The organism is Breznakia sp. PF5-3 (genome assembly GCF_029504745.1).
GTDB lineage: Bacteria > Bacillota_I > Bacilli_A > Erysipelotrichales > Erysipelotrichaceae > Breznakia.
The window spans coordinates 1-44,293 of the sequence record NZ_JAQFIQ010000019.1; the positions used below are offsets into that span (position 1 = coordinate 1).

Consider the following 44,293-nt stretch of genomic DNA (forward strand, 5'->3'; position numbering starts at 1 on the left):
CTTTGTATAATTGTATCTTCTGTTCTCTTAGTAACTTCGACATATAAAAATGCACCTCCTTTTATTTGGGTGTCCAAATAACGGGGTGCACTTCAATATGTCTTGTTTTTATTTTTGTAATTTTGCAAAGTTAATAAAAAGAAAGATATTACAAAAATATGAAATCATTTTCATAAATGATTGACAAAAGTTTCATTATCCCGTAGTATTAAACATAAATAAAGCAAAAACAGTGAAATGAAAGAGTAAGTTTCTGGTTGAAAGTAGAGATGTTATGGTTGGTGAAAATAACACAAAAAGGGAACTGAATACATCATGGAGTTGGATACCGAACATTTATATTAGTAGGCTATCTTGGTTAACAACCATTATCTTGTAAGTATGTACTGAGATGATATATTTATATATCAAACAGAGGTGGTACCGCGGCTTAGTCGTCCTCTATGGAGGGCTTTTTTTGTTTTATAAGGAAAAAATTGATATTTGGGAGGAAATGTTATGAAAAAGATAAGCATGTTATTATTGACGCTTTTTATGGGGGTCATGATTGTTGGATGTGATGATAAAGATGATGCAGTTACGCATATTGGAGTTATTCAATATGCAGAGCACCCAGCATTGGATCAAGCATATGAAGGGTTTTTAGCTGCATTGAAGGATGAAGGATATAAGGAAGGGGATAATTTAGCAATTGACTTTAAAAATGCACAGGGAGACCCTTCTACGCCTGAAACAATTGCTAATAAATTAGTAAATGATCAAAATGATTTGATTTATGCAATAGCAACTCCAGCAGCACAGGCAGTAGCACAAAAAACATCAGAGATACCAGTTGTTATTTCTGCTGTTACTGATCCAAAAAGTTCTGGTCTTGTTAAGAATAATAAAAAGCCAGGTACAAATGTGACAGGAACAAGTGATTTAACACCAGTTAATGAACAAATTGATTTGCTTACACAACTTTTGCCTGATGCGAAAAAGGTAGCAATTATGTATACTAATGCAGAAGATAATTCACGATTCCAAGCAGATTTAGCTAAGAAAGCAATTGAAAAAGCTGGATTGGAATGGAGTGAAGCAAAAGTATCTGATATGAGTCAAATTCAACAAGTTACACAATCTTTAGTTGGTAAAGTAGATGCGATTTATATTCCAACTGACAACATGATGGCAGAGGGAATGAGTACGGTATCTATGGTTGCAAATAAAAATAATATTCCTTGTATTGTTGGTGAAGGTGGAATGGTTAAAAATGGAGGATTGGCTACATACGGAATCAATTATTATAATTTAGGATACCAAGCTGGCCTTCAAGCAGCAAAAATCTTAAAAGGTGAAAATCCAGCAGATATGCCAATTGAATACCTTGCAGCTGAAGACTGTGAGTTGACAATCAATACAACAGTAGCAAAAGAATTAGGAATTACGATTCCACAAGAACTAAAAGACAAAGCAACGCTTGTAGAATAAGGTAATAGTATGACAAGTTTATTCTTATCGATTCAGGATGCCGTAAGTCAAGGTGTTCTTTGGGGTGTGATGGCCTTAGGTGTATATATAACCTTTCGTATTTTAGATGTTGCAGATTTAACAGTTGATGGAAGTTTTGCTACTGGTGGGGCTGTATGTGCAATTATGATTACCAATGGTGTATCACCGATTATATCTTTGTTATTAGCGATTGTAGCAGGGTTTGTTGCAGGGTTAATCACAGGAGTATTAATTACAAAGTTTGAAATTCCAGCCATTTTAGCAGGAATACTAACCCAGATTGGGTTATATTCTATTAACATGCGAATTATGGGAGAGCGTTCTAATTTACCACTTCTTCAAAATGAAACTTTATTTAAAAATATTAGTGATTTTACGGGACTTAGCATTGCTCATTCTACACTTTTAATCGGTGCTGTTTTTGTAGCACTTGTAATTCTTGTGTTATATTGGTTTTTTGGTACAGAGATTGGTTCATCTATTCGTGCAACCGGAAATAATGAAAAGATGGTATCTGCCTTAGGTGTTAATATTAATACAACCAAAATTCTAGGTTTAATGATAAGCAATGGTTTGATTGCTTTATCAGGAGCACTTGTGACACAGTCGCAAGGATATGCGGATGTGAAAATGGGGACTGGTGCAATCGTAATTGGTTTAGCATCAATTGTAATAGGAGAAGTATTGTTTGGAAGAAAGCAAAATTTTGGAATCCGTTTATTATCTATTGTAATTGGATCCGCAATTTATCGAATTATTATAGCAATTGTTTTAGAATTGGGATTAAATACAGATGATTTAAAATTGTTAACGGCGGTTTTAGTAGGTGTTGCATTGGTGATTCCTGTTTTATTAAACAGACAAAAACAAGTTCGTATGTATAAGAAACTTACGGGAAAGGAGTCTGAAAATGCTTAAGATTAAAGGTGTAAGTAAGACCTTCAATGCAGGTACCGTGAATGAGAAAAAAGCACTTAACCAAATTGATTTGGAGTTAAATGAAGGTGATTTTGTCACTGTTATTGGTGGTAATGGAGCAGGAAAAAGTACGGTGTTGAATATGATAGCGGGTGTTTATCCGATTGATTGTGGATATATTTATCTTGATCAAGAGAATATTTCATTATACCCAGAATATGAGCGAAGTAAGCTTATTGGAAGAGTGTTTCAAGATCCGATGATGGGAACTGCTGCAGATATGGCAATTCAAGAAAATCTTGCTATGGCCAATCGACGTGGTTTTAAAAGAGGTTTAAAATGGGGAATAAAACCCAGTGAAAAAGAGATGTTTAGAGAACGTCTTAAAAAATTGGAGTTAGGATTAGAAGATCGATTAACTTCAAAGGTTGGATTGTTATCGGGTGGACAACGACAAGCGCTAACCCTTTTGATGGCAACATTACAAAAGCCGAAACTACTATTGCTTGATGAACATACAGCAGCATTAGACCCAAAAACGGCAAAGAAAGTTTTGCAGATTACAAAAGAAATTGTTGAAGAAGATCAATTGACAACATTGATGGTAACACACAACATGAAAGATGCGATTGCTTATGGAAATCGCTTGATTATGTTTCATGAAGGAAATATAATTTTTGATATTCGTGGAGAAGATAAAAAGAATTTAAAAGTATCGGATTTATTAGAAATGTTTGAGAATGCAGTAGGTGAAGAAATGGATAATGATACATTGTTATTATCAAAAGATTAATTGTAAATAGTTGATAAAAAATGTTGACGAAATCGCAATTGTAAATTATAATATGGTTATAAAATATAATATTTTATTGGAGGGACATTATGGATGTAACATTGATTGAAAAGTGTGAACGCTTATCAGCAGAAACAAATGAATTGGCTTTTGCCTTGATGAGACCATTTTATGAAGAATATGGAATTAATTATTTGAAATTGAGTGTACTTAGAGAAATTTCTAAGAGTGATTCGATAACATTAAATATGTTAGCAAATAAATTGTCAAAAGCAGCAGCAAATCTTTCGGTCGTTATTACGACAATGGAAGAGGAAGGCTATGTGAAAAGAACACGTTCGGTTAATGATAAACGCATAACGTTCATTCAGATTGATAAAAAAGGAAAAGAAATTTCAGAAAAGAGTTATAATTATATAGCGGAAGTTTTTGATAATGTTCTTTCTAATGGAAATGAGTTAGATGTTTTAGTAAAAGCTTTAGAGGATTATCGTGATAAACTTCTGACAGCTATTGAAAAATAAAGAAGTAGTATTTTATATTGAATATTAATATAAGATGAAGTATGATTATTAGTAGTTTTATAAATATGATTTGAAGACAGTTTTACTGTCATGTAATAGATTTATTTTATTTGGTTTATACAGATTAAGATATATACCGCCCCTCCAAAATGGTTATATATATTATTACTGTGTAAATATTGAGGTTCTCCTGAATCTCTCTCACTTGGATAGTGCATGCACTATCCTTTTCTTTTGGAAAAAATAATTTTAAATTTATGAAGAAAATAACTTGACTCTCTTACTATGTGAGGGTTTACACTATAACTAGGAAGTAATCAAAAAGGAGGTTTCTATGTTAAGAATTGGAGTGTTTTCAAAGTTATCAAATGTGAGTATTCGGATGCTACGTCATTATGATGAGATAGGATTGCTTGTGCCTTGTCAAATTGATGAAATCAGTGGTTATCGTTATTATAGTGCTGCACAGTTGGAAACAATTTCTAAAATTCAAAGATTAAAAGATTTAGGTTTTTCCTTAGCAGTGATCAAAGAAATGGTATATCAACAAGATATACAGGGAGTTGAACATTTTTTTGAAGTTCGTAGATTGGAAATTGAAGAAGAGTTAGAACGTATAAAAAAACAAAGTATGCTATTGGACGAAGTGAAGGATATAATGAAGAAAGACAATGCAATGAATTACCATGTAATTCATAAAATACTGCCAGATATCAAAGTTATAAGCGTTCGAAAAAAAGTGCCATCATTTTATAACGAACAAGATTTATGGAATGAATTGTATTCGCAGATTTCAAAGCAAAATGTGAAATTGAAAACACCCATTCATGCTATGGCAATGTATCACGATAAAGAGTATAAAGATCGTGATGTAGATTTAGAGGTAGCAATGCAGGTAGAGTCAATGATGGATCCTATAGATGATGTAAAGGTTTATCAAACAGGAGAAATTGAAGTAGCTTCCATTACTTTCCATGGCTCTTATGAGCAAATGCCACTCGTTACACAAGCAGTAGGGAATTGGACGGAAATGAATGGATATGAACTAGATGGAAAAATGATTAATATTTTTCATGTATCTCCAGCACAAGAAAAAAATGAAGAAAATTGGATTACTGAAGCATGTTTTTTAATAGAAAGAAGAGGACGATAAAATGCCAAGAGCAACAAACAAAAAAGATTTATTATTAGATGCAAAAACAAATTATCAAAAATTAATGGAATTAGTAGAATCATTTTCACCAGAAGAACAAGAAGGAACATTTCCCTTCGAAGATCGTGATCGTAACATCCGTGACGTTTTAGTTCATTTACATGAATGGCACAATATGATGGAAAGATGGTATCGTGAAGGTTGTATTGAATCAAAGACGCCAGTGATTCCAAGAGAAGGCTATAATTGGAAAACAACAGCAGCGATGAATAAGATGATTTGGGAAATGTATCAAGATGTTTCTTTAACCAATGCAAAGCAATTGCTTGCAGAATCTCATCAGAAAATGATTGATATTATTGAAAGTCATACCAATGAAGAGTTATATGAACGTGGCTATTACAAATGGACAAAAACAACAACCTTAGGACAGTATTTTGTTGGATCAACAGCTAGTCATTATGATTGGGCAATGAAGAAAATCAAAAAGTATCGAAAAGCTATAAAATAAAAAGATAACTCCGGTTATCTTTTTGTTTACTATTCTATTATATTTCCATCTGTGGAAATAGTGGTAACTTGCCAAGGAATAAATTTACCGCTATTTTGTAAGGCTTGTTTTGCAGCATTTTCTAGCCCTCCACAACATGGGACTTCCATTCTCAGAATATGAATGCTTTTTATATTGTTGTTTTGAATGATTTGTGTTAGCTTTTCGCTATAATCTCCTTCATCTAATTTTGGGCAACCAATAATTGTTACATGGTTGTGCATAAACTCTTGATGAAAGTTTGCATATGCATAGGCACAACAATCGGCAGCAATCAACACATTAGCATTTTCAAAATAAGGCGCTTGTACTGGCACTAATTTTATTTGGACTGGCCATTGTTGTAGTTGACTTTGTAGTTCTATTTGTGATTTCTCACGAATATTTTCTTTTGTATGTAAAGCGCCATTAAATTGTATTGACGGACATTGATGAGTAGTGTTTTTTTTAGCTAAATGCTTTGCAACTGCCGCTTCATCATAACTAGCGGCTTCCCGGGTTTCAAATTGGATTGCTCCTGTAGGGCAAGAAGGTAAGCAGTCGCCTAACCCATCACAATAATCTTCACGAATCAGCTTAGCTTTTCCATTCACCATAGCAATTGCTCCTTCATGACAGGCAACTGCGCAAAGCGCACAGCCATTACATTTATCTTCATCTATTTTAATAATTTGTCTTGTTTCCATAGTTGTATCCTTTCGTCATAATTCTTGACTTTCTAATTGTAGTTTACTATATTAAAAATGAAAAGTATGTTGTTTTTACAACAAAAGAGGTGGATAATGAATAAATTATTTCAAATGTTGTATAGTCATGAATTGTTTTCAGGAATGAGAAAAATAGAAATTGATGATATTTTATCTAAGTTAAGAAAAAAAGATTATGATCATGAAACTTTGATTTATGCAATTGGCGAAAAGCAATTTTCTATTGGAATGGTGTTGGTAGGAAATGTATCAATTAATAAAATTGATTATTGGGGAAATCGATCAATTATCGCAAAGTTAAAACAAGGTGAAATTTTTGCTGAAGCATTTGCATTTTCGGAATTAGATGAATTACCTGTTAATATTGTTGCTGATAAAAATACGGAAGTATTGTTTATCAGTGTAGAACAATTTGTTTTTTTTGGTGTTAAATATCCTCAATTGATGAAAAACATGATGAAGATATTGGCTAAGAAGAATTTATATCTTACAAAAAAAATGGATGTGATAACAAAGCAGAGAATTCGTGATAAAGTGTTGTCATATTTGTCTGCACAGGCAGAGGAACATGGAATGTATACATTCACAATTCCATTGAATCGTAATGAGTTAGCTGATTTTTTATCGGTTGATCGAAGTGCTTTGTCGAATGAACTTAGTAAGATGCAAAAAGAGGGTATCTTAACGTATCATAAAAATGTCTTTACTCTACTTTAAATTTTATTCATTCGTTTGAATTGACCTTTTACCAATATGGCTTATATTTAAACTGTAAATATAGAGTACAAAAAGGGGTGATTTACAAAGACTTAAGAATCCTTTTATGAACTCTATGATAGTATCAGTTTGTTTATAAATTCACTGATATTGGGGGAGGTAAATATGCAAGAGAGTGTAAAGAATGTATACAAGTTACAACCAAGTGATGTATACAAAGAATTAGGCTCTGATATTAAGGGATTACAGTCGAGTAAAATAGTTGAATATCAAAGCAAATTTGGAAAAAATGTAATTCGAGAAGCAGAGCAAAAATCAATATGGAAAACATTTTTTAGTAATTTCACAAGCTTGATGGCCATTTTGCTATGGTTTGGTGGAGGGATTGCTATTTTTGCTGATATGATGGAATTAGGTATTGCCATTTGGTTGGTAAATGTAATTAATGGGGTATTCAGTTTCTGGCAAGAATTTCAAGCGGGAAAAGCAACGGATGCTTTGAAAAAAATGTTACCATCTTATGCACGAGTTTTACGTGATAATAGTGAACAGCAAGTCCTATCTGAGGATTTATTGCCAGGAGATGTGATGTTGATTGAAGAGGGAGACAAAATCTCTGCAGATGCAAGACTTATATCTTCTACAGATTTGCAAATTAATCAATCAGCTTTAACAGGTGAATCTAACCCTGTACATAAACTTGAAGATGCGGTATTAAAAGATGACTTGGCAAAATTTGAAATTCCTAACTTAATCTTTGCTGGGACAACTGTTGCAAGTGGTAGTGGTAAAGCGGTTGTAACAGCAATTGGAATGGAAACAGAGTTTGGGAAAATTGCAAATTTAACACAAAGTATGAAGGATGAGAAGAGCCCATTACAAAAAGAGTTAGATAATCTAACAAAACAAATTTCAATTATTGCGTTAAGTATTGGTATATTCTTCTTTGTCTCTGCTATATTTTTTGTTCATGATCCAATTGCAAAATCGTTTATCTTTGCCCTTGGAATGATTGTTGCGTTTATTCCTGAGGGATTATTACCAACAGTTACATTATCTTTAGCAATGGCAGTACAAAGAATGGCAAAAGAACATGCTTTAGTCAAAAAACTATCAGCAGTTGAGACATTAGGATCCACCTCTGTTATCTGTTCTGATAAAACAGGAACTTTAACACAAAATGAAATGACAGTAAATACCCTTTGGTTAGCTGAAAATGAATACAATGTCACAGGATTAGGCTATTCAAGCGAAGGATCTGTAATGTTGAAAGATAAAGCTGTAAAAGCCAAGGATGATAAAGATTTAAATCTTTTATTATCTGGTGCTAGTTTATGTAGTAATGCAAGGGTTGTACCACCAAATGAAGAAAATGATCGTTATACCGTATTGGGAGACCCTACCGAGGCATGTTTGAATGTAGTTGCTGAAAAAGCAGGCATTAATTTAGAAACATTGGAAAATGATGCTGTGCGGATTCGTGAACTTCCTTTTGATTCACGAAGGAAAAGGATGACAACCATTCATCAGCTGAAGGAAGAAATTGATGGCACAAAGCGAATTGCCTTTGTAAAAGGTGCACCAAAAGAAGTGATGGAATTAAGTGCGACAATTTTAATCAATGGGAAAAAAGAAGCAATGCCATTATCGATGCGTAAAGAAATAATGGCAGCTAATGATAAATATGCTAGAGATGGGTTACGTGTATTAGCAGTTGCATATCGACCAATTGATAAAGATGCAAATTTACCAACTGCGCTTAGTGCGTATACACCAGAGCTTGTAGAGCAAGAATTAGTATTTGTTGGGTTGGTAGTTATGTCAGATCCACCAAGACCTGAAGTAGCAGAGGCGGTAAAGCTTTGTCATAAAGCAAGTATTCGCATTGTTATGATTACAGGAGATTATGGATTAACTGCTGAAAGCATTGCTAAACGTATTGGTATCGTTGAAGGGGAACATCCGCGAATTGTAAGTGGCTTGGAGTTGGAAACCTTAAGTGATGATGATTTAGAATCCGCATTAAAAGAGGAAGTAATCTTTGCTCGTGTTGCTCCTGAACAAAAATATCGAGTTGTGACAATGTTGCAAAAGATGGGGCATACAGTGGCGGTTACAGGAGATGGAGTAAATGATTCTCCAGCTCTTAAAAAAGCTGATATTGGTGTGGCAATGGGAATCACTGGAACGGATGTGGCAAAGGAAGCTGCTGATATGATTTTAACAGATGATAATTTTGCTTCTATTGTAAAAGCTGTTGAAGAAGGCCGTGCAGTATATAGCAATATTCAAAAATTCTTATTATACATATTAAATAGTAATATGGCAGAGGCAATTCCATCTGCAGCGTTTCTCTTTTCTGGTGGTCTTATTCCATTACCTTTAACAGTAATGCAAATTTTATCAATTGACTTAGGAACAGATATGTTACCAGCTTTGGGATTGGGAACAGAACTTCCTGAAGAAGGAATTATGGATCAACCACCACGTTCTAAAAAAGAACGTTTGCTAAATAAGAAAATTGTTGTTAAAGCATTTTTATGGTATGGAATGATTGCTTCTGTAATTTCAATGCTTTGTTATTTCTATGTGAATATAAGCTATGGATGGCCTAATATACCACTTGCTGCAAGTGGTATACCTTATCGTGAAGCAACAACGATGACCCTGGCAGCAATTATCTTTTGTCAGATTGGAGCAGTGCTTAATTGTCGAACAACAAAACAATCTGTATTTAAAGTAGGAATCTTTAAAAATAAGAAAATTATGTTTGGTATCGTATTTGAAATTCTTTTATTAGCATTGTTGATGTATGTTCCTTTCTTTCAAGAAATTTTCAATACTGCACCATTAGGAATAAAAGAATGGATTATATTGTGTATTATTCCATTCCCTGTGTTGGGAATTGAAGAATTGAGAAAATATTTTATAAGAAAAAAGGAAAGAGGTGAATAAAGATGAAAGTAATTATAGTAGGAAGCGGACGTATGGGATCTGGTCTTGTAAAACAACTGACGAAGGAGAATCACAAGGTTACGGTAATTGATACTAATGAAGACGTATTAAAGGAAACAGCAAAAAATGCTCAGTTTACAGCAGTAGTGGGAATTGGGTTTGATAAAGATGTTTTAGAAAAAGCTGGAATTAAAAGTGCTGATGCATTGGTTAGCTGTACCAATAGCGATGAAACCAATGCCTTAATTGCTAGAATTTCAAAAAATATGTATCATGTTCCACGTGTAATTGCTCGTTTGTTTGATCCTGACAAAGCAAAAATTTATAGCGCTTTAGGAATTGAAACAATTTCGACAACATCATGGGGGATTAACCGTGCTAGTGAACTTATTAATTATAGTGAACTGGATACGATTATATCCGTTGGAAGTGGGGAAGTAGAGATTGTGAAAATTGAAGTACCAGCATTATTGGTAGGTAGAACGATTGAAGAAATAAATGTTATTGGTGAAATTCGAGTGATTTCAGTTTATCGAAACAATAAAGCATTTATTCCAACGAGTGGTAGTGTTTTGCAGGCAAATGATATTTTATATATCAGTGTTCTTTCAAATTCGATAAAGCGATTAAAAACGCTTTTAGGATTACATTAGGAGGTGTATCATGAAAGTAATTGTTATTGGTGGAGGACAAGTAGGTTCTTATGTTGCCTCAATCTTGCTTAAGCATGATTGTGAAGTAAAGATTATTGAGAATCGAAAGGAAATCCTAAAGAAATTAAAAAATGAGTTTGCACCTGAGATGTTAATTGAAGGTGATGGTACCGATCCAGTAATGTTGGAAGAAGCAGGAATTGCCAATACGGAATGTGTTGTAGCGGTTACAGGAGCAGATGAGGTAAACTTGGTTGCTTCAACAATCACAAAATATGAATATGGAATTGAAAGAGTAATCGCCCGTGTGAATCATCCTAAAAATGAGTGGTTATTTACTTTGGAAATGGGAGTGGATGTAAAAGTGAATCAAGCAGAACTATTGGCAAGACTAGTTGTTGATGAAATTGATTTGAAAAACATTTTGACATTGATGAAGATAAATCGTGGTGATTATTCCATTGTACAAATGAATGTTTCAGGTGGTTCAAAAGCAGATGGGGCAATTATAAAAGATTTAGATATTCCAGAGAAGTTTGTTTTCATCTCAATTATTCGTAATCATGAAGTACTCATTCCTAAAGGGGATACGAAATTACAAAGTGGAGATAATATCTTGGCACTTACGGATTCAAATGGGCAAAAAGTTGTAAATGAGCTCTTAGGATAATAAAATAGGGTTTTATAATGATTATATAGTAAATATTTTTATAAAAAATGAACCTTTTAAGGTTCATTTTCCACTTAATTAAGGGAAGTAGTGAAAAATAGTTGCACTATATGTTATAATATATTATAGTTTTTTATGTTTGAAATAAGTAATGTTAAAAAGAATTAAATGAGGTGGTTTGAATGAAGAGCAAAAAACTTTTATTACTTCTAACAATTGTTGTTGTGATGATTGGGGTTGTCACAGTGAGAGACGACGCAATAAAAGCACAAGATTTTGAAGGAAATGAAGAACATTGGACAAGTGTCTGTTCGCAATACACAGAAGATCAAAATACAATAAATACCTGTAATGAGTACAGGCAGTATTTAAATAAGAAAACGCAAGAAGCAAATACAAAATCTCAAAATGCACAAAAGGAAATTGATTCAATGCAAGGGGATTTATCAAAGTTAGGCAACTTGGCTTATGAATATGAAGGCAAAGTTGCAGATGTAAAAGCTGAGATTGCGAGTGTAAATGCATCTATCGTTGAAGCTGAAGCAAGTATTAAACTTGTAGAAGACAAGATGAAGGAGCAAAAAAAGGTTATTGATGCGAGGAAAGATAAAATAAAAGAACGCATGAAAGATATTCAGGTGTCAATTAACACAAATGAATATATTGACTTTATCATGGGTGCAGAAAACTTGGTTGATTTTATTCAGCGTTCAGAAAGTATTGGAACGATTACAGAATATGATAATCAACAGTTGGATATTTTGAATGAAGAAATTGAAAAATTAGAAAAAGATAAAAAAGAAAAAGAAAGATTACAAGCTACATTAGAGACACAAAAAGCTGCTTTAAATACAAAGAAGGAAGAATTGGAAGTAAAAGAAGCAGATAGCAAAAAAGTATTAGCAGCACTTGTTGATAAGCAAAATGAATTGAAAGCTCAAAAAAACAGTGCAGCAGCTTCGGCTAATGTGTATACACAACTTATTCCACCAGTTCCATCACCACCAACCACTGGAGGTGGAGGGGGAAACCTCAACTGGGGAAGAGATTTTTATAGTCAATACTATAAATCCCCTACAAATCCATTCAGTGTAGTTGGATTAACAGGACAATGTACATGGTATTGCTTTGGACGTGCTACCGAAGTAAATGGATTAGGAATTCGTAATTCAATTCCTTTGGGTAATGCAAATTCATGGTATAGTAGTTATGGTGGAAGTAAAGGACAAACACCTAGAGCAAATGCAATTGTAGTATGGAGTTTTGGCGCATATGGACATGTTGCATTTGTAGAGTCATACAGCAATGGTACAATCACAATCTCGGAAGGCAATGTGAATGCACCAGGCGGTGGATTAGGATACTGGACATCCCTTGAAACAGCGATAAAATATACGCAAGTTTCAACATTGTCATATTCTGATTTAGTGGCTTTTCGTGGAAGACCAGTAGGATTCATTTATTTTTAAATGATTCATTTATAAAAATAAATAGGGCGTTCAAAGAGAATGCCCTATTTTTGTTTGAAATTTAATACTCCAATATTAGTCGTGGACACAAATGCTATATTATGGGTGGATATGATATGATAATGTTAGAAGAAGAGGTGTATACATTATGGAGAAGCAAGGTATATATATAAGAGAATTAACGGTGACAGATATAGATGCGCTGTTATCGTATGAGATAAAAAATCGTGATTTTTTAAAGGATACCATTCCTTTAAAAGCAGATATTTATTACACACTAGCTGGACAACAACAGCGTCTTGAGAATATCTTAACATGTAAGATGAATGACTTGGGATATTCGTATGGTGTTTTTTTGAAAAAAGATCATACGCTAATTGGTACAATTGATTTGTTCCAAGTAGAGCGTGGACCTTTGCAAAGTGCATGGCTAGGGTATGCATTGGATAAAGATTACCAGGGGTATGGATATACAACACAAGGCGTTCGTGAGGTCATTGAGATAGGTTTTAATGATTTACAATTGCATCGAATTGAGGCAGGAGCAATGCCAAGAAATGAAGCTTCTATTAGAGTACTAGAAAAAACAGGCTTCCAAAAAGAAGGCTTGTCTTTGAAAAATGTACAAATAAATGGGAAATGGGAAGATCATTATCTATTTGCAATTCTTAATCCTAACTCTAATATTTAAAGTTCATATAATTGCTGAAAAACAGATTTAACGAATCTGTTTTTTTAATGAGCACTAAAATTGCGAAAGCGAAGGAACAACGTTATCATTAAGTTAACAAGGATATTTAGGAGGAATAAAGGTGAAAGAAAGAACAATTAAAAAGCTAGTTAAAGGGCAACATGCGATTGATGGTGCTGGAGTACATTTAGTAAGGGTTATTGGATATAATGATGTGAAAGATTTTGATCCTTTTTTAATGTTAGATTCTTTTGATTCTAAACAACCCGATGATTATATTAAGGGGTTCCCTATGCATCCACACCGTGGGATAGAAACGGTTACTTATTTAATCAAGGGTAATATTGAACATCAAGATAGTCTTGGTAATAAAGGTAGTATTGATAATGGGGAAAGTCAGTGGATGAGTGCTGGCAGTGGGATTTTACATCAAGAGATGCCACAGCCAAGTGAACATTTATTGGGGTTGCAACTATGGATTAATCTACCACGAAAAGATAAAATGAGTAATCCACACTATATGGATATCAGGACAAATGATATTCAAGTAATGAAAGAAGAACATGCTACGATTCGTATTGTATCAGGAGAATATAATGGGATGAAAGGTATTCAACCTAGATATGTTGATGCTTATATATTTGATGTAAGTGTTGATGAAAATTATGAAGTTACAATACCTACTCGCGAAGTAGATAATGTTTTTATTTTTACTATTCAAGGAGACATAGAAATTGGTGGAAAACACATCGAAGAGAAAACAGCAGTTTTATTTGATATGGGAGATAAAATCCGTATCAAAGGAAAATCAAAAGACACTAGATTCATTTACTTTGCTGGAAAACCACTTCATGAGCCAATTGCTTGGGGTGGACCAATTGTAACTAACACACGTGAAGAATTGGAATTAGCTTTTGATGAATTGAATAACGGAACATTTATTAAGCATAATGCTATGGAAAGGTAATGAGGTGATAAAATGTTAGAAGTAGGACAAAAAGCGTTTGATTTTGATTTATTTGATAAGGATGGAATAAAACATAAATTAAGTGATTATCTTGGGAAAAAGGTAGTCGTGTATTTCTATCCCAAAGATGATACTCCAGGATGTGTGAAAGAAGCTTGTGCATTTCGAAACGCATTTCAAGACTTTAAAGATAGAGATGTTGTCGTTATTGGAATAAGTAAAGATTCTCAAGAATCGCATCGGAAATTTGCTGAGAAATATAATTTACCATTTATTATTCTATCAGATCCTGAGTTAGAAGCGATTCAAGCGTATGGAGTATGGGTTGAAAAGAATATGTATGGTAAAAAATATATGGGAGTTAATCGATCAACTTTTATTGTTGATGAACAAGGAGAAATCATAAAGGTATATAAAAAAGCTACCCCAGATAAGAATGCTGAAGAAATCATTGCTTTCTTAGAAGGGAAATAAAAAGTTGTACGAATTGTACAACTTTTTTGTTATTCTGAACGCAATGCTTCAACTGGATCTTTTTTTGCTGCTAGTTTAGCGGGGATAAAACCACCAATCAAAGTAAGAATTAGGCTAATTGCAATTAGAATAAGTGCATGGATTGGATTTAATTTAGCTACGTTTGCTAATCCAGACATATTTTCAATAATTGCATTGGCAGGAATTGTAAGTAATTGTGCAATACCAATACCTATCAAACCAGAACATAATCCAATAATAAATGTTTCAGCATTGAAAACACGTGTAATATCTTTTTTTCTTGCTCCAAGTGCACGTAAGATACCAATTTCTTTCGTTCTTTCTAATACTGATATATATGTGATAATTCCAATCATAATACTTGATACAATTAAGGAAATGGCTGAGAAAGCAATTAGTACAATAGTGATAGCACTCATAATATCTCCAGAGAGTGAAGAAATCATTTCGGCCATATCTGTATATTGAATAGTGTCTTCTGCATCTTTTCCTTCATTGTATGCATCTAGGTAATCTAAAACATGGTCTTTTGATTCGAAATCCTTAGGATAGATGTAAACTGCAACAGGTGTTGATTCAGCTCCTAAATATCCCATCATTGTTTCTTTTGTATTTGTACTACCGTCTTTAGTATCAAAAGGTTGTCCAGTAAGGACATTGTAATCTCTTTTTTCTTGTTCTTTTACAATTTCTGAGTTTTGGTTTTTTTCAATGATTGTATCGATAACAGCATTTGTATATGCTAATCCACTACCATTTGTAATCATTTCTTTATCTTCTTTTCCCCGAATGATTGCTTGTATTTTTAAAGTAATAGATTTTTCACTCTTATACATTTTTTCATAATCGGTATTGATCATAAAATGATTGCCAACGTTGTTATAGTAATCTTCATTTAAGATAACCTTTACTTCTTTGCTCATAATTTCGTCAAAAGTTAAAGATTCAATATCCTCATCATCAAAACCAAGTTGTTTTAATGCGCTTTTTGATAATTGATTTTTTGCATCTACTTGAAGTACCAAACCTGGTTTTGTTTCATCTACTTCTCCTGCTAAAGTATCATACAAGCTTTCAATAATTCCAGAGTTGTCATTGTTATTTGGTTCAGTAGGTAAGAGTGTCCATTGGTCAAATTGACTTGAGAAATCAATTAAACTGTAACCATTTTTATCACTGTAATTAATGATATTCATTGCAGTGGTTTTTTGATATGAAATACCAGATAAATATTTTTGATCAAGTTTCTCAATATATTCGATATATTCTGGCGTGATGTTGTTTGTATGCATCATCGTATCACGCATATCCTCTTGAGCATAAATTTTCTTCTTATTCGTATACTTTTTCAAATCCTCATCACCCTCACCAGAAGCATTAGCTAGAGTTTCAGAATCCATTTGCATGGATTGTGTAGAAACAGTAATTGGCATTTGGGACAAAGAATCTTTTTCAAATGCATCAATTTCCATTTGGAACCCATTGGATAGAGCTAATATTAAAGCAATTCCAATAATTCCTATACTAGATGCGAAGGAGGTTAAGATGGTTCTTCCTTTTTTTGTTCGTATGTTATTGAAAGATAATTTTAGAGCAGCAATATAGCTCATTGCCGTTTTTACAATATTAAATTGTGAGCTATCTTCTTCGTCTTTTTCGATAGGATTAGAATCACTTAATACCTCACCATCTTTTAATTCAATAATGCGATTTGCATATGTATTTGCTAACTCTGGATTATGGGTAACCATAATAACAAGTTTATCTTTGGCAATTTCGCGAATCAATTCCATGATTTGTACACTGGTTTCACTATCAAGTGCACCTGTAGGTTCATCCGCGAGAATAACATCAGGGTCATTTGCTAGTGCTCTAGCAATGGCAACCCTTTGCATCTGTCCACCAGATAATTGATTAGGCTTTTTATGTACATGGTCTTTTAAACCAACTTTTTCCAGTACTTCCATAGCTTTTGCTTTTCTAGCAGCAGAACCAATACCACTAAGTGTCATCCCCATTTCTACATTAGCTAAGATAGAAATATGAGTAATTAGATTATAGCTTTGAAAGATAAAGCCAATACAGTTATTGCGATAGGCATCCCAATCCTTATCTTTGAAGCTTTTTGTACTTTTGTTGTTGATAATTAAATCACCTGAATCATAACGATCCAGTCCACCAATAATGTTTAACATCGTAGTTTTTCCACTACCAGACTGTCCAAGTACTGCCACAAATTCATTTTTTCTAAAAGAAAGGGAAACATTTTTTAAGGCATCTTGGGTGAAGTCTCCAGTTTTATAGCTTTTTTTAATTCTATTCAGTTTTAACATTTACTTCTTCCTCCATAAAATAAATAGTAGTTACTTTGTAATTACTATTTATACTATACGCCGTATAATACCATATGTCAACCATTATTTGTCTTAATGTGTTAATACAAAAAATTATACACCGCTAACATTATAATTGCAATGCTAAATAAAAAACTACCATCATGGTAGTTTTATAGATATTTTTTTATAAAGTTATCGACCGTTTTCCAATAACGTTTAGGATTTACTAAATGAGATTGTGCGTGTCCAGCTCCTTTGATAACAAGTTTCTCTTTTTCAACTGATGATTCTTTATAAAGCTCATCTAACATATAGAAGGGTACAAAGGTATCTTTATCCCCGTGGATGAATAGGGTTGGGGTCTTTGACTTTCCTAATTGATCAATGGCTCCTTGTTTTAAATCATATCCAGCTCTAATTTGAGTGATGATATTTGCAGAATCTAAAAACGGGTGATCTGGTAAGGAAAAAATAGAATCTAATTGATATGAAAAGATATCCCATGTACTTGTATATCCACAATCTTCAATAGCAACTTTCACATTGTCAGGTAATTTCTCTCCTGTGGTATTCATTACCGTAGCAGCCCCCATGCTGACCCCGTATAAAACAATTTTATATTCACTATTCTCTTTTACTAATTCTTTAATCCAGGCCTGTATATCTTTTCGATCATCCCATCCCATTCCAATATAGTCTCCATCTGATGAACCATGTCCTCGTAAATCAACAGCCAATACATTATATCCCGCTTGGAAGAAATGCTCTGCACTAATTCCCATTTGGTTTGCTTCTGATATATACCCATGTACGACAATGACATAGATATCACTGTTTTGCTTGAAATCGTATGCATGTAAGTTTAAATCATCGTTTTCGATGTATCGATCTTCATATTTTTGATTTTCGAAAAAGGTGTTTATTTCATCAAAGTCGGTATTATTTTCAGTTTTATCATTATTAAAAACAATACTTTTATCACTATCTGGGTTTAAAGCTAAATCATAAAAATAATTACCAATAAAGCCCATAATGGCAATGAAGGAAATAAAAAAGACTAATGTTACAGCAATTATAATTTTTGTTCTTTTTTTCATAGTTTATAATCTCCAATAGTAAGTATTATATCATAAAGTGCCGATGTTTATTGAGTAAAATAAAGGTTATGAAAAAAGTATGAAAACGCTTGAAAAAAAGAGGTAAAATTTTCAGTTTTATCTGTGTCAAAACGAATTAATAATAGGTATAATAGATGCATAGCGTTCGTAAATAGAAGAAGCATACAGGGGGTTATTATGAGCTTAGAAAATGTTAGAATTATTAAGAAAGACAATACACTTGAAAGGTTTAATATCAATAAAGTTGTCGTGGCTGTCAATAAGTCAGCTTTTCGTACACTTTATTCTTTTAAGAGTGAGGAAATTGATCGTATTTGTGATGACGTTGAAACAAAAGTGTCAGCAATAAATCGTGACAAAATAACGATTCAGGAGATGCACAATATCGTGGAAGCAGCTTTAGAGATGACAAATCCTAAGGTAGCTAAGAGTTATCGTGATTATCGTAATTACAAGAGTGATTTTGTACAAATGTTAGATGATGTGTATAAGAAATCACAAAGTATCATGTATATTGGAGATAAAGAAAATTCAAATACTGATAGTGCTTTGGTTTCAACAAAGCGTAGTCTGATTTTTAATGAGCTAAATAAAGAGTTATATAAGAAGTTTTTTTTAACGACGGAAGAGTTGCAAGCAGCACGTGAAGGATATATTTATATTCACGATATGAGTGCTCGCCGTGATACGATGAACTGTTGTTTATTTGATGTTGAAAATGTATTGAGCGGTGGTTTTGAGATGGGAAATCTCTGGTATAACGAACCAAAGACATTAGATGTTGCCTTTGATGTAATTGGGGATATCGTACTTAGTGCTGCTTCCCAACAATATGGAGGTTTTACGGTTCCTAATGTAGACTTGATTTTAAAACCTTATGCAGAGAAATCTTATAAGTTGTATGTTGATAAATACTTAGCTTTAGGATTAGATAAAAATAAAGCTGAAGAAATTTCGGTCAAGGACGTAGAAAGAGATTTCGAACAAGGTTTCCAAGGTTGGGAATATAAATTTAATTCAGTTTCTAGTAGCCGTGGAGATTATCCATTCATCACTGTTACTATTGGTACAGGAACAAGTCGTTTTGAAAAGATGGCAAATATCCAAATGCTAAATGTTAGAAAAGAAGGACAAGGGAAGAAGGGGCATAAAAAACCTGTTTTATTTCCAAAGATTGTTTTCTGCTATGATAAGAATCTTCATGGTGAAGGTAAACCATTGGAAGATGTATTTGAAGCTGGAATCGCTTGTTCTGCTAAAACGATGTATCCAGATTGGTTGAGTTTAAGTGGTGAAGGATATGTTGCAGATATCTATAAGCAATATGGAGAAATTATATCGCCAATGGGATGTCGTGCATTCTTATCACCATATTATCGTCGTGGTGGTATGAAACCTGCAGATGAAAACGATAGTCCATATTATGTGGGGCGCTTTAATATTGGGGCAATCTCACTTCATTTACCAATGATCTTGGCGAAAGCCCAACAAGAAAGTCGTGATTTTTATGAAGTGCTTGATTACTATTTAGAATTAATCCGTAATTTGCACTTGCGTACATATGATTATTTAGGTGAAATGAAAGCAAGTGTAAATCCTTTGGCATATTGTGAAGGTGGATTCGCAGGTGGCAATTTAGGACTTCATGATAAGATTAAACCTTTATTAAAGAGTGCAACAGCATCGTTTGGAATTACAGCGTTAAATGAACTTCAGGAGTTATATAATAAAAAATCTTTAGTAGAAGATGGAGAATTTGCAATTAAAACTTTAGAGTATATCAATAAACGGGTAAATGATTTTAAAGAAGAAGATGGTCGTTTATATGCAATCTATGGTACACCAGCAGAAAACTTATGTGGGCTTCAAGTGCAACAATTTAGAAAAAAATATGGGGTTATTGAAAATGTAAGTGATCGTGAATATGTAAGTAATAGTTTTCACTGTCATGTTTCAGAGGAGATAACACCAATTGAGAAACAAAACTTAGAAAAGCGTTTCTGGGATTTATCCAATGGTGGTAAAATTCAGTATGTTAAGTATCCAATCGGATATAATACAGGTGCAATTAAAACATTGGTTCGTAGAGCAATGGATTTAGGTTTTTATGAAGGTGTGAATTTATCGCTATCATATTGTGATGATTGTGGTCACGAGGAATTAGAGATGGATGTATGTCCAAACTGTGGTAGTTCAAACTTGACGAAGATTGATCGTATGAATGGGTACCTTTCTTATTCAAGAGTTAAGGGAGATACACGTTTAAATGATGCGAAAATGGCAGAAATCAAAGAGAGGAAATCAATGTAATGAGATATCATAATATCACAAAGGATGATATGTTGAATGGTGAAGGTTTACGCTCTGTATTGTGGTTAGCAGGTTGTTCTCATGCGTGTAAAGGTTGTCATAATCCTGTTACATGGAGTTTGCAAGGTGGTTTGGCATTTGATGAAGATGCTAAAGCAGAGTTGTTTGCATCCTTACATCATGATTACATAGATGGTGTTACTTTGAGTGGAGGAGACCCGCTTCATCCAGAAAATCGTAAAGATGTTCACGATTTAGTGAAGGAACTAAAAGAAAAGTTTCCTAAAAAGACAATTTGGTTATATACTGGATACGAGTATGCTGAAATCGTTGATTTGGATTTGCTTGCTTATATTGATGTGGTAGTGGATGGAAAATTTATTGAAGAACAATTAAGTCCAAACACACATTGGGTAGGAAGTAGCAATCAAAAAGTGATTGATGTACAAGCTAGTAGAGCATTGAAACAAATTGTTTTATACAAGGAATAGGAGAACAAATGAGAAGGATAGCACAGTTTTATAAAGTTAGTTTTGAAGAGTTTAGAAAAGCATTTGCTGATTTAGATCAAACTCAGGTAGAGCGCATGTATGATGCAATCGTATTGCCTAAGCGAGCAACCTCAGGAAGTGCAGGATATGATTTTTTTACACCATTCGCATTTACTTTAAAGCCAAATGAAACGATTAAGATTCCAACTGGGATTCGCGCAGAGATGGAAGTAGATTGGGTATTGAAATTATATCCAAGAAGTGGTTTGGGATTTAAATATCGTTTACAGTTAAATAATACAGTGGGAATTATCGATGCAGATTATTTTCACAGTGATAATGAAGGTCATATTTTTGCGAAAATTACCAATGATTCAAACACTGGTGAAGAATTGCATTTAGATGCAGGCGATGGTTTTATGCAAGGTATCTTTGTAGAGTATGGAATCACTCATGATGATGTTGTATCAGAGATTCGCAATGGTGGATTCGGAAGTACAAGTAAGAAATAAAAACGGACTCTATGACGAAGCCCTGTCTAGTAGATAAATGAAATAAAGTTTGGTTATGTTTTATAGCCAAGCTTTTATTTTGGATTTATAGTGTTTCAATAATGTAGGAAAGATAGTGAATACGTACAATTTAAAAAAAGATGTAGTATAATGAATGCAAAGAGAGGTAGTATAAATGAGAGTAGAAGATATAAAAACAAATGTATTTGAAATGTTTAATAAGGACTGGTGTTTGATTGCTGCGAATAAAGGGAATCATTTCAATATGATGACAGCAAGTTGGGGAGGATTAGGAATTCTTTGGAATCGACCAGTAGCAACAATTTATATTAGACCACAACGCTATACAAAAGAATTTGTGGATGATAGTGATTACTTCACAATTAGCTTCTTTGATCAAACACATCGAGATATGTTAAATGTGATGGGGTCAAAATCAGGAAGAGATATAAACAAAGAAAATTACGGTGGATTGCATGGAAGAGTACAAGATGGTTTTGTTTGTTTTGATGAAGCTTTATTGACTGTGAAATGTCGTAAAATTTATCAAGATTCCATTAAACCTGAAAAGTTTCTCGATGAAACGATTGGAAAACATTACCCATTAGAAGATTATCATGACATGTATATTGGAGAAATTGTAGAAGTAATTGAACAATAATTTTTAAAATGAAAATATCAGATTTTATCTGGTATTTTCTTTGTCTAGGATATCTTATAAATATGGTACAATAAAAAAGGTGATGATAATGGATACAAATATATTGTTGGTGGTTTTATGTATTATGATGGCAGTTTTGATTATCGTGATGTTTTCTTTGTTGCAAAAGCAAGCAAAGAAAGATAACCATACAGAAGATAAAATATTACAAACCCAAATGACAAAGCAGTTATTGGATTTTCAAAATGCAATAACACAATCCTTACGTAAAGATATTAATGTTTTAAATGAAAACACAAGTGATAAGCTATTCAAAATGGAACATAATGTAAATCGACAGTTGAATACAGGATTTGAGTCTACAAATAAAGTATTTACTGAAGTGATGAAGCAAATTACGAAAATTGATAGTACACAAGATCAATTGAAATTACTGAGTCAAGATATTTCAAGTTTACATAGTATTTTAAATGATAAAAAAACACGTGGAATCTATGGTGAAATAGAATTGTATAATTTATTAGAAAATGCTTTTGGATTGGATTATAATCGTTATGCAAAACAGTATAAATTAAGCAATGGATTGATGGTTGATGCTGTTATATTTGGCAATGAAGCATTAGGGACAATTCCCATAGATTCAAAGTTTCCATTAGAAAACTTTAATCGCTTAATGGATCCGAGCTTACCTTCCATGCGGAAACAGGTTATTCAAAATGAATTTAAAAGTGATGTGAAGAAGCATATTAAAGCAATCGCAACAAAGTATATAATTCCAAATGAAACGAGTGAATTTGCTTATATGTTTATACCAGCAGAAGCTATTTTTTCTTATATCAATGCAAATTTGAATGATGTTATTGAATATTCTTATCAAGAGAAGGTGTATTTGGTTTCACCAACAACATTAATGGCCTATATAACTGCGATTAAGGCATTGTATCTAGGACAAAAGAAAAATGAGCGAATCAAAGAAATACAAGAAGAATTAATAAAGCTTTCAATTGAATTTGAGCGGTTTTCAAAACGTTATGAAACAGTGCAGCGTGATTTTGATAGATCGTATAGTGATATGAAAGATGTACTTGTCACTGCGAATAAAATAATTACTAGATTTAAAAAGATTGAAGCTGTCGAGTTGGAAAAGGATGAGGATGAACATTAAATCAGCAGATATGAAAGAGCATATTAAACAAATAAAATTAATTGCATATATATAAGCTAAAGTTAAGAACAAATATTTCGTTCTTAACTTTTTCTTTTTGTCTTGAAATAGCGTATGATATCGTAAATAGCATAGTTGAAATTTAAGTATAAAAAAAATAATAAAAATTTTACTCATTTGTATTGACACATCGATATAACCGGTGTATTATTTACTAACTTAATAGTTAAGTATGTTAACTATTTTTAGGAGGTGTTCATGTCCGATGGAAATAGGGTACACAAATTGAGAAGATTGATGTACCGATTTAAGAATGTTAGACGCCCTGAGAAAGGCAAAGATCATATGCGTATGCACGATATGATGATGCTTGTGGGGATTCAAAAAGTAGGAAATGGAGAGGCGGTAAAAATGTCACAGCTATCAAGCTATTTCAAGATTACTGCACCTGCTGTATCACAGATTATGCGCAAGTTGGAAAATCAGGGATATATCGAGAGAATTATTCGTGATGAAGATCGTAGGAGTGTGTATGTGAAAGTCAGTGATAAGGCGATAAAGGAAATCAAGATGATTCAAGCACATATGGATAAAACGTTAATTGATATGATTGATTATCTAGGAGAAGAGGATACAGATGAATTGATTCGTTTGTTGGATAAAGTGTTGGATTATATGGACAAGCAGGAAGGAGTTAGGAAATGCTAAAGGTTCTTAAGTATGTAAAGAAGTACTGGCTAGCGCTGATTTGTATCATAGCGTTATTATATGGACAAGCACAAGCCGAATTAGCACTACCAGATTACATGAGTAATATTGTTACTTATGGTATTCAAACTGGTGGATTTGATGAAGTCGTACCTGAGATTATAAGTCAGGAAACGATGGATAATGCAATGATATTTATGAGCGATGACGATAAGGAGTTTGTGTTATCACAATATAATTATCAAGAGTTCAAAGATATCGATAATAAAGATTTACCATATGAAATTGATATGTCAGACAAAAGTGTTGTGAAGGACACTGGACTTTATGTTTTAAAAAGTGAGATATCAGATACAAACTTCGATAAACTTACAAAAGCAATGGGTGAACCAATGTTAATGGTTACCTCACTTGAATCTATCGTGAATGGTGATACAAGTTTAATGGAAGAAGAGGATAAGAAACAGATTGAAGAAATGCTTGCTCAAATTCCAGAAGGTATGACAATTTTCGATATGATGAGAATGATGCCACAAGAACAATTAGACGAACAGATGAATGACTTCACTGCAAAGTTTGATGCGATTGGTGAATCAGCAATCGAAATTGCTGCAGCTTCAGGAGTAAAAGCAGAATATGCAAAGTTAGGTGTTGATGTAAACACAATTCAAACGAATTATATTATGTCGACGGGATTAACAATGTTATTAATCTCATTAGGTGGGGGACTTTGTGCTATTTTAGTAGGATATTTCTCTAGTAGAATGGCTGCCAAAGTTTCAAGAAATATGAGACAAGATACATTTGAAAAAGTTGAATCATTCTCAAGTACAGAATTAAACAAGTTTTCTACAGCTTCTTTGATTACGCGTACAACAAATGATATCCAACAAGTGCAGATGGCACTTATTATGACCCTGCGTATTGCAATCTATGCACCAATTATGGCGTTTGGAGCAATTGTAAGAGTTATGAATTCATCAACAAGTATGGTTTGGATTATTGCCTTAGTTGTAGTAATTATTATAGGTGTTATGATTGCGACATTTGCAATTGCAGGTCCTAAGTTTAGAATCATGCAAAAACTTGTTGATAAATTAAACTTAGTAACTCGTGAGTCATTAAGTGGTATGCTGGTTATTCGTGCATTTCATACTGAAGAAGTGGAAGAAGAACGTTTCGATGAAGCAAGTACAGCAAAACGTAAAGTAGACTTATTTACATCACGTACGATGTCTGTAGTAATGCCTATTGTTACGTTCATCTTTAGTGCTACTTCATTATTGATTGTATGGATGGCATCACATGAGATTGATTTAGGAACAATGCAGATTGGTGATATGATGGCATTTATTCAATATTCAATGCAAATCATTATGTCATTTATGATGTTAGCAATGATTTCAATTATGTTACCAAGAGCGGGTGTAGCTGCAAAACGTATTTTTGAAGTATTGGAAACACCACTTAGTATTGCAGATCCAGAGTATCCAGAAACATTTAGCGATGATATGAAAGGGTTTGTTGAATTTAAGGATGTAAGTTTCCGCTATCCTGGAGCTGAAGAAGATGTTTTACATGATATTAACTTTGTAGCGAAACCAAGACAGACTACAGCATTTATTGGTAGTACAGGAAGTGGTAAAAGTACAATTATTAATCTAGTACCTCGTTTCTTTGATGTTACGAGTGGAAGCATTGAGGTAGATGGATTAGATGTACGTAATGTTACTCAAAAAGATTTAAGAGCTAAAATTGGATTAGTACCACAAAAAGGTGTATTGTTCTCAGGAACAATTGAATCTAACATTAAATATAGTGATGAAACGATGAATGATAGTGTTATGGAAGAAGCAAGTGAAGTTGCTCAAGCAACAGAATTTATTGATTCTAAACCAGAGCGTTATGAAACAGAAATTGCGCAAGGTGGATCGAATGTATCAGGTGGTCAAAAACAAAGAATTTCAATTGCAAGAGCAATTGCGAAACAACCTGAAATCTTTATCTTTGATGATAGTTTTAGTGCACTTGACTTTAAGACTGATGCAAATCTTCGTGAAGCGTTATATAAACTTTGTCAGAAGACAGGAAGTACAGTTCTGCTTGTAGGACAAAGAATTGCATCAATTATGAATGCAGATCAAATTATTGTATTAGATGAAGGGAAAATTGTAGGTAAGGGAACTCACAATGAGTTAATGAAAACTTGTGAGGTTTATCAAGAAATTGCCTACTCACAACTAAGTAAGGAGGAACTTGAAAATGAGTAATAACGATACACAAACAAGAAAACCTCCTGTAACAAATGCTGGACCTGTTGGTGGACATGGAAGAGGACCCGGAGGTGGAGGTGCAAGAGCTGGAGAAAAAGCGAAAGACTTCAAAGGTAGTGTAAAAAAGATGTTTAATTACATGCGTAACTATCGTATTCAGTTATATATTATTTTCTTCTTTGCAGCTTTAAGTACAGTCTTTGCAATTGTAGGACCTAAGATTTTAGGGGAAGCTACAACAACTTTATCTGAAGGGCTAATGGCAAAAGCAAGTGGTTCTGGTGAAATTGACTTTGGTAGAATTCAAGAAATATTATTATTACTTACAGGTATGTATTTATTTAGTGCATTCTGTTCTTATATTCAAGGATTTATGATGGCAGGTATTTCACAAAAAATGGCTTATAGTTTAAGAAAAGACATTAGTGAAAAAATAAACCGTTTACCACTGTCTTATTACGATAAAACATCACAAGGTGATGTACTATCAAGAGTTACCAACGATGTTGATTCAATTGGACAAAGTTTGAGTCAAGGAGTTACACAAGTAATCACATCAGTAATGATGGTTGTTGGAGTTGCAATCATGATGTTCTCAATATCATGGATGATGACTCTTGTGGCAATGATTGTATTGCCGATATCAGCGATTCTTGTAATGGTTGTAACAAAGCGTTCACAAAAGTATTTCGTTCAACAACAAGCTTCGCTAGGGGCGCTTAATGGACATGTTGAAGAGATGTATGGTGGACATATGGTTGTGAAAGCATTTAATGGTGAAGAAGATTCAATTGAAAAGTTTAGTGAACAAAATGAAGAGTTATACAACTCTGCTTGGAAGTCACAATTCTTATCTGGTCTTATGATGCCAATTACTACATTCATTGGAAATATTGGATATGTATTAGTTTGTTTACTAGGTGGATACTTGGCAACACACACATCGGTTACATTATTAGGAATCACATTTGCTGGAATTGGAATTGCAATTGGAGATATTCAAGCGTTTATTCAATATGTAAGACAATTCAACCAACCATTAGCACAAATGGCACAAACAATTAATATGTTACAAAGTGCTGCCGCTGCTAGTGAACGTGTATTTGAATTCTTGAATGAAAAAGAAATGGAACCAGATACATCCAACCCAGTTGAAATTCATGACCAAAAGGGTGATATTATAATCCCTAGTACGGTTACATTTGACCAAGTTGAGTTTGGCTATAATCCAGATAAGATTATTATTAATGACTTTAACCTTCGTGTAGGGGAAGGTCAAAAGGTTGCTATTGTAGGACCGACAGGAGCAGGGAAGACAACAATTGTAAAATTGTTAATGCGCTTCTATGAATTAAACAGTGGTGCTATCTATGTTGGTGATCACAATATTTGTGATTATCGTAGAGATGACTTACGAAGTATGTTTGGTATGGTTTTACAAGATGCATGGTTATTTAATGGAACAGTAATGGAAAATCTTCGTTATTCAAAGCTTGATGCAACAGATGAAGAAGTGTATGAAGCAGCCAAAGCGGCTAGAGTTGATCATTTTGTGAAAACATTGGAACATGGTTATGACACAATGTTGAATGAAGAAACAAGTAATATTTCCCAAGGTCAAAAGCAATTGTTAACGATTGCAAGAGCATTCTTAGCTGATCCAAAGATTTTAATTCTTGATGAAGCGACAAGCAATGTGGATACGAGAACAGAAGTGTTGATTCAAGAAGGAATGGATGAATTGATGAAGGGAAGAACATCGTTTGTTATTGCCCATCGTCTATCAACGATTCGCAATGCAAATGTAATTATTGTTATGAATGAAGGGGATATCGTAGAGATTGGAGATCATGAAGAGTTGTTGACTCGAGATGGATTCTATGCGAAACTATATAATTCACAATTTGAAGAAGGTGAAGAGTAAAGATAATGAGCAATCATTATCTTTTTTTTGAGTCACTCACTACTCTGAATGCAAATCATGGTATAATAGCTTCATGGATTTAAAAGATATTAAAGTGACACCAAAGAAGATTGAAATCTTAAATAGTATGGGAATTGATAGTGTGGAGAGTCTTATTACACATTATCCTTTTCGTTATGAAGAAAATGCAATAAAACCTTTTTCAAAGTGGGAAAAGGATGAAAAAGTATTTTTTGAAGGATTGATTATATCGGCTCCTAGACTATCACGGTTTGGATATAAGAAGAGTGTTACGCGATTTAAAGTTTTATATGATGATGAAGAGATTAATCTAACTCTGTTTAATCGCCCTTGGATTCAGAGTTTTAAGCTTAATAATATAATTACTATTTCTGGAAAATATGAAGGAAATAATAAAGTGACAGTTATGCAATATAATTCTCAGCCAATTGAAGAACAGTTAGGAATAATTCCGGTATATAATGTAAAAGATGGAATATCTCAAAAAGATTTGCGTAAGTATATGAAAAATGCTTTGGAGAAGGAGACGATTCATAATTTTATACCAGAAAATTTACAGAAGAAGTACAAGCTGATTCATAAACAAGAAGCTCTTCAATATATTCATTTCCCTCTTTCACACGAAGCTTTAAAGCAGAGTGTACGGTGTTTAAAATATGAAGAATTTTTAAAATTTCAATTAAAAATACAATATTATAGACATCAAAATGAAGCAGTTACGAAAGTGGCAAAAGCTTTTAAACGAAATAAGATAAACGATGTTATTGATACGTTGCCATTTACTTTAACAAGCGATCAAATACAAGCCATTGATGATATTTTAAATGACTTAAGCAGTTCTAGAATCATGTATCGATTAATTCAAGGGGATGTAGGAAGTGGAAAAACGTTAGTGGCAGTGATGGCTATGTATGCTTGTGCATTAGCTGGACAACAAGCAGCTTTTTTGGCACCAACAGAAATTTTAGCGAAACAGCATGCGAACAATGTGAAAAAGGTATTGAACGAATATGATATAAACATAGAATTATTATATTCATCGTTGCCTAATAAAGAAAAGTTAGCAATATGTGAACGTCTAGAGGCAGGAGAAATTGATATTTTGATTGGTACTCATGCATTGTTTCAAGATGGAGTGAATTATCATAATCTTGGTTTGGTTATTGCGGATGAGCAACATCGTTTTGGGGTTGAGCAAAGAAGAAAACTTTTAGACAAAGGAGAGGATGTTGATTTCTTATTAATGAGTGCAACACCAATTCCAAGAACTTTAGCTACATCTTTATATGGTGATATGGATGTTAGTACGATAGAAGAATTGCCAAAAGGGAGAAAAGAAATCATTACAACGTTGGTAAAGGAAAATAGTATGCGTAGTTTTTTGAAAGATGTATTGGATTACATCGATGAAGGAAATCAATGCTATATCGTTTGTCCTGCAATTGAACGTAATGATGAATATGTAATGCGTAATGTAGAGGAATTATATAAAAATATGAAAGATACATTGCCTTCGAAATATCGTTTGCATTATTTACATGGAAAAATGTCAACTGAGGAAAAAGATGATATTATGCAAGCATTTGTAAATAAAGAATTTGATATATTAATCGCTACTAGTGTTATTGAAGTAGGGGTTGATGTAAGAGATGCAAATATTATGGTCATTTATGATGCTCAACGGTTTGGAATGAGTCAGATTCATCAGTTGCGAGGACGTGTAGGGCGAGGAGATCGTCAAGGATATTGTTACTTATTAACAAATAGTAAAGACCCAGATTCTTTAAAACGACTTGAAATTTTATGTGAAAGTAGTGATGGGTTTGAAATATCACGACAAGATTTACTAATTCGAGGTCCTGGTGACTTGTTAGGGAAGCGCCAAAGTGGGATACCAGGTTTTATTCTTGGAGATATTATCATGGATCATAACATTCTTGATGTTGCGAAAGAGGATGCAGAATATTTGTTACAGCATATTTCGCAATATCCACATATTCAAAAATACATTTCGAAAAAGGAATTAACTTCTTTTATCGATTAGTATATACTAGTTACAAGGAGATAATTTATGGACACTATATTTACATGGATGGATCAACATAAGATTCCATATAAAAATAAAGAATATTTAAAACAAGCGTGTGTACATACTTCGTATTTGAATGAACATTCTACAGTTCATGGGGATAATGAAAGACTTGAGTTCATTGGTGATGCAGTTTTACAATTATGGGTAACAAATGCTTTGTTTCACCATGTTCCTGAGTTTGATGAAGGAGTTATGACAACGCTGAGAAGTCAATTGGTTAGAGAAGAGGCGCTTGCTATATATTGTCGGACACTTGGATGGGATCAATATTTACTATTAGGTATTGGTGAAGAAAAGAGTGGTGGAAGAAAGCGAAATTCATTATTGAGTGATTTATTTGAGGCCATTTTAGGTGCTGTATATTTAGATGTTGGATATAAATATATCAATAAAATTTTAAAACCACTTATAACACCTGTAATAGATGCACCAAAAGAAGATAGTGTAGTTGATTATAAGACAAAGTTACAAGAGTGTATCCAAGCTGATACAAGAAAGACGGTAACTTATCATTTGATTAAAACGACTGGTCCTAGTAATAATCCTAGTTTTTTAATTGAAGTAAAACTAGATGATATTATCTTAGGAAGAGGAGAAGGTTCTTCAAAGAAAAAAGCAGAACAACAAGCTGCGAAGGATGCATTTTTAAAAATGGCAAAATAGGTTTATTGATATAACATGAGTCAGGGTGAGCAAATGATCAAATTTATTCAATTTAATATCTTTAAATTGGAAAAACATGATGATTTGAATTGGTTATATTTATTTTGAAAAATAGTTAGGGGCACTTATGATTTATTTAGAATATGGTATATTGGCATTATTGACAGTGTTTTTGTCAACAAAATTAGCGGGTTATGTGGATGCACTAGATAAAAAAACATCTTTATCTGGTGCGTTTATTGGTGGCGTATTGCTCGCAGCTGTAACTTCACTGCCGGAGTTGTTTACTTCCTTGACGGCAGTTTTTTCATTGCATGAACCTGCTTTGGTAGAAGGGAACGTGTTAGGAAGTAATATTTTCAATTTATCCATTCTTGGAGTATTGATGCTTACGTATCGAAAAAAGTTTATGAAAGCAAAGATTGATAAATCAAATAGTTCTTCTTTATTGTTTGCTATTTTAATGTATGGATGTACTATTGCAGCATTATTATTGGATAGCAACATAAATATCTTTGGTTTTCATGTTGATATTTTTACGATTATTCTAATTATCATCTATGCTATTTCAGTAAAGACAATGAGCGACGATAATAGTGAAGAGGAAGGAACAACAGATGTTTCACTTACTGTGAAGCAAATTGCCATTCGGTTTGTAATATTTGCCTTATTATTGGTTGCTGTATCCATTATTTTAACCCAAGTATCTGATAAGCTTTCAAAAGAATTATCACTTGGTTCAACCGTAGGAGGAGCTATTTTCTTAGGTGTTGCAACATCGTTACCAGAATTAAGTGCTTCTGTTTCACTTGTGAAAATGAATAATTTTAATGCTTCCACAGGGAACATCGTAGGAAGCTGTGTATTTAATTTTATGATTCTTTGCTTTGCAGATATTTTATATACGGGATCCGGAATCTATTCTTATAATCGAGAAGCGATTCTCTTTGCAGGGTGTGGGATAGTTGCATCGCTCATTACTTATTTTGGGTTACGACATAAAAACAAATCGTTATGGGTTTATTTTAGTGGTGCAGGTATAGTTGTTATGTATTTGGTTAGCATTGTCTTTTCAATATGATATTTTCTTTTGAAAAGAGCAGGAAGATAGTAAAAAAACAGATAGTATTATGGTATAATTTCAAGGAAGAAAAGAGTGTGAAGTATGGAGCATAAAGTATATGATCTAGCCAGACAAATAGGTATGGATGAAAGTGAGCTGAAATCTTTTGAAAAAGCAGTTTTTATAGAAAAACCTGCTTTTTATAAAGCCCAAAATCGGATTGTCTTATATATTGAATTCGAACAACTATTGGATTATCAAGTATATGATATTTTTGTAAGTAAGTTAATTCGTCAATTACAATGTAAAGTGGATTTGAAAATGAAAATCACGAATCCGGAATATGCAATTGTAAACATTAATAAATATATTCGTCATATTGTAAATAACAATGGGAAATTGAATGTTTTTATTAGTGTGTTTCCTAGCTTAGAAAATGATACTTTAGTATATCGTTATCAAAGTATTGAAGAACAACAAAGCGCAAATGAACTTGTGGAAGAGTTGGTTCAAGAATTGCATCGATTTGGAATTATATTAACAGTTGATGTTACCCAACTTAATATGGATGAAAAAATTAGAGAAGCTGAAATTCAGTTGATGGAAAAACCAGCTGTGGTTCAGCAAGAGAAAAAAGAAATGACCTATCAGCCACGAAAGAAAATTAATGATTATCCAATTATAGGAATCAAAGATTTGAGTGAAGGAATCAGTGAAGTAAAGATTCAAGGAAAGATATTTGAAATTGATAATCGTGTGATGAGAAATGGAAAGATTGCGCAAAGCTTGTATATTTGTGATGATGAGGAAGCGATTGTAATTCAACGTTTTGAGCGTGGCAAACTAACAAAAGAAATTTTAGAAGAGATAAAAGAGAATGATTATGTGGTTGCTTCAGGGAGAGTAGAATATAATCAATATCGTCGTGAAAATATTTTTGTGCCACAAACAATTGAAAAAATTATCGTACCACAAAAGCAAGATACAGCTGAGCGAAAACGCGTGGAACTACATTTGCATACTAAATTAAGTGAGATGGATGGAGTTAGTTCAATTGAAGAATATATAAAGCAGGCAAATACATGGGGTCATGATGCCATTTCAATTACTGATCATAATGTTGTACAAGCATATCCAACAGCGCAACGGATTGTAAGTAAAATCAATATGGGACGTGAAAAGCCTTTTAAAATGATTTATGGTGTTGAGATGAGCATGATTGATAACACATTTGATGTTGTTTATAATCCAGATAATCGCGAATTAGAAAGTGCAACATATTGTGTGTTTGACCTTGAGACAACAGGCTTGTCAACAAAATATGATCATATTATTGAGTTTGGTGCAACATTGATAGAAAATCGAGTTGTGAAAGATACGATGCAAATGTTCATCAAGCCACCAATTGCGATTTCAAGTCATATTAGTGAACTTACCAACATCACAAATAGTGATGTTGAACAAGCTCCCACTTTAGAAGAAGCAATGCCCAAGATTTTAGCGTTTATTGGAGATAGTGTCTTGGTTGCTCATAATGCCAGTTTTGATGTTAACTTCCTTAACGATTCTTTGACGCGTTTACATATGGAAAAAATCAATAATCCAGTCATTGACACCCTTGATTTAGCAAAAGCACTAATTAAAGATCGTAGGGGATATCGCTTAGGGAATGTAGCGCGATATTACAAAATTAAGTACGATGCAGATGTTGCTCACCGTGCTGATTATGATGCGAATATATTATCCGAAGTATTGTTACATATGTTGAATGATTTAAAGGATAAGAAGACAATTGCAGATCTTTGTAGTTTAAATAAAGAAGTAAGTTATGGTTCTATTCGTGATAAACATGTGACCATTTTAGCGAAAAATGAAGCAGGAATAAAAGATATTTTTGATTTAGTTTCTATGAGTCATACGACTTATTTAGCAGAGGTTGGGAAAAGTAATAACAAACCAATTTGTGCACCGAGAATCATTCGTGAAGAAGTGATGAAGAAAAGAGCTTTAGGAAATATATTGATTGGCTCTAGTTGTCTTAATTCTGAAGTTTTTGAAGCAGCTCATACAAGAGGTGATGAGCATTTAAAAAAGCTTATGGAATTTTATGACTATATAGAAGTACAACCATTAGAAAATTATCGTCATATGATTCAACTTGGTTCAATTCGCGATGAAGATCAACTGAAATTAATTTTAAAAACGATGATTGATATGGGAAAAGAGCTTGGTAAAGTGGTCGTTGCAAGTGGAGATGCCCATTATGTTCGTGAAGATCACAAACAAATTCGAGATGTGTTTATTAATGCACAAGGGATTGGTGGGGTTCGCCATCCATTATATATATATAATCGTGAAAAGCGCTTACGGATTCCATCACCCAAACAACATTTTAGAACGACTAATGAAATGTTAGAAACTTTTGCTTTTTTAGGGCAACAGGAAGCGTATGAAATTGTTGTTGAAAACACAAATAAGATTAAAGATATGATAGGGTTTGTAGAACCGATTAAGAGTGACTTGTATCCACCTCATATTGAAGGATGTGCAAAATTGTTAAGTGATCTTTGTATGGATACAGCACATAGTATTTATGGTGAAGTATTACCTACCATTGTAGAAGAACGATTGAATAAAGAATTACAAAGTATTATTGGGAATGGTTTTGAGGTTGTATATTATGTATCTCATTTATTGGTGAAGCAATCGTTAGATGATGGTTATTTGGTTGGGTCACGTGGGTCAGTAGGGTCTAGTTTTGCGGCAACGATGGCTAATATTACAGAGGTAAATCCATTGGCGCCACACTATATCTGTCCACATTGTCAGTACAGTGAGTTTGTTCCTGAAGGAGAAGTACAATCAGGTTTTGACTTACCAGCTAAGAAATGTCCGAAATGTGGACATGAGTTGGTTGGAGAAGGTCAAAACATTCCCTTTGAAACATTCCTTGGCTTTGAGGGGGACAAAGTTCCGGATATTGATTTGAACTTCTCTGGAGAATATCAAGAGAAAGCACATAAATTTCTTCAAGAATATTTTGGTGAAGAAAATGCATATCGCGCAGGAACAATTGCAACGGTTGCTAGTAAAACGGCGTTTGGTTATGTAAAAGGGTATTGCGAAGAGATGGACATGGAAGGTAAAATGTCGAATGCTCGCACCACCTATGTAGCAAAAGAGTGTGATGGTGTTCGTCGTAGTACTGGACAACATCCAGGAGGGATCATTGTATTCCCACAAGATATGGATGTGAGTGAGTTCACACCTGTTCAATACCCATCAAACAATCCTAATGAAGATATGAAAACAACCCATTTGGATTATCATGATATCGAGCAAAATGTATTAAAGTTTGATATTTTGGGACACGTTGATCCTACAGCGATGAAAATCTTAGAAGAGATGAGCGGGGTCGATGTCCGAAAGATTCCAATGAACGATACAGAAACGATGGCAATTTTTTCTAATGTCGAATCTTTAAATATTGATACGACAAAGAATGTTGAGAAAACTGGAGCAGCAGGAATCCCAGAATTTGGTACACCTTTTGTACGAGGTATTTTAGAAATAACAAAACCTACTACATTTGAAGAGTTGCTAAAGATTTCAGGTTTATCACATGGAACCGATGTTTGGTTAAATAATGCAAAAGACTTGATTGATAATAAAACTTGTACTTTGAAAGAAGTAATCGGATGTCGTGATGATATTATGGTGTACTTGATGCAAAAAGGTATGGAACCTAAGTTGGCCTTTACAATCATGGAAAGTGTTCGTAAAGGTCGTGGATTACGTCCTGAGTGGATCAAAGAGATGAAGGCAAACAATGTTGAAGATTACTACATTGATTCTTGTGAGAAAATTAAATATATGTTCCCGAAAGCACATGCTGTAGCATATGTAACAATGGCAGTGAGGATTGCATGGTTCAAAGTGCATAAACCACTTCATTATTACTGTATGTTCTTCTCTATTCGTTGTGATGCTTATGATATTGAGACAATGGTAAAAGGAGAGGCTAGCATCAAAGCGAAAATGAGTGATATTAGAAATAGATTAAATAACCCTGAAACAAAACGTGATGTTTCAGATAAGGATAAGAATGTATATTCATCTTTAGAGTTGGCATTAGAGATGGTTTTGCGTGGATATCGAGTACAAAATATTGATATTAATAAATCACAGGCAACGCGTTATGTTATTGATGAAGATCATCCGAATTCGATAATCCCTTCTTTTGTTAGTGTAGATGGATTAGGAGAGAATGTTGCTTTGAGTATTGTAGAAGCACGTAAAGACCATTCGTTTATTTCGAAACAAGATTTACTAAATCGAACGTTGCTAAGTTCAACATTGGTAAAAAAATTAGAAGCACTTGGCGTCTTGAATGGATTGCAAGATGAAAACCAAATGGCATTGTTTTAAATGGGGGGGATTATATGGAAACAAAGAAACTAATACTAACAAGTCCAGATGCTTTTACAATATTTGAAAAATTAAAAGGAAGGCTAAAGGAAAATAGCAATGAAGTAGAGATTGTTACATTCAATCGAGAAAGTGTCAAGGTATTCATTGCGGTAAAGGAGAAATACTTCTTGCGAACAAACTCCAGTGCTTCATTAACGTATTCAATTTTTTGTGAAGATAATCTTATTCAAGCGGTTGTATGCGCAAGTGGTGCAGGGGCTGGTTGGTTGAACCTTTCATATGGTGCCACATCAAAGCTTATGAAAGATGCGGTTCGTTTACTGGTAGATGAAGGTTTCAAAGAACAGACTTAAAAAGTGCTGAAAAAGCACTTTTTTTCTTGTGAAGCTATTATGGAGTTCTAAATGTTTTTATCGTAAAAAGTGTCTTTTGTGAAAGCTTAATCACCTGAAACGGATTAGTACATTTCATGTGAGATAAAACAAATTGAAAATAAAATTAATAATTCATTAAAAACACTATGCAAAAGTGTTTTTTTTATATATAATAGTGGTAGAAAGTAGTAAAAAGTAGCGAAAAATGGCGGGAAGTGGGTGAAAATATGGCTGATGTTGTTGCAATGCGCAACTTTATAGGCGAATATGCACACAATATTGATAAAAAAGGTCGTATTATCATACCGGCTCGTTTTCGTGAAGAATTGGGAGGAAATATTATTGTTGCCAAAGGGTTAGATGGATGTTTGAGTGTCTATACAATGGATCAATGGCAAAAACTTTCCGAACAATTAGCGCTACTTCCAAACACAAAGCGTGAGACACGTTTGTTTAAACGAAATCTAACTGCAAAAGCAAGTGAATGTGAAATCGATAACCAAGGACGTATTTTGATTCCATCTGTTTTGGTTAAAGAAGCTGCACTAGTCAAAGAATGTTGTGTAATTGGAGCTGGAAACACCATTGAAATCTGGTCAAGAGAAAGATGGGAAGCATACAATGATGAACATAACAATGATTTTGAAGAAGTTGCGGAAACATTAACAGACTTTTTGATCTAATGAAACATTATCCAGTGATGCTAGATGAATCTATAGAAGCGTTGCATATAAAGAGTGATGGAATTTATATTGATGGAACGCTAGGTAGAGCAGGGCATAGTACAGAAATTTTAAAATGTATTCCCAATGGACATCTTTATGCATTTGATAAAGATCAAAAAGCGATTGATGAGTCTATTCAAAAGTTATCCACAATAGGTGAGAATTATACAGTGATTCACGATGGGTTTGAAAATCTTCAAAATGCTCTTGATAAATATGAAATCCATGGGATTGATGGAATGCTACTAGACATTGGTGTATCATCTCCGCAGTTTGATGATGGTGAAAGAGGGTTCTCTTATCGCTATGAAGCAAAGTTAGATATGCGTATGAATCAAGAACAGTCTTTAAGTGCTTATGAAGTAGTAAATACATATTCATATGAACAACTTGTATATATTATTTCAAGATATGGCGAAGAAAAATTTGCAAAACAAATTGCTCGCAAAATTGAGCAACAACGAAATATAGAACCAATAAGAACAACTTTACAACTGGTGGATGTAATCAAACGAGCGTTACCAGCAAAAGTGGTTAATGCGAAAGGACATCCTGCTAAGAAAACATTTCAAGCGCTTCGTATAGAAGTGAACAATGAATTGGGAGCACTAAAGGATGTATTGGATGTTGCTATTAAGCATTTAAAAGTTGATGGAAGATTGTGCGTAATTACATTTCATTCTCTTGAAGATCGAATTGTGAAAGAGAAATTTAGAGAGTATGCACGTCCAGAGAAAACGGATAAACGAATTCCCTTGATGCCTAATCAGGTACAAACAAAGGATTATGAAGAATTATATAGAAAACCAATGACGGCTAGTGATGAAGAATTAGCTAAAAATAGAAGATCGCATAGCGCAAAATTGCGAGTATTAAGAAAAGTGAGGTAGATGAAAATGGTTAAGATAGTTAAAAAGAAAAAGAAATTAAGAATCGAAGGGTTGATTTCCTTAATTTTTGTGATGTCAATTTTTTGTTATTTAGCATCGGTTACTGTTTTGCGCTCACACAATGTTGTATTAGCGAATCAAGAAGCGAAGTTAGCAAATGAAAATGAAATATTGAACAATGATGTTTCAAATTTAGAATTTGAAGTAAAGGGCTTAGTGAACCGTGAAAGGATCATGGAAATAGCAGAAGAAGGTCAATTGAAGAAGAATGAAAAACAAATAGTATCAGTTAAAAACGATTAGAAATGAAGGGGTATAAATGAAGTTAATTAATCCGAAAAAATCGGCAAAAACAGCTAGTCATATCGGAATTGTGATGGGCATTATCGTGGCGCTTGTCGCCGCTAATGTCCTTTTTACTATTGTTACAGGAACCCATTTTCGCAGTGGAGAAAATATTCTGAGTATGAAAGAGGGAAGTAAGTATAAAAAGGAAAAAATTATTGCGAATCGCGGTCATATTTATGATCGTTCAAAAGAAGTAATTGCTCAAGATATTGAATCTTATGATTTGTTTGCGTATATTGACGAAGAACGTGTGAATGCAGGGGATACTCCTGTTTACGTTGTAGATTATGATAAAACTAGTCAAGAACTTGCGAAAATAATTGAAAGTGACCCAAGTAAAGTGGCGGCAGTTGCAGAAAGTTTAAAAAACACATTAGAAAGTGCTAAAAAAGCAGGACAAAGTCAAACTGAATTTGGAAATCATGGAAGAAATTTAACAGCTGAACAAAAGGAAAAAATTGAAAATTTAGGATTGACAGGGCTGGATTTCACTAAATCTACGAGTCGTGCATATCCAGTAGGTACCTTTGCATCACAATTGATTGGATTTACTGAATATGATGATAATCGAAACTTAACAGGAGTTACAGGTCTTGAAAAAACATTTGATAAAGAATTGTCAGGAGCTAGTGGTGAAGTGGTGTATCAAACCGATTCTAGTGGTAATCGCTTACCGAATACACAAAAATATACAAAAATTCCAGAGACTGGAAATGATGTATATTTAACCATCGATCGTGATACGCAATTGGCATTAGAAAAAGCTTTACAACAGACCATGGAATCAAACAATGCAAATTATGCATGGGGTATCGTTATGGAGGCTAAAACTGGTAAGGTATTAGCACAGGCAGGATATCCAACTTATGATTTGAATACAAAAGAAGGTATTGAAAAAAATGAGTATAACATTACAAGTGATCGTCCTTTTGAGGTTGGTTCGGTAATGAAAGCTTTTGTATATGCAGCCGCGATGAACGAGGGAGTTTATGATGGAAATGCAATGTTCCAATCAAAAACAGCATATATTGGAGTGAATGCTGAAGGGAATCCGGTTCGGATTGACTCCCCTGAAGGGAGTATAGGAGCAGTAAATGATGCATTGGGAAATGATAAAGGAATCATCACTTATGATCAAGGGCTTATCTATTCAACAAATACAGCAATTGCGTCTTTGCTTACAAATTATTTAAATATCGATAAAAATATAGAGTATTTGAAAAAATTCAAATTATTTGAAAGTGTTGATATGTATGGGTTGTCAGATCGTGTAGGTGTATTGAATGCTATTGATTCGGATCCGTTTAGTAAAATGGCAATTGGTTTTGGACAAGCTTCGACCATTAATTCTTATCAAATTGTACAGGCTGCAACTGCTATTTTTGGTGATGGGACACTAATTAAACCGTATATAGTGGATAAAATAGTTGATCCTAATACTGGAGATGTATTATATCAAGGGAAAACTGAAAAAGTAGGACAGCCAATTACGGCAGAAACAGCGAAAAAAATACAAACATTAATGCGGCAAGTTGTAGATGATCCAGGAGGAACGGCAAATCATTATAAGATGAGTGATATAACAATGATGGCAAAAACAGGAACAGGAGAAATTGCTTTTGAAGGTGAAAAAGGATATTCAAGAGAATATTTCACAAGTTCTATTTTGGCGGCTGCTCCTGCAGAAGATCCAGAAATTATTGTTTATTATGCATTTGAAAGTTCAAATATAAAAAATTATTCAACAGATTATTTTAAAGATATTGTACGTGAGTCTTTAAGTGCATTGGATAAGTATAATGAATCATCACAACAAACGACTTCAACTGAAAACACAACTACTGAGAATACAAATTATTCACAATATGTAATGCCATCGCTTGTAAATCATTCACTTGATTACGTAAAACAAAAGTTAGAAGGCTTTGATGTAAAGACATATTATATTGGAGATGGAACTAATATAATTTCTCAATTTCCACTTACGGGTAGTACTGTTTTATCAAAGCAAAACATTTTCTTGTTGACAGATGGAACGAATATTAAGGTTCCTAACATGAGTGGATGGTCACGGAAGGATGTATCAATTTATGCAAAACTCTGTGGACTTGATGTGACATATACTGGAAAAGGTGGAACGGTGAGAAAACAAAGTTTAGGAGAAGGAACCGTTATCACCAAAGACAGTAAACTAGAAGTTGAATTAGAGTAAAAAATATCGTACTATTATAAGCGTTGATTATTAGAAAGGAATAAGTATGGATACAAATGTTTTAATATCTTTTGGGGTGAGTTTAATAGCAACACTAATCGTGATGCCGATTCTTATTCCTTATCTACATAAAATAAAGTTTTCGCAAACGGAAAGAGAAGAGGGGTTAGCTTCACATCAAGTGAAGACAGGTACTCCTACCATGGGAGGAATTGTTTTTGTCTTAATCCCAATCCTTGTATGCGGAATTTTGAATCCAGCGATTTTTACTGATTTTAAAATGTTAATTGTTATTCTTGCATATCTTGGATATGCAACGATTGGATTCATTGATGATTTCATTATTGTGGTTCAAAAAAACAATAATGGATTATCTCCAAAAGTAAAATTTTTGATGCAATCTTTTTTAGCTATTTTATTTTTCTTTATGTATAAAAGTATTGGAGATACATCGCTATGGATTCCAATTTTGGATACATATGTGGAATTAGGGTTATTTTTCTTTGTTGTAATCTTTATTATGTTTACAGGAGAAAGCAACGCAGTCAACCTTACAGATGGACTAGATGGATTGTGTGCTGGAACCGTAAGTATTGCGATTGTTCCATTTATCTTTTTTGCATTTCGTGCTGATGAATATGATTTAGCAATTTTTTTGATTGCAGTTTTAGGGGCTCTTATTGGATATTTACGATTTAATACACACCCTGCAAAAATCTTTATGGGTGATACAGGTTCTTTGGCACTAGGAGGATTATTAGCGGGAACAGCATTGATCTTAAAAATGGAAATTTTACTTGTTATCATTGGTGGTATTTTTGTGATAGAAGCTTTATCCGTTGCTTTACAAGTTATTTCCTTTAAACTTAGAGGAAAACGGATTTTTAAGATGGCGCCTATTCATCATCATTTTGAAATGAGTGGTATGAGTGAAACAAAAGTAGTGGTAATGTTTTATATTATAGGAATTATTCTTGCTACTTTGGGGTATTTGATTGGAGTGATGTAAGTTGAAATCGGTATTGGTTATAGGAGCTGCGAGAAGTGGGGTTGCAGTAAGTAAGCTTTTACAAAAGAAAAACTTTCAAGTATTTTTAACAGATGCTAAATCAATACAGGAAAAGCAAGAACTTGAAGCTATGGGGATTAAAGTTTTTGATGAAGGACATCCTGATTTTTTGAAAGAGCAAAAGTATGATTTTATTGTGAAAAATCCAGGAATTCCTTATTATGTTCCATTTATTGCTTATTTTGTTGATGAGGGATATAAGATATATACTGAAATAGAAGTTGCAGCTTGGTATGCAAATAATTTTCATTATGCTGCTGTTACAGGGACGAATGGAAAAACGACAACAGTATCTATTTTATATGCCTTATTAAATGAAGAAAAGAAAGCATATGTAGCTGGAAATATTGGTACTCCATTAAGTGAGTTGGTGCTAAATCATGAAGATGAAGATGTTAATGTTGCATTGGAACTAAGTAATTTTCAATTGTTAGGAGTAGAAAAATTCAAACCTAAGGTAAGTACTGTAACCAATCTCGCTCCTGATCATTTGGATTATATGAAGGATTTGGATGCATATTATAAATCAAAGATGAAAATTTATGAATGTTGTGATGAAACAGATTTCTTTCTTCGTAATATTGATGATGAAAATGTTTTGCAATACGCAACTAATATTCCATGTAATATAATAGATTATTCGTTGACAAAGAAAGCAGATTTATACATAGATAATAATCAGGTGTATTATAAGGATACAAAATTGTTTGATATTGATATTTTGAAACTTGTGGGTAAACATAATGTAGCAAATTCAATGGTTGCTGCCTGTATGGCGTATATTTTGGGAGTATCGCTTGAACATATTCAAAGTGGATTAAAAATGTTTAAATCGGTTGAACATCGTTTAGAGTATGTAGCTAAGAAAGATGGAGTTTTATTTTATAATGATTCTAAAGCAACAAATGCTGAAGCAGTAGTCCCAGCACTTGAAGCTTTTGACAGAAATATTATTTTACTAGCAGGTGGATACGATAAAAAATTATCTTTTGATATTTTGAAGCCATATGATAATAGAGTGAAACAATGTTTTAGTTTTGGTGAAACTAAAAATCTATTTTTAGATGTGTTTACTAATACAGAAACTTGTGAAACAATGGAAGAAGCATTCCAAAAAGCGGTGATGATTGCTCAAGCAGGGGATGTTGTTCTCTTATCACCTGCATGTGCAAGTTATGATCAATTTGTTTCTTATGAGCAACGCGGCATGGTGTTCAAAGAATTAGTGGAAACATACATAAACGGAGGTAAGATACGATGATAGAGATTATCAAAGCGATTATTTTAGGAATTATTCAAGGGATTACAGAATGGTTGCCAATTAGTAGTACAGGGCATTTGATTTTATTTGAGCAATTGTGGTCATTTGGGGATCCTAAATTCTTTGAAGTGTTTAAAGTGGTGATTCAATTTGGATCAATCTTGGCAGTTTGTGTATTGTATTTTAAACGTTTGAATCCATTTCTTTCACGAAAAACCGAAACAGAAAAAAGAGAAATTTGGAGTTTGTGGTTTAAAATAATTATTGGATGTATTCCAGCTGGTATAATAGGAGTATTATTTGATGATGTGGTTGAGGATGTTTTAAGTGGAGTATTAGTAATTGCAGCTGCTTTGATAATTTACGGGATTGCTTTTATTGTGTTAGAGAACACAAAGCGTAGGGTTCGTATTAATCGTTTAGAGCAACTGGATTATAAAACAGCATTTGGAATTGGATGTTTTCAAGTGTTGGCATTGATTCCAGGGACATCGCGTTCTGGATCAACAATTTTAGGAGGGAGTATTCTTGGTTGTTCTCGCACAGTCTCGAGTGAGTTTTCGTTCTTTTTGGCTGTACCAGTAATGGCAGGAGCTAGCTTACTAAAGGTTATAAAATTTGGTTTTAATTTTACCTTTATACAAATTGTAATGCTACTAGTTGGAACCTTTGTTGCATTTGTAGTTTCGATTATTGCAATTCGCTTCTTATTGAATTATATTAGGAAACATGATTTCAAATTATTTGGTTATTATAGAATTATTTTAGGAATCATCATTATTGCATTTTATTTATTCTAAGGGGCTGTGACAGATAGGTGATTTTTATCGCCTTGAAGGTTAACAGCCTTTTTTCTATGCCATTTTGGAGAAATCGTGGAAAACTGCAGCCCT

37 protein-coding genes and 1 other annotated feature are annotated in these 44,293 nt (G+C 33.4%); of the genes, 34 read left to right on the forward strand and 3 right to left on the reverse strand.

Features of this window, described 5'->3' with window-relative positions; all coding sequences use genetic code 11:
* The first annotated feature begins 223 nt into the window (after positions 1-223).
* Positions 224-445 (forward strand) — a binding site (T-box leader).
* Between the two features lie 53 nt (positions 446-498).
* From M2475_RS05920 to M2475_RS05945, 6 genes are all read left to right on the forward strand, one after another.
* Complete coding sequence (locus M2475_RS05920) at positions 499-1,470, forward strand: ABC transporter substrate-binding protein (protein ID WP_277490220.1); 972 nt, start codon at positions 499-501, stop codon at positions 1,468-1,470.
* A 9-nt stretch (positions 1,471-1,479) separates the two neighbouring features.
* Complete coding sequence (locus tag M2475_RS05925) at positions 1,480-2,409, forward strand: ABC transporter permease (RefSeq protein ID WP_277490221.1); 930 nt, start codon at positions 1,480-1,482, stop codon at positions 2,407-2,409.
* Positions 2,402-3,202: an ABC transporter ATP-binding protein gene (locus M2475_RS05930; protein ID WP_277490222.1), complete on the forward strand. Its 801-nt coding sequence runs from the start codon at positions 2,402-2,404 to the stop codon at positions 3,200-3,202. Before M2475_RS05925 ends, M2475_RS05930 begins: the two co-directional genes overlap by 8 nt.
* 89 nt (positions 3,203-3,291) lie before the next feature.
* Positions 3,292-3,726 (forward strand): MarR family transcriptional regulator, encoded by a 435-nt coding sequence (locus M2475_RS05935; RefSeq protein WP_277490223.1) that lies wholly within the window; start codon positions 3,292-3,294, stop codon positions 3,724-3,726.
* 334 nt (positions 3,727-4,060) lie between these two features.
* Positions 4,061-4,879, forward strand: a complete 819-nt coding sequence (locus M2475_RS05940; RefSeq protein WP_277490224.1) for a MerR family transcriptional regulator — start codon at positions 4,061-4,063, stop codon at positions 4,877-4,879.
* A 1-nt stretch (position 4,880) separates the two neighbouring features.
* Complete coding sequence (locus M2475_RS05945; RefSeq protein ID WP_277490225.1) at positions 4,881-5,390, forward strand: ClbS/DfsB family four-helix bundle protein; 510 nt, start codon at positions 4,881-4,883, stop codon at positions 5,388-5,390.
* Between the two features lie 29 nt (positions 5,391-5,419).
* Here M2475_RS05945 and M2475_RS05950 read toward each other — a convergent pair whose 3' ends face one another.
* Complete coding sequence (locus M2475_RS05950; RefSeq protein WP_277490226.1) at positions 5,420-6,115, reverse strand: 4Fe-4S binding protein; 696 nt, start codon at positions 6,113-6,115, stop codon at positions 5,420-5,422.
* Between the two features lie 96 nt (positions 6,116-6,211).
* Here M2475_RS05950 and M2475_RS05955 point away from each other — a divergent pair, with 96 nt between their 5' ends.
* The 8 genes from M2475_RS05955 (at position 6,212) to bcp (ending at position 14,732) form a co-directional block, all read left to right on the forward strand.
* Positions 6,212-6,853 (forward strand): Crp/Fnr family transcriptional regulator, encoded by a 642-nt coding sequence (locus tag M2475_RS05955; RefSeq protein WP_277490227.1) that lies wholly within the window; start codon positions 6,212-6,214, stop codon positions 6,851-6,853.
* A gap of 165 nt (positions 6,854-7,018) precedes the next feature.
* Positions 7,019-9,808: a cation-transporting P-type ATPase gene (locus M2475_RS05960; RefSeq protein WP_277490228.1), complete on the forward strand. Its 2,790-nt coding sequence runs from the start codon at positions 7,019-7,021 to the stop codon at positions 9,806-9,808.
* 2 nt (positions 9,809-9,810) lie between these two features.
* Positions 9,811-10,461 (forward strand): TrkA family potassium uptake protein, encoded by a 651-nt coding sequence (locus M2475_RS05965; protein WP_277490229.1) that lies wholly within the window; start codon positions 9,811-9,813, stop codon positions 10,459-10,461.
* A gap of 10 nt (positions 10,462-10,471) precedes the next feature.
* Positions 10,472-11,131, forward strand: a complete 660-nt coding sequence (locus M2475_RS05970; protein WP_277490230.1) for a TrkA family potassium uptake protein — start codon at positions 10,472-10,474, stop codon at positions 11,129-11,131.
* A 182-nt stretch (positions 11,132-11,313) separates the two neighbouring features.
* Complete coding sequence (locus M2475_RS05975; protein ID WP_277490232.1) at positions 11,314-12,600, forward strand: CHAP domain-containing protein; 1,287 nt, start codon at positions 11,314-11,316, stop codon at positions 12,598-12,600.
* A gap of 148 nt (positions 12,601-12,748) precedes the next feature.
* Complete coding sequence (locus M2475_RS05980) at positions 12,749-13,291, forward strand: GNAT family protein (RefSeq protein WP_277490234.1); 543 nt, start codon at positions 12,749-12,751, stop codon at positions 13,289-13,291.
* Between the two features lie 121 nt (positions 13,292-13,412).
* On the forward strand, positions 13,413-14,258 hold the full coding sequence (locus tag M2475_RS05985) for a pirin family protein (RefSeq protein WP_277490235.1): 846 nt from the start codon (positions 13,413-13,415) through the stop codon (positions 14,256-14,258).
* 12 nt (positions 14,259-14,270) lie between these two features.
* Complete coding sequence (bcp, locus tag M2475_RS05990) at positions 14,271-14,732, forward strand: thioredoxin-dependent thiol peroxidase (protein ID WP_277490237.1); 462 nt, start codon at positions 14,271-14,273, stop codon at positions 14,730-14,732.
* Positions 14,733-14,761: 29 nt separating this feature from the next.
* Here bcp and M2475_RS05995 read toward each other — a convergent pair whose 3' ends face one another.
* Together M2475_RS05995 and M2475_RS06000 are read right to left on the reverse strand one after the other, a co-directional pair.
* Positions 14,762-17,086 (reverse strand): ABC transporter ATP-binding protein/permease, encoded by a 2,325-nt coding sequence (locus M2475_RS05995; protein WP_277490239.1) that lies wholly within the window; start codon positions 17,084-17,086, stop codon positions 14,762-14,764.
* Positions 17,087-17,259: 173 nt separating this feature from the next.
* Positions 17,260-18,186 (reverse strand): alpha/beta hydrolase, encoded by a 927-nt coding sequence (locus M2475_RS06000; RefSeq protein ID WP_277490241.1) that lies wholly within the window; start codon positions 18,184-18,186, stop codon positions 17,260-17,262.
* Positions 18,187-18,384: 198 nt separating this feature from the next.
* Here M2475_RS06000 and nrdD point away from each other — a divergent pair, with 198 nt between their 5' ends.
* The 20 genes from nrdD (at position 18,385) to M2475_RS06100 (ending at position 44,200) form a co-directional block, all read left to right on the forward strand.
* The gene (nrdD, locus tag M2475_RS06005) at positions 18,385-20,517 is read left to right on the forward strand and encodes an anaerobic ribonucleoside-triphosphate reductase (RefSeq protein WP_277490242.1); all 2,133 of its coding nucleotides are present in this window, start codon (positions 18,385-18,387) and stop codon (positions 20,515-20,517) included.
* Positions 20,517-21,008, forward strand: a complete 492-nt coding sequence (gene nrdG / locus M2475_RS06010) for an anaerobic ribonucleoside-triphosphate reductase activating protein (protein WP_277490243.1) — start codon at positions 20,517-20,519, stop codon at positions 21,006-21,008. The genes nrdD and nrdG overlap by 1 nt, the downstream gene beginning before the upstream one ends.
* Before the next feature lie 8 nt (positions 21,009-21,016).
* Positions 21,017-21,520 (forward strand): deoxyuridine 5'-triphosphate nucleotidohydrolase, encoded by a 504-nt coding sequence (locus M2475_RS06015; protein WP_277490245.1) that lies wholly within the window; start codon positions 21,017-21,019, stop codon positions 21,518-21,520.
* 175 nt (positions 21,521-21,695) lie between these two features.
* Positions 21,696-22,181 carry a flavin reductase gene (locus M2475_RS06020; RefSeq protein ID WP_277490246.1) on the forward strand — a complete coding sequence of 162 codons (486 nt, stop codon included), beginning with the start codon at positions 21,696-21,698 and terminating at the stop codon, positions 22,179-22,181.
* Positions 22,182-22,269: 88 nt separating this feature from the next.
* Complete coding sequence (locus M2475_RS06025; RefSeq protein WP_277490247.1) at positions 22,270-23,346, forward strand: DNA recombination protein RmuC; 1,077 nt, start codon at positions 22,270-22,272, stop codon at positions 23,344-23,346.
* A 258-nt stretch (positions 23,347-23,604) separates the two neighbouring features.
* Positions 23,605-24,054 (forward strand): winged helix DNA-binding protein, encoded by a 450-nt coding sequence (locus M2475_RS06030; protein ID WP_277490249.1) that lies wholly within the window; start codon positions 23,605-23,607, stop codon positions 24,052-24,054.
* Entirely contained in the window at positions 24,048-26,324 is a 2,277-nt protein-coding gene (locus tag M2475_RS06035; protein ID WP_277490250.1) for an ABC transporter ATP-binding protein, read from the forward strand. Before M2475_RS06030 ends, M2475_RS06035 begins: the two co-directional genes overlap by 7 nt.
* Positions 26,317-28,251, forward strand: coding sequence for an ABC transporter ATP-binding protein (locus tag M2475_RS06040; protein WP_277490251.1), 1,935 nt, complete (start codon positions 26,317-26,319; stop codon positions 28,249-28,251). The genes M2475_RS06035 and M2475_RS06040 overlap by 8 nt, the downstream gene beginning before the upstream one ends.
* 73 nt (positions 28,252-28,324) lie before the next feature.
* Positions 28,325-30,316 carry an ATP-dependent DNA helicase RecG gene (gene recG / locus M2475_RS06045; RefSeq protein ID WP_277490253.1) on the forward strand — a complete coding sequence of 664 codons (1,992 nt, stop codon included), beginning with the start codon at positions 28,325-28,327 and terminating at the stop codon, positions 30,314-30,316.
* A gap of 27 nt (positions 30,317-30,343) precedes the next feature.
* Entirely contained in the window at positions 30,344-31,027 is a 684-nt protein-coding gene (gene rnc, locus M2475_RS06050) for a ribonuclease III (protein ID WP_277490254.1), read from the forward strand.
* Positions 31,028-31,154: 127 nt separating this feature from the next.
* Complete coding sequence (locus M2475_RS06055; protein ID WP_277490255.1) at positions 31,155-32,108, forward strand: sodium:calcium antiporter; 954 nt, start codon at positions 31,155-31,157, stop codon at positions 32,106-32,108.
* 84 nt (positions 32,109-32,192) lie between these two features.
* A complete protein-coding gene (locus M2475_RS06060) occupies positions 32,193-36,518 on the forward strand; it encodes a PolC-type DNA polymerase III (RefSeq protein WP_277490257.1) in 4,326 nt (1,441 codons plus the stop codon).
* A gap of 14 nt (positions 36,519-36,532) precedes the next feature.
* Positions 36,533-36,874: a DUF6054 family protein gene (locus M2475_RS06065; protein ID WP_277490258.1), complete on the forward strand. Its 342-nt coding sequence runs from the start codon at positions 36,533-36,535 to the stop codon at positions 36,872-36,874.
* A 248-nt stretch (positions 36,875-37,122) separates the two neighbouring features.
* The gene (gene mraZ, locus M2475_RS06070; RefSeq protein ID WP_277490259.1) at positions 37,123-37,578 is read left to right on the forward strand and encodes a division/cell wall cluster transcriptional repressor MraZ; all 456 of its coding nucleotides are present in this window, start codon (positions 37,123-37,125) and stop codon (positions 37,576-37,578) included.
* Positions 37,578-38,510 (forward strand): 16S rRNA (cytosine(1402)-N(4))-methyltransferase RsmH, encoded by a 933-nt coding sequence (gene rsmH / locus M2475_RS06075; RefSeq protein ID WP_277490260.1) that lies wholly within the window; start codon positions 37,578-37,580, stop codon positions 38,508-38,510. The genes mraZ and rsmH overlap by 1 nt, the downstream gene beginning before the upstream one ends.
* A gap of 6 nt (positions 38,511-38,516) precedes the next feature.
* Positions 38,517-38,813, forward strand: coding sequence for a cell division protein FtsL (locus M2475_RS06080; protein WP_277490261.1), 297 nt, complete (start codon positions 38,517-38,519; stop codon positions 38,811-38,813).
* Between the two features lie 16 nt (positions 38,814-38,829).
* Positions 38,830-41,070, forward strand: a complete 2,241-nt coding sequence (locus M2475_RS06085; RefSeq protein ID WP_277490262.1) for a penicillin-binding transpeptidase domain-containing protein — start codon at positions 38,830-38,832, stop codon at positions 41,068-41,070.
* A 46-nt stretch (positions 41,071-41,116) separates the two neighbouring features.
* The gene (mraY, locus tag M2475_RS06090) at positions 41,117-42,079 is read left to right on the forward strand and encodes a phospho-N-acetylmuramoyl-pentapeptide-transferase (protein ID WP_277490264.1); all 963 of its coding nucleotides are present in this window, start codon (positions 41,117-41,119) and stop codon (positions 42,077-42,079) included.
* A gap of 1 nt (position 42,080) precedes the next feature.
* Complete coding sequence (gene murD / locus M2475_RS06095; protein WP_277490265.1) at positions 42,081-43,400, forward strand: UDP-N-acetylmuramoyl-L-alanine--D-glutamate ligase; 1,320 nt, start codon at positions 42,081-42,083, stop codon at positions 43,398-43,400.
* Entirely contained in the window at positions 43,397-44,200 is an 804-nt protein-coding gene (locus tag M2475_RS06100; RefSeq protein WP_277490267.1) for an undecaprenyl-diphosphate phosphatase, read from the forward strand. Before murD ends, M2475_RS06100 begins: the two co-directional genes overlap by 4 nt.
* Positions 44,201-44,293: the final 93 nt, after the last annotated feature.

Excerpts from the sequence above, each read along its gene's own strand:
- M2475_RS05920 (WP_277490220.1), top strand. The coding sequence starts at position 499 with ATGAAAAAGATAAGCATGTTATTATTGACGCTTTTTATGGGGGTCATG.
- M2475_RS05925 (WP_277490221.1), top strand. The coding sequence starts at position 1,480 with ATGACAAGTTTATTCTTATCGATTCAGGATGCCGTAAGTCAAGGTGTT.
- M2475_RS05930 (WP_277490222.1), top strand. The coding sequence starts at position 2,402 with ATGCTTAAGATTAAAGGTGTAAGTAAGACCTTCAATGCAGGTACCGTG.
- M2475_RS05935 (WP_277490223.1), top strand. The coding sequence starts at position 3,292 with ATGGATGTAACATTGATTGAAAAGTGTGAACGCTTATCAGCAGAAACA.
- M2475_RS05940 (WP_277490224.1), top strand. The coding sequence starts at position 4,061 with ATGTTAAGAATTGGAGTGTTTTCAAAGTTATCAAATGTGAGTATTCGG.
- M2475_RS05945 (WP_277490225.1), top strand. The coding sequence starts at position 4,881 with ATGCCAAGAGCAACAAACAAAAAAGATTTATTATTAGATGCAAAAACA.
- M2475_RS05950 (WP_277490226.1), bottom strand. The coding sequence starts at position 6,115 with ATGGAAACAAGACAAATTATTAAAATAGATGAAGATAAATGTAATGGC.
- M2475_RS05955 (WP_277490227.1), top strand. The coding sequence starts at position 6,212 with ATGAATAAATTATTTCAAATGTTGTATAGTCATGAATTGTTTTCAGGA.
- M2475_RS05960 (WP_277490228.1), top strand. The coding sequence starts at position 7,019 with ATGCAAGAGAGTGTAAAGAATGTATACAAGTTACAACCAAGTGATGTA.
- M2475_RS05965 (WP_277490229.1), top strand. The coding sequence starts at position 9,811 with ATGAAAGTAATTATAGTAGGAAGCGGACGTATGGGATCTGGTCTTGTA.
- M2475_RS05970 (WP_277490230.1), top strand. The coding sequence starts at position 10,472 with ATGAAAGTAATTGTTATTGGTGGAGGACAAGTAGGTTCTTATGTTGCC.
- M2475_RS05975 (WP_277490232.1), top strand. The coding sequence starts at position 11,314 with ATGAAGAGCAAAAAACTTTTATTACTTCTAACAATTGTTGTTGTGATG.
- M2475_RS05980 (WP_277490234.1), top strand. The coding sequence starts at position 12,749 with ATGGAGAAGCAAGGTATATATATAAGAGAATTAACGGTGACAGATATA.
- bcp (WP_277490237.1), top strand. The coding sequence starts at position 14,271 with ATGTTAGAAGTAGGACAAAAAGCGTTTGATTTTGATTTATTTGATAAG.
- M2475_RS05995 (WP_277490239.1), bottom strand. The coding sequence starts at position 17,086 with ATGTTAAAACTGAATAGAATTAAAAAAAGCTATAAAACTGGAGACTTC.
- M2475_RS06000 (WP_277490241.1), bottom strand. The coding sequence starts at position 18,186 with ATGAAAAAAAGAACAAAAATTATAATTGCTGTAACATTAGTCTTTTTT.
- nrdD (WP_277490242.1), top strand. The coding sequence starts at position 18,385 with ATGAGCTTAGAAAATGTTAGAATTATTAAGAAAGACAATACACTTGAA.
- nrdG (WP_277490243.1), top strand. The coding sequence starts at position 20,517 with ATGAGATATCATAATATCACAAAGGATGATATGTTGAATGGTGAAGGT.
- M2475_RS06015 (WP_277490245.1), top strand. The coding sequence starts at position 21,017 with ATGAGAAGGATAGCACAGTTTTATAAAGTTAGTTTTGAAGAGTTTAGA.
- M2475_RS06020 (WP_277490246.1), top strand. The coding sequence starts at position 21,696 with ATGAGAGTAGAAGATATAAAAACAAATGTATTTGAAATGTTTAATAAG.
- M2475_RS06025 (WP_277490247.1), top strand. The coding sequence starts at position 22,270 with ATGGATACAAATATATTGTTGGTGGTTTTATGTATTATGATGGCAGTT.
- M2475_RS06030 (WP_277490249.1), top strand. The coding sequence starts at position 23,605 with ATGTCCGATGGAAATAGGGTACACAAATTGAGAAGATTGATGTACCGA.
- M2475_RS06035 (WP_277490250.1), top strand. The coding sequence starts at position 24,048 with ATGCTAAAGGTTCTTAAGTATGTAAAGAAGTACTGGCTAGCGCTGATT.
- M2475_RS06040 (WP_277490251.1), top strand. The coding sequence starts at position 26,317 with ATGAGTAATAACGATACACAAACAAGAAAACCTCCTGTAACAAATGCT.
- recG (WP_277490253.1), top strand. The coding sequence starts at position 28,325 with ATGGATTTAAAAGATATTAAAGTGACACCAAAGAAGATTGAAATCTTA.
- rnc (WP_277490254.1), top strand. The coding sequence starts at position 30,344 with ATGGACACTATATTTACATGGATGGATCAACATAAGATTCCATATAAA.
- M2475_RS06055 (WP_277490255.1), top strand. The coding sequence starts at position 31,155 with ATGATTTATTTAGAATATGGTATATTGGCATTATTGACAGTGTTTTTG.
- M2475_RS06060 (WP_277490257.1), top strand. The coding sequence starts at position 32,193 with ATGGAGCATAAAGTATATGATCTAGCCAGACAAATAGGTATGGATGAA.
- M2475_RS06065 (WP_277490258.1), top strand. The coding sequence starts at position 36,533 with ATGGAAACAAAGAAACTAATACTAACAAGTCCAGATGCTTTTACAATA.
- mraZ (WP_277490259.1), top strand. The coding sequence starts at position 37,123 with ATGGCTGATGTTGTTGCAATGCGCAACTTTATAGGCGAATATGCACAC.
- rsmH (WP_277490260.1), top strand. The coding sequence starts at position 37,578 with ATGAAACATTATCCAGTGATGCTAGATGAATCTATAGAAGCGTTGCAT.
- M2475_RS06080 (WP_277490261.1), top strand. The coding sequence starts at position 38,517 with ATGGTTAAGATAGTTAAAAAGAAAAAGAAATTAAGAATCGAAGGGTTG.
- M2475_RS06085 (WP_277490262.1), top strand. The coding sequence starts at position 38,830 with ATGAAGTTAATTAATCCGAAAAAATCGGCAAAAACAGCTAGTCATATC.
- mraY (WP_277490264.1), top strand. The coding sequence starts at position 41,117 with ATGGATACAAATGTTTTAATATCTTTTGGGGTGAGTTTAATAGCAACA.
- M2475_RS06100 (WP_277490267.1), top strand. The coding sequence starts at position 43,397 with ATGATAGAGATTATCAAAGCGATTATTTTAGGAATTATTCAAGGGATT.